The sequence below is a fragment of the Pseudomonas sp. RSB 5.4 genome, from assembly GCF_037126175.1.
Classification (GTDB): Bacteria; Pseudomonadota; Gammaproteobacteria; order Pseudomonadales; family Pseudomonadaceae; genus Aquipseudomonas; species Aquipseudomonas fluorescens_H.
The window spans coordinates 975,915-1,033,585 of record NZ_CP146986.1 but is presented as its reverse complement, the minus strand read 5'-3'; the positions used below and the strand labels follow the sequence as shown (position 1 = coordinate 1,033,585).

The 57,671-nt window shown below is 63.1% G+C and carries 21 protein-coding genes (2 of these 21 cut by a window edge); 7 read left to right on the top strand and 14 right to left on the bottom strand.

Annotation, left to right across the window (positions count from 1 at the left end; translation table 11 throughout):
• The 6 genes from V9L13_RS04350 to ycaC form a co-directional block, all read right to left on the bottom strand.
• On the bottom strand, window positions 1-374 hold the 5' portion of the coding sequence (locus V9L13_RS04350) for a methionine ABC transporter permease (protein ID WP_256617482.1). It extends 286 nt beyond the left edge of the window; only the first 374 of its 660 coding nucleotides appear in the window; its start codon is at window positions 372-374; its stop codon lies off the left edge, out of view.
• Between the two features lie 8 nt (window positions 375-382).
• Window positions 383-1,183 carry a methionine ABC transporter ATP-binding protein gene (locus V9L13_RS04345; RefSeq protein ID WP_338801608.1) on the bottom strand — a complete coding sequence of 267 codons (801 nt, stop codon included), beginning with the start codon at window positions 1,181-1,183 and terminating at the stop codon, window positions 383-385.
• Window positions 1,180-1,989, bottom strand: coding sequence for a MetQ/NlpA family ABC transporter substrate-binding protein (locus V9L13_RS04340; protein ID WP_338801607.1), 810 nt, complete (start codon window positions 1,987-1,989; stop codon window positions 1,180-1,182). The genes V9L13_RS04345 and V9L13_RS04340 overlap by 4 nt, the downstream gene beginning before the upstream one ends.
• Before the next feature lie 27 nt (window positions 1,990-2,016).
• Window positions 2,017-3,069 (bottom strand): isopenicillin N synthase family oxygenase, encoded by a 1,053-nt coding sequence (locus V9L13_RS04335; protein WP_338801606.1) that lies wholly within the window; start codon window positions 3,067-3,069, stop codon window positions 2,017-2,019.
• Between the two features lie 215 nt (window positions 3,070-3,284).
• Window positions 3,285-4,220, bottom strand: a complete 936-nt coding sequence (locus tag V9L13_RS04330; protein ID WP_338801605.1) for a Gfo/Idh/MocA family oxidoreductase — start codon at window positions 4,218-4,220, stop codon at window positions 3,285-3,287.
• A gap of 201 nt (window positions 4,221-4,421) precedes the next feature.
• A complete protein-coding gene (gene ycaC / locus V9L13_RS04325; RefSeq protein ID WP_007966399.1) occupies window positions 4,422-5,054 on the bottom strand; it encodes an isochorismate family cysteine hydrolase YcaC in 633 nt (210 codons plus the stop codon).
• 569 nt (window positions 5,055-5,623) lie between these two features.
• Between ycaC and V9L13_RS04320 the strand changes: the two genes are divergently transcribed.
• Both V9L13_RS04320 and V9L13_RS04315 read left to right on the top strand, forming a co-directional pair.
• Window positions 5,624-6,391: a helix-turn-helix transcriptional regulator gene (locus V9L13_RS04320; RefSeq protein ID WP_338801604.1), complete on the top strand. Its 768-nt coding sequence runs from the start codon at window positions 5,624-5,626 to the stop codon at window positions 6,389-6,391.
• A 488-nt stretch (window positions 6,392-6,879) separates the two neighbouring features.
• Complete coding sequence (locus V9L13_RS04315; protein ID WP_338801603.1) at window positions 6,880-9,825, top strand: hypothetical protein; 2,946 nt, start codon at window positions 6,880-6,882, stop codon at window positions 9,823-9,825.
• A 203-nt stretch (window positions 9,826-10,028) separates the two neighbouring features.
• Here the strand turns inward: V9L13_RS04315 and V9L13_RS04310 are convergent, their stop codons facing one another.
• From V9L13_RS04310 to V9L13_RS04280, 7 genes are all read right to left on the bottom strand, one after another.
• Window positions 10,029-10,388 carry a DUF6124 family protein gene (locus V9L13_RS04310; RefSeq protein WP_338801602.1) on the bottom strand — a complete coding sequence of 120 codons (360 nt, stop codon included), beginning with the start codon at window positions 10,386-10,388 and terminating at the stop codon, window positions 10,029-10,031.
• Window positions 10,389-10,528: 140 nt separating this feature from the next.
• The gene (locus tag V9L13_RS04305; RefSeq protein ID WP_338801601.1) at window positions 10,529-10,900 is read right to left on the bottom strand and encodes a hypothetical protein; all 372 of its coding nucleotides are present in this window, start codon (window positions 10,898-10,900) and stop codon (window positions 10,529-10,531) included.
• 1,045 nt (window positions 10,901-11,945) lie between these two features.
• Entirely contained in the window at window positions 11,946-13,901 is a 1,956-nt protein-coding gene (locus V9L13_RS04300; RefSeq protein ID WP_338801600.1) for a MacB family efflux pump subunit, read from the bottom strand.
• Between the two features lie 2 nt (window positions 13,902-13,903).
• Window positions 13,904-15,052 (bottom strand): macrolide transporter subunit MacA, encoded by a 1,149-nt coding sequence (gene macA / locus V9L13_RS04295; RefSeq protein WP_338801599.1) that lies wholly within the window; start codon window positions 15,050-15,052, stop codon window positions 13,904-13,906.
• 66 nt (window positions 15,053-15,118) lie between these two features.
• Window positions 15,119-32,962, bottom strand: a complete 17,844-nt coding sequence (locus V9L13_RS04290) for a non-ribosomal peptide synthase/polyketide synthase (protein WP_338801598.1) — start codon at window positions 32,960-32,962, stop codon at window positions 15,119-15,121.
• The gene (locus V9L13_RS04285; RefSeq protein ID WP_338801597.1) at window positions 32,959-45,972 is read right to left on the bottom strand and encodes an amino acid adenylation domain-containing protein; all 13,014 of its coding nucleotides are present in this window, start codon (window positions 45,970-45,972) and stop codon (window positions 32,959-32,961) included. The genes V9L13_RS04290 and V9L13_RS04285 overlap by 4 nt, the downstream gene beginning before the upstream one ends.
• A 268-nt stretch (window positions 45,973-46,240) precedes the next feature.
• Entirely contained in the window at window positions 46,241-52,654 is a 6,414-nt protein-coding gene (locus V9L13_RS04280) for an amino acid adenylation domain-containing protein (protein WP_338801596.1), read from the bottom strand.
• Between the two features lie 488 nt (window positions 52,655-53,142).
• On the opposite strand from V9L13_RS04280, the gene V9L13_RS04275 reads away from it, so the two are divergent.
• The 4 genes from V9L13_RS04275 to V9L13_RS04260 all read left to right on the top strand — a co-directional run bounded on the left by V9L13_RS04275 (window position 53,143) and on the right by V9L13_RS04260 (window position 56,669).
• Entirely contained in the window at window positions 53,143-53,937 is a 795-nt protein-coding gene (locus V9L13_RS04275; RefSeq protein WP_338801595.1) for a helix-turn-helix transcriptional regulator, read from the top strand.
• An 84-nt stretch (window positions 53,938-54,021) separates the two neighbouring features.
• Window positions 54,022-55,428: an efflux transporter outer membrane subunit gene (locus V9L13_RS04270; protein ID WP_338801594.1), complete on the top strand. Its 1,407-nt coding sequence runs from the start codon at window positions 54,022-54,024 to the stop codon at window positions 55,426-55,428.
• 156 nt (window positions 55,429-55,584) lie between these two features.
• Entirely contained in the window at window positions 55,585-56,190 is a 606-nt protein-coding gene (locus tag V9L13_RS04265; protein ID WP_003224200.1) for an SCO family protein, read from the top strand.
• Window positions 56,190-56,669 carry a copper chaperone PCu(A)C gene (locus tag V9L13_RS04260; RefSeq protein WP_338801593.1) on the top strand — a complete coding sequence of 160 codons (480 nt, stop codon included), beginning with the start codon at window positions 56,190-56,192 and terminating at the stop codon, window positions 56,667-56,669. The genes V9L13_RS04265 and V9L13_RS04260 overlap by 1 nt, the downstream gene beginning before the upstream one ends.
• 65 nt (window positions 56,670-56,734) lie before the next feature.
• On the opposite strand, the gene V9L13_RS04255 is transcribed toward V9L13_RS04260, so the two are convergent.
• On the bottom strand, window positions 56,735-57,355 hold the full coding sequence (locus tag V9L13_RS04255) for a hypothetical protein (RefSeq protein ID WP_338801592.1): 621 nt from the start codon (window positions 57,353-57,355) through the stop codon (window positions 56,735-56,737).
• A gap of 281 nt (window positions 57,356-57,636) precedes the next feature.
• Between V9L13_RS04255 and V9L13_RS04250 the strand changes: the two genes are divergently transcribed.
• Window positions 57,637-57,671 carry the 5' portion of a hypothetical protein gene (locus V9L13_RS04250; RefSeq protein ID WP_103485036.1) on the top strand. It continues 340 nt past the right edge of the window, so 35 of the gene's 375 nt are visible here — the first part of the coding sequence; its start codon is at window positions 57,637-57,639; the stop codon falls past the right edge of the window.

Here is a 57,671-nt window from a genome sequence, read left to right as displayed (position 1 = left end):
AGGATCGCTTCGATCCGGCCCTTGTCGACTTCGTCCAGCGCGTTCTCAACGATTCGCGCAAAAAACGGAAACGCGCCAATGGTGATCGGCACCACCGCCGCGGTGCTGCCGAGGGTGGTGCCGACCAGCAGACGCGTCAGCGGAATCAGGGCAATCAACATCACCACAAAGGGCAGCGAGCGCCCAAGATTGACCAGCGAACCCAGCGCGGCATTGAGGCGTGGCAGCGGCCACAGTCCGTCGCGCCGACTGACAAACAGCAACACCCCGAGCGGCAAACCGATCAGCAACGTGAACAGCCCGGCGAGCAAGATCATGTACAGGGTTTCGCCGGTGGCGTTGAACACCAGTTGCAGGATTTCATTCCAGTCGATGCTGCGGTTCATGGCTGCGCCGCCCGTACGCCGTATTGCTTGAGGAAGCTGAGACCGGGAATGTCGTGGCCCAGCGGCAGGCCGCAGGTGGGACGCAACGAAGTGCCGAGACTCGATTGCGGATCGGCGAGCAATCGCGGCACCGGCCCGGACTCGACCAGACGCCCGTCAGCCATGCACGCCGCGTGATCGCAGATCGACTTGACCACCTCCAGCTCATGGGTGATCAGCACGATGGTCACGCCCAGTTGCCGATTGATATCGCGCAGCAGGTCGAGAATCGACGCGGTGGTTTCCGGATCGAGCGCGCTGGTGGCTTCGTCCGACAGCAAATACGCCGGCTCGGCGGCCAGGGCGCGGGCAATCCCCACCCGTTGTTTTTGCCCACCGGACAACTGCGAGGGAAAGGCTTGCGCCTTCTCAGTCAAGCCGACCAGTTCCAGCAGCTCGCGCACCCGCACATGGCGCCACGGTTTACCGACGTTGGCGATTTCCAGCGGCACGGCGATGTTGTCGAACACGGTGCGCGAGTGCAGCAGATTGAAGCCCTGGAAGATCATGCCGATGCGCTGACGCTGGCGGCGCAGGTCGCTGGCAGACAGCGTCAGCAGGTCCACGCCGTCGATCAGGATCCGCCCGCTGTCCGGGCGTTCGAGCAGATTGAGACAGCGCAACAGGGTCGACTTGCCCGCCCCGCTGCGCCCGAGGATGCCGTAGATCGCACCATCGGGAATGCTCAGCGACACCTGATCCAGTGCCGGCGTCGGCGCCGACGGGTAGGTCTTGCTGACCTGCTCGACGACGATCATGGTTTGGCATCCACCACGGGGATCACCGAACCCTTGAAGTTATCGGTGATGTATTTCGCCACTTGCGGCGAGGTCAGGTCCTTGGCCAGTTGCGCGATGCGCGGATCGTTCTGCAGTTTCGGCGTGGTCACCAGAATGTTGGCGTACGGATTGTGCTCGGCCTTCTCCAGACCCAGCGCGTCCTTGGCCGGCACCAGTCCGGCTTCCAGTGCGTAGTTGCCGTTGATCACCGCCAGATCGACGTCGTCCAGCGCCCGGGGAAGTTGGGGCGATTCGATTTCGAGGATCTTCAGCTGTTTCGGGTTCTCGGCGATGTCCTTGGGCGTGGCCTGATCGGCCGCCGGATCGTTGAAACCGGGCTTGAGTTTGATCAACCCGTTGTCCTGTAACAGGTACAGCGCACGGCTCAGGTTGGTGACGTTGTTGGGAACCGCCACGGTGCCTTTTTCCGGCACGTCGGCGAAGCTTTTGTGCCGGCGCGAATAGATGCCCAGCGGCTCGATATGCACCGTGGCGGCCACCGCGAGTTTCTGCCCCAGCGCTTGCTCCTGGGATTTCAGATACGGCAGATGCTGGAAGTAATTGGCATCGACATCGCCATGCACCAGCAGTTCGTTGGAGTTCACGCCGTTGGGAATCTCGATGACCTTGAGCTTGAGTTGCGGATCGATTGTCTGGATGTACGCGAGAATCTGCGCGTGCGGCACCGGGTCGGCAGCCACCCGCAACGGCTCGAGTGCCTGAGCGCCGAACGAAGTCACCAGCGCGCCGAGCACGGCCAGGGTCAAACCTGCTTTCTTCAACATGAGCGGAGTCCTTGAGCGAGTGATGAATCAGGCGTTGGCGGTCTTGCGAGCCGGTGCGGCGGGCATCAGCGCATCGGCATAGAAGCGCCGGGCGACGTCGGGGTGCGAACGCAACCGACCCTTGAGGTAGTTCCAGCCGACATCGCGAAATAACGGATTGAGCGGATCACTCGCCGGGCCACGCGCTTCACGCAACAGCACGGTGGGCAACGGATACAGCGGCACCACGGCATCGAGTTGCGCGCCGAGGAAGAAGGCGATGGACAAGCGTTCGCTGCCTGCGGGCGGCGACACCACCCGATGCACTGTGGCGCGCAGATAACCGTTGGTGGCCAGCTCCAGCAGTTCGCCGATGTTCACCACCAGCGTGTTGTCGCGGGGCAGCGCATCGATCCAGTGCCCTTCCTCGACCTCCACTTGCAGACCGGCCTGCTGGTCTTGCAGCAGAAAGCTCAGGAACCCCGAATCCTTGTGCGCGCCGACGCCTTGCTGGCTCGCGTTGGCGGCCTGGCCTGGATAGCGCATCAACTTGATGTGTTCGTTGGGCTTGTCGCCGTACAACTGATCGAACGCGTCCGCCCGCAGCGACAGCGCCTGGGCAAAGGCACGCAGCAGACGCAACGCCATACGCGTCATCGCCTGTTGCCATTCGAGCAGTAGCGGTTTTAGTTCTGGCAGCGCCGCCGGCCATTGGTTGGGCCCCTGCAAGCGCGCCCACAACGGGCTGTCCGCGTCCAGCGGCAACGCTTCACGCTCGGCGCCGAGATCGAACTGTTCACGCCAGTCGGGTTGACCACGGGTGATCTCGGAAGCGGCACGGTTGTACCCGCGAAAGTGCGGCGAATTGATCATGCCGACGGCGGCCTTTTCCTGCTCGGACAAGCCGAAAAACTGCCGGGCGTGATCTTGCACCTGCTTGAGCAGTTGGCTGTCGATGCCATGGCCGGTGAGATAGAAAAAGCCGACGTCACGCGCGGCGTGACGCAGGTTTTCAAGAAATGCATAACGCTGTTGCGCGGTGCCTTCGAACAACGAAAGATCCAGCGTCGGCAGCGTAGTGATATCGAGGGTATGCGGCATGATTCACTCCCGTGTGAACCAAACCTGAAGAGCCTTTGATCGATTCAGCGTGTGCCGTCATGGCAATCGGGGGTCTATCGGTTTGATGCGTTTGATTCGTCGTGAGACAAAACTAAACGATCTTAAAAACGACGAACAAATACCCTTTTTGCATTAGCTTAGGCCTGACGCTCAGGTTCGCAGTCATCGCGCAACAGCTCTCCCGCTTCAACTGATCAACGTGCCGGGTCATAAAACGGCTCGACTGCCACTCGGCTGCCGACGAAGAAACTGTCAGCCACCAGCCGCAGCGGCTGCAGATCGACGTCGCTGGCACGATCGCCAATCAGTTGCTGAAAGTGTCGATACACCGCCGTGTACTCGCCCTCTTCCGACACCGCCTGGCGCACGCCGTCGATGCTCAGCAGCGCCCCGCCGTTGTCCAGGCGCAGCAGCCCTTCGGCGCAGCGCATCTCGATGCTCCAGAGTTCGTCGTGACCGTGGTCGAAATCGAACTCCGCCTGCACGTCGAGCCGGTTCGCGTCGGACATCTTGATCGACGCGGCAATCGGCGACTGGCAGTTGTCCGGTACGCGCAGTTCGGCGGCTTCGACAAACAATGGCTGCGCCAGCAAACGGGTGACAATCGACAAGGCATTGATGCCCGGATCGAAAACGCCCAGACCACCGGGTTGCCAGATCCACGTCTGACCGGGATGCCACTTGCGCACGTCTTCCTTCCAGTCGATCTGCACGCTTTGCAACGTGCGGCCGGCGAGCCAGTCGCGGGCGGCTTCAATGCCGGGGGCGTAGCGCGAATGCCAAGCGAACAACGCACTGACACCCTGTTGCTGCGCCTGACTGACCAGGGCCAGCGCCTCGCCCAGAGTGGCGCACGGCGGTTTTTCCACCAACACATGTTTGCCGGCGGCCAGCGCCTGCTGCACCAGTGCGAACCGACCTTGCGGCGGCGTACAAAACGCAATCGCATCCACCTCGGGGCCGTGTTCCAGCAACTCGCTCAACGAGTGAAAGTTCTCCACCCCGACACAGGGTTTACCTTGCGTGGCGACCGCCACCAGGTGAAACCCGGGATTGGCGTTGATCGCCGGCACATGTTGATCCTGGGCAATCTTGCCGTAGCCCACCAGACCGAGACGGATCGGTTGCATCAGTGACTCCTGTTTTTGTCTTGTTGTCGTCAGCGAGTGCGCAGATTAGCCGTAAACGTCAGGGAATACCCAGCTGAGTCTGATCAAAAAACCGCAGAAGCCAGCGCTCGGTTCACTGCAACGGTTAGCAACGCTGATGCAGCGGCGCAAACAAAGAAAGCCTGCTTTTCAGGGCAGGCCTTCACGTTAACAACGCTGCAGTCACTTCTGCTGCGCGGTCAATGCCGAGTAACTGTTCATCAGGTTCCGGTAGTTCGGAATCCGCTGCGACAACAGATTGCCCAGCCCTTCGATATCGTTGCGCCAGTCGCGGTGCAGCTCACAGGCGACCGAGAACCAGTTCATCATTTGTGCGCCGGCCTGGGTCATGCGGCTCCAGGCGGCTTGCTGGACGGTGGTGTTGAAGGTGCCGGAGGCGTCGGTGACGACGAACACATCGAAGCCTTCGGCCAGTGCCGACAGGGTCGGGAAAGCGACGCAGACGTCGGTCACGACACCGGCGATGATGATCTGCTTGCGGCCGGTGGCCTTGATCGCCTTGACGAAGTCTTCGTTGTCCCAGGCGTTGATCTGGCCCGGGCGGGCAATGTACGGCGCGTCGGGGAACATTTCTTTCAGTTCCGGAACCAGCGGGCCGTTGGGGCCTTGTTCGAAACTGGTGGTGAGGATGGTCGGCAGGTTGAAGAATTTCGCCAGGTCGGCCAGCGCCAGGACATTGTTCTTGAACTCGTTGGGCGAGAAGTCCTGAACCAGAGAAATCAGACCGGTCTGGTGGTCGACCAGCAGGACTACGGCGTCGTCTTTGTTGAGGCGGTTGTAGGTTGCAGTGCTCATGTTTGAATCCCTTTTCTTGGTTGAGGTAGTGGGCGTTGCGTTGAACATGGGCACAGATTACTGACACAACCGGAACCGATAAATCGGTTGAAAAGGGTTTCACTGTCAACTTGAAGCGGACAATCCTGGCGACACAACACAGGCTTGCCAGCCTCCAACTCAATCCGTCTCGGGAATTGGTTTGGCGATCATCAAACTGTACGGTGCCCGGTTCAGGACCCTCTCCACCGTTGCGCCAATCAAGTTGAGGCCTTACGGGTAGGCGGTGCCCCATAACCCTGTGGGAGCGGGCTTGCCCGCGAAGGGTTCATTCCAGGCAACATCTCAAATGGCTGACACACCGCTTTCGCGAGCAAGCCCGCTCCCACACTGGATCTCGACAGGCCGCCATTCTGGGTTCACCTCACAATCCTGTGGATGAAGTTATGAGCTAATAACACCTTCATTAAACCGTCTTTCAAACGTTGTACTAGGATAGGATCCACATCCTGACATTGCGCCGACCAGGGAACATGCGCGACGCAGGTCAGGAATGGGACTGTTTCACCTGCAACTCATGGATGATGTTTATGAACTCACACCTGTTTCCCCACATCGGTAAAGTCATCGCCAGCACCGGCAGCCGGCACTTTCCGCGGATGCTGCATGACCTGATCCAGACTCAACTGGCGGTGGACGCCACACACATTCGCCAGATGCGCGTCGAGCCGGTGGGCCGCCCCGCCCATCGCCACCCGCCGGAAACCGGCAAAGACTCGGCCCAGCAGGCTGAAACGGTATTCTGCGAACAGATTGCCGCACGCTCGAGCGAGCCAATGGACCCGCCAGCCACGGCCAGCGCCGACGCCTCACAATTGCACCTGACCCGGCGCAAGGACGGCTACCGCTACGTGATTTCGGTGTATCGCAACGACCAGTCGCAACGGTTCTCGGCTCAGGAGCAGAGTTTGTTGCAGGACATATCTCCGGTGCTGTTGCCGATGGTGGAAAAACACATTCACGCCCTGCAACCCCAGCAGACCAACACCGAAGACCCGTTGCCCAGCGCTGATGGCGCGCAACAGGGCCTGGAAAACCTGCGGCTGCGTTTCAACGAGCGTTTACAGCAACTGGGCCTGAGCCTGTCCAGTCGCGAAACCGAAGTGTGCATCGGCCTGCTCGCCGGGCGTACCGCGCCGGAGCTGGCCGAGCAGTTGCAGTTGAAGGTCAACACGGTGGAAAGCTATCTCAAGCGCGCGGCGATCAAACTGGGGATCAGCGGCCGGCATTCACTGATGCGCTGGATGTATTCGCCTGAACATACCGCCACCCTGCCCGGCTCACCCCACGCCGCTTGATGGTGCCCGATCTGCAGGAACTGCCGCTGCGAGCAAGCCCGCTCCCACATCGAAATGCGCTGAGCCGATGGTTACAGCAACACCCGGTTAAAACTGTGGGAGCGGGCTTGCTCGCGAAGAGGCCGTATCAGGCACTTAAGGTGTTGGCTGGCACACCGCATTCGCGAGCAAGCCCGCTCCCACATTGGTATGCGCTGAGCCAATGGTTACGGCAACACCCGGCTAAAACTGTGGGAGCGGGCTTGCTCGCGAAGAGGCCGGTACGGCTGGCAACCCTCTCATTCAAGCCCTGCAGGCACTGCCCGCGACGGGCACAGAAGGCGCCAAGGGATGCCGGGCAGCGTCTTTTTTATCCGTCGGGCCGTGTCTTACCGCTCATCCGAAAAGGCCTCGTACCTGTAATTTCTGACAGTAGCCAGAGACGTTATCTTCAGCGCTGAATAACTCCACGCCCTTTGTCTCCCGACAGTTCGCTTGGAGTTCCGACCATGCTCGTTCAGCCCAGGATGAAAATCTCTGCCCCCCATTCATTGCTGGACCCGATAGTGCTCGGACGCCTCCTGCCTTCCGGCCAGTGGGGAATCAACCGGGCGGCGGTGTTCACTTTTCCCGACCTCGGCCTGCTTGTCGTCATCCCCGTCTGGGCCAGCAAGGCTGTCGGAGATTCCGTCAAGCTGCTGCTCAATGGCCGTGAGGTCGACGGGCGTCCCATCATTGACGAGGCCGAGCTCAAGCAACCGACCCTCTTGTGGGTGGCTCCCCGTCATCTGCAGACCGGTTCTTACGAACTCACCTACGAAATCAAACAGCCCAATCAAAAAGAAGAGCGTCCGGACAAGCCCCTCAACCTCTTCGTCAAACTGGAACTCCCCGGTGGCCAGGACATCGACCCGGGCCCTGGTCACTCCAACCTGTACATGTACATTCCCCCGGAAATCGTCAACGGCGGTGTGGACAAAGACGTTGCCGAAGCGGGAGTGCCGATTGTCATCAGGTCCGAGTCCGGCAGCGGCTTGCCTTACCCCGACATCGCGGAGGGCGACGTCATTCATCTCAGTTGGGGTGGCTTTTTTGAGTATTCCACACCGGTGACCCAGGCGCAGATCGACGATCCAGCGGCAAACCCGATATTAATCACGGTCTCCAAAGCCACTATTGAACGGGCTGGTGATACCGACCTCGCCGGTCTGGCGGTCACCTTCAAGGTGCGCGACATCGTCGGCAATGAATCGGAAGACTGGTGCAAGGAAACCCGCATCGTCGTCACCACCGGCATCGACCTGCTGGCCGCACCGATTGTTCAAGAAGCCGTCAACAACAAGCTCGACGCCGATAAACAGGGCGATAACGACATCACGGTGCATGTCACGGCCACCCGGCCAGACTTCGAGATGGATGACATCATTCATTTGACCATGCTCGGCACCACCACGGAGGGCGAAAAAGTCGAAGTCACCGCCCTGCCCCAGACCGTCGACAATATCCCGCATAACTACGAGTTCAAGCTGTCCATTGCGGCCGTGCGTAAACTGGTCAATACCCAGGTCAGTTTCTTCTATCGGCTGGAACGCAGCGGCAGCAGTGACCCGTTACGCTCAAAAGGGCAGTTTGTACACGTCACCGGCGCAGCCCACCGCCTGGCCGCACCGATCATCGAGGAAGCCGAGGGAGACTTCATCGATCCCACGAAGACACCCATCAACGTCCGCATTCCGTTCGATCCGGCCATCAAGTACGGCATGGGCATTGAGCTGTTCCTGCTGGGTAAACGCCCGGACGGCAGCACCTTCCTGCCTGAGTTGGAGTGGCACATTCCGGAGGAGGATGAAGTCGAGAATCCCGAAGGTTTTGTCATCACCGTCGCTGACTACAACCTCAAGCTCCTTGACGGCGGAACCCTGAAGGGGTGGTACGACCTGCTGATAGCCGAGGGCGACGAGATCCTCAGACGCGAGTCGCTGCACACGAAATTGCTCAATGTGGGTGAACCGAAATTCGAGCTGGACGCCCCGATTGTCCTCGGAGTGCAGAACGGCTTCCTCGACCCGGCCACACTGCCCGGCGGTACCAGTAGACTGACCATCCCCAGGCCTGTGGTGAAGCCATGGGTAGCCAACGACGAGGCCACCTGGAAGTGGGTGGGCGACATCTCCGGCGAGGAATCCGGGTCCCGCACATTCAATGCCGTAACCGCCCAGCAAGACTGGGTCATCAACCTGGACGCCGCCTTCGTCGCCCAACACATCGAACCGAACCGCGGCAGCAAGATCACCGTCCGCTACCAGCTCTGGCGCCATGCCACAGATGAGACCAGCCTTTCGAATCCATTGGTGTTCACCGTGGGCGTCGCGCTGGAACTGCTCGCCCCCTCGATCAAGGAGAACAACGGCGACAGCACACTCAACCCGCTGCTGGTCAGGGACACCTTGACCATCGTGGTGCCGGACAACAGCGCGTTGCGGCCAACTGATGAAATCATCGCCACCTGGACTGGCGCACAGGGTACGCCCGCAGGCGGTTCGCACACCTCTGATCCTCGGCCGCTGGGCAGCAACCGGGAGTTTGTGATTCCAAATAGCGTGGTCGCGTTCAACCTGAACAAAGATGTGAAGGTGTCCTACGTCGTCATCCGCGACGGCAAGCCTCTGCCGTCCCTCGTCTTTGATTTGACTGTGTTGAGCATGCCGCAGAATGAACTGCTCAAACCGATCATCAAGGACGCCGACGATAATGGCGAGGGCCCGGAGTTCAACGTAGGGAATCTGACCGCCAATGCCACCTATCGCATGGGCGTCTGGCCGTTGATTGCCACAGGCCAATATGTCTGGCTGCGCCTGAAAGGGACGAACGCTGATGGCAGCGACTACAACCTGCAGATCCATACGGCACCGGCCTCAATGGTCAGCGACAAGTGGCTCGATCAAGGTTATTACGAGCGGAGCATCGCCCTTGCAGGCTTGAGAAACCTCAAGGATGGCAGCACGCTGACGATGGAATTCAAGGCGGCGTTCGGCAAGAGCACGAATGAGAATGAGGCGGTGGCCTTCCCTGTGCGCACCTACACGATCAAATCCACAAGCGTGATTCTTTCCCACGCGCTGTACACACAGCGGCTCGACGGAACGGACCGGCAACAGCACACATCCGGCGCAACCTTGAGCTTTGAGGCTTATCGTGACAAAACGATTTCTATCGTCACAACCTTCTCTAAATCGATACGAAGAGTAAATTTTATATTAATGCGGGGGGCTGGCGGTCCCAATAACACTTACTCTTTTATATGGAGACCAGTCACCGCAGGGAAACCATTGACTGTCGGTCCAACCGATCATCCTGCCGTCAGGATTAACTCCCGAAATATTTATACTTTCGTTGTCTACCCCGACGGGAACCCTACCGAGGTGTACGGTACTTTCGAACTGCGATTTGTTTGAAACGAAAAAACCGCAAGCCACACCAAGCGCCTCTCCCTGATGGGTAGGCGCCTGGATAACGGGGCTCAGAGAAGGATTTATTTAATGACAATCGCGAGCAGGCTCACACCTGCAAGGGATTGTTACCGGGCACATAACATGTGACCAACGCAAATCCACTGTGGGAGCGGGCTTGCTCGCGAAGAGGCCAGAACTGTCAGCGCCTATTCCTTGGGCACAACATTATCCAGCGCCTGATTCACCGCCAACTCCCCCAGCATCACTACCTGCGCAATGCCCAACACCGTATTACGACTCGGCCCCTCCAGCGTCCCGGCGAAATCGCCGAGCATGACCGTGGCCGACGCCAGAGATTCGCAAGCGTTGGCCAGCAGGGATTCGGTGTCGGTTTGTGGATTGACGAGGAACATGCTGCTGGGGGTGTATGGCGTTGCCATGATTTGCGCGGGTGCGAGGTAATGGTCGAGGGCGCGTTCGGCGGCTTCGTGGAGTTTTCTGGAGTTGAGGGATTCGTAGGGTGATACCGAGTCTGTGGCCGGCGGATTGGGCTTGGGTTCGGGCATCAGATGGAACTCCGATCGACGTACTTTGAATGAATGATGACCTGTAGGAGCTGCCGCAGGCTGCGATCTTTTGATCTTGATCTTGAAAAACAAAATCAAAAGATCGCAGCCTTCGGCAGCTCCTACAGGGGACCGGGCAGTTAGCTCGGCACGCGGCGGCCGTCCAGTACCCGGTTGACCATCAGTTCACTGAGCATGATCACCTGATGCAGCATCAGCATGGCCCGGCGTTGCGAGTGGTCGACGGTGTCGCCGATATCACGGGCCATGTCACTGGCGGCGGCTAATGACTCGCAGGCTTCGACGAGCAAGGTTTCTTCGTCCACGGTGGGGTCGATGAGGAAGATTCTGTTCGCCTTGCATGACGAGGTTGAAGGGATCGAGATCTTCAGGGCGCCGGGGTTGAGGTAGAAGTTGATGGCACGGTCAGTTGCCGCTTTTATCTTCTGCGGGTCGAGGGCTGGGTCGTATGGGATCGAGGTGTCTGGGGGGTTGGGTGTGGCTTTGAACATGGATGAAGCTCCTGCTTAGCAAAAGTAAGGAGCCATCACTCTCGCTACCAAACGAGGGTGGTGGCCATACGCGGGTTGGTAGACCGGTCTAAGCAGGAAAACCCGGCGCTCCCGAAGGAGCCCCACGCATGGCCACCATAAAATCGAGCCCCTGAAAAGGGACTGCACACGGTGTCGCCATCACACTTAGAAACGGGCTACCAAACCCGATCACTGATTTTCAGTGACAGGGAAACGATATAGCCCGACCCATAGTCGTGTAAGCCGGCGGATTCTGGCGTACGCGTAGGTAACGGCGCAAGGCGTTGTAGCCTGTATGGCGTAACGGTTCGTGTACTTTAAACGTGGCTGCAGAGATGCGTTTATGGTGTGTGTGGAGAACCGGGATTGCTCCTGTAGTTTTGATGTCGTCTGGCAGACCGCTTTCGCGAGCAAGCTCGCTCCCACAGTTGGATTGAGTGCATTCAGGTGGGAATTGGTCGGCTGGTAGGCCGTCATCGCTGGCAAGCCAGCTCCCACCATCTGACCGAGTGCATTCAGTCAAGGATTGGTCGACTGTGAGGCCGCTTTCGCGAGCAAGCTCGCTCCCACAGTTGGAATGCGTGCATTCAGGTGGGAGGTTGGTCGGCTTGTGAGCCGTCATCGCTGGCAAGCCAGCTCCCACCATTTGACCGAGTGTATTCAGTTGGGGATTGGTCAGCTGTGAGGCCGCTTTCGCGAGCAGGCTCGCTCCCACAGTTGGAATGCGCGCATTCAGGTGGGAGGTTGGTCGGCTGGGAGGCCGCCATCGCTGGCAAGCCAGCTCCCACCATTTGATCGAGTGCATTCAGTCAGGGACTGGTCGACTGTGAGGCCGCTTTCGCGAGCAGGCTCGCTCCCACAGTTGGAATGCGTGCATTCAGGTGGGAGGTTGGTCGGCTGGTAGACCGCCATCGCTGGCAAGCCAGCTCCCACAGTTGGAAAGCGAAAAACAGGGACGGGTTCATCACCCGTCCCTTTCGATTTGTGCACTTCAGGCACGAGCCCGGCCAATCAGCTTCGGCAATCAGTCCCGCGCCAGCGCCTCGATCGGGTCCAGGCGCGATGCATTACGCGCGGGGACGAAGCCGAAGACGATGCCGATCAGCGTCGAGCAGATCACCGCCGTCACCACCGAGGCCATGGAGAAGACCATCTCCCACTCCTTGATGAACAGCGAAAACAGATGGCCGATGGCATACGACAGGGAAATGCCGATGGCCCCGCCGAGCAGGCAGACCATCACCGCCTCCACCAGAAACTGCTGACGAATGTCCGACTGCCGTGCGCCGACCGCCATGCGAATGCCGATCTCGCGCGTGCGCTCAGTGACCGACACCAGCATGATGTTCATCACGCCGATGCCGCCGACCACCAGCGAAATCACCGCGATCAGCGACAGCAGCAAGGCCAGCGAGCGGCTGGTTTTCTGCACGGTCTGCATCACGCTGTCGAGGTTGTTGGTGTAGAAGTCCTTGATGCCGTGGCGTTGCAGCATCAATTGGGTGACGTGATTTTCCACGACTTTGCTCGACTGGCCGTCCTTGATCCGCACGCTGATGCTGTCGAGGAAGCGCTGGCCGAGCAGGCGCCCGGCAGCGGTTTCGTACGGCACCCAGACGTTGAGGGTCTTGCCTGAGGCAAACAGGTTTTTGTTCTCGGCTGCCACGCCGATCACCGTGCACGGCAGGTTGCCGATCAGGATCACCTGGCCCAGCGGATCGACGCCCTCGGCGAACAGCCGATGCCGGGTGTTGTAGTCGATCACCACCACCTGCGCCTGGCGCCGTGCATCACTCTCGCTGAAGGTGATGCCCGCCTCCAGTTTGATTCCGCGCACCTGAAAATACTGCTCGCTGACGCCGTTGATCTGCGCGTCGAGGTCGATGTTGCGATAGCGCAGGAGCATGCTGCGGCCGACCACCGGGGTGGCGCTGTCGACGTAATACAGTTGATTCAGCGCGGTGACATCCGCCGGCACCAGTGTCTCGATCGAGGCGGCGCGCTTGTCGCCGAAACTGGTTCCGGAATAGATGTCGATGGTGTTGCTGCCGATCGCCGAAATATCCTTGAGCACGTAGTTTTTCGCGCCCTCGCCGATCGCCGAAATCGACACCACCGAAGTGATGCCGATGACGATCCCGAGCATGGTCAGCAAGGTGCGCATGCGGTGTGAAATCAGCGCCACCCAGGCCATGTTGAAGGCTTCCTTGAACAGCCCGAGGCTGGCCACCAGGCGGCGGGTCGCCGGGGGTTTTGGCGGCACGTCTTCACCCGGCAGTTGCCCGGTATCGCGCTGGTTGCGGCGGTCGCTGAGGATTTCACCGTCGCTGACTTCGATGATGCGCTCGGCGTTGGCCGCGACTTTCGGGTCGTGGGTCACCAGAATCACCGTGTGCCCGGCCGCGTGCAGCTCCAGCAGGATGCGCATCACTTCCTTGCCGCTGGCGGTGTCGAGGGCGCCGGTGGGTTCGTCGGCGAGGATCACTTCCCCGCCATTCATCAAGGCCCGGGCGATACTCACCCGTTGCTGCTGACCGCCGGAGAGCTGGCTCGGGCGGTGAGTCAGGTGCCCATCAAGGCCCAGCCGCGCCAGCAATTCCCGGGCGCGGGCGTGGCGTTGCGGCGCGGGGATGCCAGCGTAAATCGCCGGCATCTCGACGTTGTGCATCGCGCTCAAATGCGGCAGCAAGTGATAGCGCTGGAAGATGAAACCGAAGTAATCGCGGCGCAGCTCAGCCAGCGCCTGATCATCGAGGTCGCGGGTCTCCTGGCCGTTGATCCTGTAGCTGCCGGCGGTGGCGTAATCGAGGCAGCCGAGGATGTTCATCAGGGTTGATTTGCCGGAGCCGGAGGCGCCGATGATCGCCACCATTTCTCCGGCATTGATCGTCAGGTTGATGTCCTTCAGCGCGAGAAATTCACGGTCGCCGGCGGTAAAACTGCGGGTGATGCCAGTCAGTTGCAGTAACGGCTGCGTCATGCTCAAGCCCCCGCCACGGCGGGCAACGGATCACCGATCACCACCCGCTCGCCTTCGCTGAGGCCCTGATTGATCTGCACTTTGACGTTGTTGTTGATCCCGGTCTGTACGTTGCGCGACTGCGCCTGGCCCTTGGCGTCGAGCACCCGCACCGGAAAGCTGCCATCGGCGTTGCGCGGCCCGAGCGCGGCCACCGGCACGGTCAGCACCGATTGCGCGGTATCGAGGACGATGCGCACCTGCGCGGTCATCGAGATACGCAAGCGGTGGTCGGGGTTGGGCACCTCGAACAGCGCGTTGTAGAACACCGCGGTGTTTTGTTTCGGCGTACCGGCCGGCGGCGTTTCGAGGAAGTTCTGCGGTGCCGGCTCGGTGCCGCGCAGCTTGCCGTAATAGCGTTTGTCCTCGCCGAGAATGGTGAAATACACCTCCTGCCCCGGCGCAATGTGAATCACGTCGGCTTCCGACACTTGGGCCTTGATGGTCATAGTGTCCAGATCCGCCAGTTTCAGCAGCACGGGTGCCAGCTGATTGGCAATCACGGTCTGGCCTTCCTGGGTGACGATGCCGACCACATCGCCGTCGATCGGCGCGACGATCCGCGTATACGCGAGGTTGACCTTGGCGGTATCGATCTGGATGTGCGCGCTTTTGATCTGCGCGTCCAGCGACAGCAGATTGGCCTGCTGCACCTCGTAGTTCGATTGCGCGGTCTCGAAATCCTGACGCGAGATCGAGGCGTCTTCCTGCAGATTCTGATAACGCTCGTAAATCGCTTTGGTCTGCTTGAGCTGGGCTTGCGTGGCACGCTTTTGCGCCTGCAGGTTTTCCTCATCGACCTGCGCCTGACGCAGGGTGTTCTGCAGCACCAGCGGATCAATTTCGGCCAGCCACTGGCCCTTCTTCACCTTGTCGCCGACCTTGACCTTGAGCGACTTCAACTGCCCCGACACCTGAGCGCCGACGTCCACCTGCTTGACGCCTTCGAGCAAACCGGTGGCAAGCACGGTGTTTTCGATATCCGAGCGTTCAACCGGTGCCGTCTGGTATTTCGGCGCTTCGGCGGGTGCCTGCACCGTGTACAGCACCAACCCGACCACCGCCGCCAACGCCAACCCCATACCGACTTTGCGCAACTTCGACTTTTCCATAAATAACCACAAGTCCGTTCAGGGATGAACCCGGCCAGTGGCCGGGTCTTGATAGAGAAACAACACTCAGGACAGCACTTCGCCGACCGCCAGCGACAGACCGTCATGCCACCACGCGGCGAAACTGAAGACGTTGGGCGCCTTGAGAATCGTGAAGTGGTTGCCCGGCCCGTACCACACCGCCAGATCGCTGACCTGCCGCTGCCAGCCTGCAAGCACCGCGGCCTGTTCGCGCTGATTGCCCCACTCGTCCAGCGTCGGGTCATCGACCAGCACCAGCCGCACCGGCCCGGTGTAGGCCAGGCGCGGTTGATAGACCGTGCGCAAGGCGCTGGCGAAGGTCCGCACCGGGCCGTGCATCGCATTCGGCGCCGCCCGCTCCGACAACACCCCGGCGCGCACCATGCCTTCGTGCAGCAGGCGCAGTTGCGTGCTGTCATCGGCGTTGGCGAAGGTCGCAGGATCGATGCCCAGCGATTTGCCACAGGACAGTTGCAGGGTGTCGATCAGCCGTTGCAGCGCGGCAGTGGCCGTGTACGGCTTGCCCGCCGTGCCGTCACCACCGGGTGCCTCGCTGTCGATCAACGTCAGCGATGCCACCTCGCGCCCGGCCATCTGCAACTGCGCGGCCATGGCGTGCGCCACCCAGCCGCCGAACGAATGGCCGATCAGGTGCAACGGCCCTTGCGGGTGAATCTGCTCGATGGCCTGCAGGTAGAACGCGGCAGCGGCTTCGACCGCGCTGTGCGGCACACTGACGCCGTCCAGCCCGCGAGGTTGCAGACCGATGATCGGCCATTCCGGGCCGATGGCCTCGGTCAGGTGAATGAACCCGGTGACACTGTCACCCGCCCCCGGCACACAGAAAATCGGCGCATGCCCCGGCTGCCCGGTCTGAATCGTCAGCAGCGGTTGATACAGCGTCGGCTCCGGCGTCACCAGGGTTTCCAGCGCCTGGGTAATGGCCTGGCCGAGTGCCTGGATGTGCGGGTGCTTCATCATGGTCCGGTGATCGCCGGGGATGTCGATGCAGTGCAGCAAACCAATATCGAAGCGCTCCTCCCAGCCGCGCGTCGGACTCGGCAGCGACTGGCCGTCCATCAACTCCTGTGCACGGAACAGATGGATCGTCTGGCTCGCCGGACTGACCCGGTAATGCGCCAGCGCCAGGCGATGCGCCGCTTCGCGATCAAAGTAATGCCAGGCGTCCGTCGCGCTGACCGTCGCCAGTTCCGGATCGGTCAGTTGCTGTGCCTGGCAGCGCTTGAACAGCTCGGGGAAATCCAGTTGTTCGACTTGCGCTTCCAGCGCTTGCACCGCCGCCAGTGCTGCCTCGCTTTCGGCACCGAGCATCAGCGAACGGCCACGGCAATGGCCAAGCAACTGGCGCTTGTCGAGGCCCTCGCCGCTCCACAGCGCCTTGTCCTGGGCGAGCGGGTTTGGCGCGTAGCTGTCGAGCATGCCGATGAATTCCACCGGCTCATCGAGGCCGAGCAATTGCTGCGCGACCTCATGCGCCAGCACCCCGCCGAACGACCAGCCTGCCAATCGATACGGCCCATGTGCCTGCACGGCGCGGATGATCCCGACCATGCGCTGCGCCATGCACTCCAGCGTGCGCAATTGCGCTTGCCCCAACGGCACGCCGGGCAGGCCGTAAATCGGGAACTCGCCACCGATGTGCTGGGCCAGCGTCGGGAAATACACGTCGCGGCCGCTGAATTCGTGCATCAGGAACAGCGGCGTGCCGTGCGTCCCGGCACGCACCACGACCAGCCCTTCAGGCTGACTCACCGCCTCGCCCTGACTGAGCAGCGCAGCGGCAGACTCGACGCTCGGATGCTGGAACAGTTCGGCCAGCGACAGTGGCAGCCCGGCCCGTTGCAGCAGATTGACCAGCTTCACCGCCAGCAACGAATGCCCGCCCAGTTCGAAGAAGTTGTCATGGCGACCGACCTGTTCGACGCCGAGGACTTCACCCCAGATCTGCGCCAGCGCGGTTTCGACTTCACCCTGTGGCGCCACGTATGGGCGGTTGATCACGGCGTCCGCTCCCGGTTCCGGCAGGGCTTTACGGTCGATCTTGTCGTTCGGCGTCAGTGGCAAAGCGTCGAGCCGCACAAACGCGCCGGGCACCATGTATTCCGGCAGGCGCTCCAGCACATGCGCGCGCAAGGCCTCCAGACTGGGTGCTTCCACGCCGGAACGCACGGTGTACCAGGCCACCAGACGCTCATCACGCACCATCACCACCGCTTGGCGAATCGCCGGATGTTCGATCAGCCGTGCCTCGATTTCCCCCGGCTCCAGGCGCAAGCCACGCAGCTTGATCTGGAAGTCGTTGCGGCCGAGGAATTCCAGCTCGCCGTGATTGTTGTAGCGCGCCAGATCTCCCGTGCGGTACAGGCGATCACCCGCCACAAACGGGCTGTCGATGAAGCGCTCGGCCTGCATTTCCGGCAAACCGTGATAACCGCGCGCCACGCCGACGCCGCCGATGTGCAACTCACCGCTGACGCCTTGCGGCACCGGTTGACCATACGCATCGAGCACGTACAACCGCGTGTTGCTCAAGGCTGTGCCGATTGGCACCACGCTATCCGGCACTGGCATGTCCGGTTCCAGCGTCCAGCCCGTGCTGTCCACCGTGGTTTCAGTTGGGCCGTAAACATTGTGCAAACGCACCCACGGCAGGCGATCGCGCACCTGACGCGCCAGCGCTGCACTGAGTTCGCCACCACCGTTAAGTACATCGGTCAGGCTGGTGCACTGCTCGACGCCATCCTGTTCGATGAACTGCTGCAGCAGCGCAGGAACGAACTTGACCACCGTCACCTGCTGTTCGCGAATGGTCTGCACCACATAGGCCGAATCGCGGTTGCCGTCCGGCCGTGCCAGTACCAATCGCATCCCCGAACACAGCGGCCAGAAGATCTCCCACACCGAACTGTCGAAGCTGAACGGCGCTTTTTGCAGCAGCGCGCCGTGTTCGGTCGGCGGCGAAATCTGCGAACCCCAATGCACCATGTTGCAGGCGCTGCGATGCTCGATCATCACGCCTTTCGGCAACCCGGTAGAGCCCGAGGTGTAGATCATGTACGCGAGGTTCGAGGCGCTGAGACCCGGCACTGGCGAGTCGTGATCCGGCAGGTGTTGCCAAGTGTCCTGATTCAGGTCGATCAGCGTCACGGCAGAGTCATCGAACAACCCGCGAGTAGCGGTCTGCACCAGCACCGCAGTCGGCGCGCTGTCCTTGAGCATGTACGCCAGACGCTCCGCCGGATACCCCGGATCCAGCGGCACATACGCACCACCGGCCTTGAGGATGCCGAGCAGACCGACCACCAGATCCAGCCCGCGCTCGACGCAGATCGCCACCCGCGCATCCGGCTGCACACCTTGCGCGCGCAGGTGCTGGGCCAAGCGATTGGCGCGCTGATTGAGCTCGCGGTAGGTCAGGTTGCCTTGCGCGGATTGCAGCGCGATGGCGTCCGGTTTGCGCCGCACTTGCGCTTCAAACAAGCCGTGCAGCGGCTGCTCCAACGGACAATCGACCTCACTGGCATTGAAGTCGACGAGCAAGCGCTGCTGCTCCTGCCGGTCCAGCAACGGCACTTGCGCAAGCACGGCCTGATCGTCGTTGATTAGCGCCGCCAGCAGCCGCTGGAAGTAGCCGACAAAACGCTGCACCGTCGACTCATCGAACAAGGCCGTGGCATAGCGTAGCGAGCCGCGAATGCCGTCGTGCGAATCGCCAAGACTCAGCGACAGGTCGAATTTCACAAAGTGGCTGTCGCCGGCCACGCCTTCCAGGGTCAGGTCGCCGAGGGTCAGGCTAGGACCGTCGTTGTTGTCCCAACTGAGCATGGTCTGGAACAACGCGCTGTGCGACAGACTGCGGACTGGTTTGCTGATGTCCACCACTTGTTCGAACGGCAGATCCTGATGTGCCTGAGCGTCCAAAGTCTGCGCCTTGACCAGTGCCAGCAGCGTCTCGCCGCTCGGCTCGCCCGAGGTATCGATGCGCAGCGCCAGGGTGTTGACGAACATGCCGATCAGGCCTTCGATCTCGGCGCGGGTGCGGTTGGCCACTGGCGAACCAATCACTACGTCGCTCTGCCCGGACAAGCGGCTGAGCAACATCGCCCATGCGCTCATGATCACCATGTACGGCGTCACCGCGCGACGCTGACACAAGGCTTTCAAACCGGCGCTCAACTGTTCATCGAGCAGCATGTCGACGCGGCTGCCGGAATAGTCCTGCTGTGGCGGACGCGGACGGTCGGTGGGCAGGGTCAGCAGGGCTGGCGCACCGGCCAGGGTCTGCTGCCAGTAATCGCTCTGGCGCTGCAGCACCTCGCCACTGAGCCAGCGCCGCTGCCACACCGCGTAGTCGGTGTATTGCAGCGCCAGCGGCGGCAGCGGATCGTCTTCGCCACGGCTGAACGCTTGATACAACGCGGCCAGCTCGCGGGTCAGCACGCCCATCGACCAACCATCGGCGATGATGTGGTGCAGCGTCAGCAACAGCACATGATGATCATCCGCCAGACGCACCAGACGTCCGCGCAGCAGCGCATCGTGCTGCAGATTGAAGGATGCGCAGGCCTGCTCCTCGATCAGGCCGCGCAAGGCGTTGTCAGCCTGCGGGTGCCGGCGCAGGTCTTCTACCGGCAGCAACAAACCGGTGTCGGCCGGCAGAATCCGCACCTGCGGCTGATCGTCGATCTGGCTGAAGCGGCTGCGCAGGGTTTCGTGACGCGCGACGATGCGTGCCAGTGCCCGTTGCAGCGCGTCTTCATCCAGTCGACCGCGCAGGCGCAAACCGACCGGGATGTTGTAGGCGCTGTTGCCGCCGTCCATCTGCGCCAGGAACCATAGGCGTTGCTGAGCGAAAGACAGCGGCAATAGCTGATCGCGGGGCGCCGGCAAAATCTCCGGCAAGGTGCTGCGCCCCGCCCGGCTCAACACCTCGGCGACGGCGGCCAGCTCGGGGTTGGCGAACAACTCGGCGAGTGTCAGCTCGACGCCCAACTGCTGGCGTACCTGCGACAGCATGCGCATTGCCAGCAACGAATGCCCGCCCAGTTCGAAGAAGTTGTCGTGACGACCGACCTGTTCGAGCTGCAACAAGCCAGCCCAGATCCGCGCCAAATGTTGTTCCAGCGCCGAGATCGGCGCGACATACACCCGACTGAGCATCGCTGCCTGGGTCGGCGCTGGCAGTGCCTTGCGGTCGACCTTGCCGTTGTTGTTCAACGGCAACCCATCCAGTTGCACCCACGCGGTCGGCACCATGTATTCCGGCAGTCGTGCCAGCAACTGCGCATGCAGATCGGCGCTGTCCAGGCGGCCGGCGTGCGCGGTGTAATACGCCACCAGACGCGTGATGTCTTGACCATCGCGGCGCGCCAGCACCACGGCTTCCTTGATCCCCTGACAGTTGAGCAGGCGGTTTTCGATTTCGCCCAGTTCGATACGGAAACCGCGAATCTTCACCTGATCGTCATTGCGCCCGATGCAATCGAGCTGCCCCGGCGCCAGCCAGCGTGCGAGGTCGCCCGTGCGATACAGCAGCGCGCCCGGCTGCTCGCTGAACGGATCGCGCAGGAACTTCTCGGCGGTCAGATCGGCGCGGTTCAGGTAACCCAGCGCCACGCCCTGCCCGCCGATGTACAACTCGCCGGTCACGCCCATCGGCACCGGTTGCTGATGCGTGTCGAGCACATACACCTGGGTGTTGGAGATCGGCGCGCCAATCGGCACGCTCTCGGCGTTTTCCGCCACTTCACGCACTTCAAATGTCGTGGCGTAAGTGGTGGTTTCGGTCGGTCCGTAGCAATGCACGATGCGCAGCGCCGGCGCCTCAGCCAGCAGTCGACGGAACGCCGCCGGGTCGCCGCGCTCACCGCCACACAGCAGAATGCGCAAGCCTTTGAGCGCCTGCGGAATCAGTTGCACGTACTGGTTGAACAGCGCGGTGGTGACGAACAGGATCGTCGCCCCGCTGGCGCTCAATTCACGACCGAAAGCACTCGGATCAAGCAGGGTCTGATGATCGATCACCAGCACGCGCCCGCCGTTGAGCAGCGGCCCCCAGATGTCCATGGTGCTGGCGTCGAACGCCGGGTTGGAGGCGAACACCACGCGGTCCTGCGCATTGAAATCGGCGTAGCCGTTGTTCAGCACCAGGCGGCCGATGGCGCGGTGCGGGACCATCACGCCTTTCGGGGTGCCGGTGGAGCCGGAGGTGTACATGATGTACGCCAGCGATTCCGAGGACTGCGCCAGGTTCGGGTTGTGCGTCGGCTGACCGCTGAGGGTCAAGCGGTCGAGGTCGATGCGTGGTGCAGCGTAGTCGATGACTTCACGGCTGAGGGTCAGCAACGCCGCCGCGTGACAGTCCTCGACCATGAACGCCTGACGCTCGCTCGGCGCGTTGATGTCCAGCGGCACGTAGGCGGCCGCGCACTTGGCAATCGCCAGTTGCGCCACCAGCAATTCCAGCGAGCGTGGCAGCAGGATCGCCACGTGATCGCCCGGCTGTACGCCTTGCCTGATCAAGTGATGCGCCAGACGGTTGGCCTGGGCGTTCAGCTCAAAGTAGCTCAACGAATGCTCGCCATGCACCGCCGCCACCGCCTTCGGATGCGCCGCTGCCTGCTGCTGGAAAATCCCGTGCACGGTCAGCGTTTGCGGGTATTCGCGTGCGGTGGCGTTGAAGTCGTAGAGCAAGCGCTGACGCTCAGACTCGGCGAGTAACGGCACCCGCTCCAGGACTGTCTGCTCATCGTTGACCATCGCCGCCAGCAGGCGCTGCAAGTAGCCGACGTAACGCTCGACGGTCGATTGATCGAACAACGCCGTAGCGTATTCCAGCGAACCGCGAATCACCCCGTTGACCTCACCCAGGGTCAGGGTCAGGTCGAACTTGGCCACTCGGCCCGGCGCGGCCACCCCTTCAAGACTCAGATCGCCCAGCGCCAGGTTCGGCCCGACGCTGCTGTCCCAGCTCAGCGTGCTCTGGAACAACGGGCTGTGCGCCAGACTGCGCGCCGGCCGGGTGATTTCCACCACTTGCTCGAACGGCAGATCCTGATGCGCCTGCGCCTCCAGCGTGCGCGCCTTGACCCGCGCCAACAGCGTGGCCACGCTCGGTTCACCCGAGGTGTCGATGCGCAGCGCCAGGGTGTTGACGAACATGCCGATCAGGCCTTCGATCTCGGCGCGGGTGCGGTTGGCCACCGGCGAGCCGATCACCACGTCGGACTGCCCGGACAAACGACTCAGCAACAGCGACCAGGCACTCATCAGGGTCATGAACAGGGTCACGCCGTGACGCTGACTCAAGGCTTTGAGCCCGGCGCTCAGACGCTCATCCAGCCGTACTTCGACGCTGCTGCCGGCAAAGTCCTGCTGCGCCGGACGCGGACGGTCGGTGGGCAGGGTCAGCAAGGCCGGCGCGCCGTCGAGGGTCTGCTGCCAGTAATCGCTTTGCCGCTGCAGCACCTCGCCGCTGAGCCAGCGCCGTTGCCACACCGCGTAGTCGCCGTATTGCAGCGTCAACGGCGGCAATGGATCCGGCTGACCGTGACTGAAGGCCTGATACAGCGCCATCAGCTCACGGGTCAGCACGCCCATCGACCAACCGTCGGCGACGATGTGATGCACGGTCAGCAACAGCACATGGTGCTCGTCGGCCAGACGTATCAGGCGTCCGCGAATCAGTGGATCGCTTTGTAGATCGAAGGCTTTCGCGGCTTCCTGCGCGAGCAGCGCCTGCACGCTGACTTCGGCCTGCGGGTCCTGGCGCAGGTCTTCAATCGGCAACAGCAGACCGCTATCGACCGGGGCAATCACCACCTGCGCCTGATCGTCGATGCTGACGAAACGGCTGCGCAGGGTGGCGTGCCGCGCAACGATCTGCGCCAGTGCGCGTTGCAGCGCTTCGCCATCGAGTTGCCCGCGCAGGCGCAGGCCAAGCGGAATGTTGTACGCCGAGTTGCCGCCGTCCATTTGCGCGAGGAACCACAGGCGCTGCTGGGCGAAGGACAGTGGCAGCGCTTGATCAGGCGCCGCTGCGACGATCTCCGGCAGCGTGCTGCGCCCGGCACGGTTCAGCACCTCAGCCACCGCGCTGAGATGCGGATCGGCAAACAACTCGCTCAGGGGCAGTTCGACGCCGAGACGCTGACGCACCTGCGACAGCATGCGCATCGCCAGCAACGAATGCCCGCCGAGTTCGAAGAAGTGGTCATGGCGGCCGATCTGTTCGACTTGCAGGGTCTCGGCCCAGATCTGCGCCAGCGCGGTTTCCAGTTCACCTTGCGGCGCAACGTATTCACGGGTGAACAACGCCGCAGCATCCGGTTCGGGCAAGGCTTTGCGATCAACCTTGCCGTTGTTGTTCAGCGGCAAGGCATCGAGCTGCACCCAGGCACTCGGCACCATGTATTCCGGCAACTGCGCCTGCAAATGCTCACGCAAGTCGGCGAGGTCCAGCGTGCCGTCGTGCGCGGTGTAGTAGGCCACCAGCCGCAGCGGTTCCTGGGCATCGCGCCGGGCGAGCACCACCGCTTCGTTGATCCCCGGATAGCCCAGCAGACGATTTTCGATCTCGCCGAGTTCGATGCGGAAACCACGGATTTTCACTTGATCGTCATTGCGTCCGATGCAATCGAGCTGCCCCGGCGCCAGCCAGCGCACGAGGTCGCCAGTCCGGTAGAGCAACGCGCCCGGACGGTCGCTGAACGGATCGGGCAGGAATTTTTCCGCCGTCAGATCGGCACGGTTCAAGTAACCGAGGGCCACGCCCTGCCCGCCGATGTACAACTCGCCGGTCACGCCCATCGGCACCGGCTGCTGGTGCGCATCGAGCACGTACACCTGAGTGTTGGAGATCGGCCCGCCAATCGGCACGCTTTCGGCATTTTCCGCCACCTCGTGCACTTCAAACGTGGTGGCGTACGTGGTGGTTTCAGTCGGGCCGTAGCAATGCACGATGCGTAACTGCGGCGCCTCGGCCCGCAAGCGGCGGAAGCTTGCCGGATCGCCACGCTCACCGCCGCACAGAACCATGCGCAAGCCTTTCAAGGCCTGCGGAATCAGTTGCACGTACTGGTTGAACAGCGCCGTGGTGACAAACAGGATTGTCGCGCCGCTGGCGCTCAATTCACGAGCGAGCGCGTGCGGATCCAGCAGGGTCTGGTGATCGATCACCACCACGCGTCCGCCGTTGAGCAGTGGCCCCCAGATGTCCATGGTGCTGGCGTCGAACGCCGGGTTGGACGCAAACGCCACGCGATCCTGCGGGTTGAAATCGGCATAACCGTTGTTCAGCACCAGGCGAGCGATGCCACGGTGCGGCACCATCACACCCTTCGGCGTGCCAGTAGAACCGGAGGTGTACATGATGTACGCCAGCGACTCCGAAGACTGCGCCAGATTCGGGTTGTGCGCAGGCTGGTCATTCAGCGTCAGGGCATCCAGATCGATGCGCTGCAGTGGATAGTCGATGTTTTCGCCACGCAGGGTCAGCAACGCCACGGCGCGGCTGTCCTCGAGCATGAACGCCTGGCGCTCGCTCGGCGCGTTGATGTCCAGCGGCACATAGGCCGCTGCGCACTTGGCAATCGCCAACTGCGCGAGCAACAGCTCCCGCGAGCGCGGCAGCAGGATCGCCACATGAGCGCCCGGCTGTACGCCTTGAGCGATCAGGTAGTGGGCCAAGCGGTTGGCCCGATCATTCAAATCGCCATAACTCGACGTTTGCCCGCGATGCACGACAGCGATGGCGTGCGGATCTGCCGCCACTTGCCTTTCGAACAATGCGTGCACGGTCAGCGCACGCGGGTATTCCCGCTCGGTGGTGTTGAACTCGACCAGCAATTGCCGGCGTTCGTCCGGCGCCAGGATCGACACCTGGTCAACGCTCACTTGCGGTGTCTGTTCCAGTGCCTGCAGCAGGTTGCTCACCGCTCGCTGCAGGTACTCGCAGATGCGTGCGGGATCAATGCCGGGGGCAGCCAGTGCGGTGAAGCCGAAACCTTCGCCGAGGTCATCGACACTCACGCTCAACTGGTAATTGGTGTGCTCCTGGGTATTGAGCAACTGCATGCCTTGCCACGCGTTCGCCGCCTCCGGGGAAGGCGTGCCGGCAGTTGCGCTGTGGCGATAGTTGAACAGCGTGCTGAACAACGGCGTGCCGGCGGGCATACCACTGCAACGCTGGGCCAGTGCCAATTGCGCATGCTCATGTTGCAGCAGCGCGTTCAACTGTTGGTGGGTGGTGAGCGCGGCTTCCTGCGCCGAGCGTTGCCCGAGATCGACGCGCAGCGGCAAGGTGTTGATGAACACCCCCAGCGCGCGCTCGGCGCCCTCGCCCGCCTGCAACCGCCCCAGCAACACGGTGCCGAACACCACCGCGTCACGCCCGGAGAGTTTTCCCAGCACCTGCGCCCAGGCCAGATGCATCAGGCTCGCGGCGCTGATCCCCAGACGCCGGGCCTTGGCCCTGACGCGCTGACTCAGATCGAGATCGAGTACCCGTCGTGCTTCTGCGGCGTGGCCCTCGGCAATGCTGTGCTGGCCGTACGGCGCGCTCGGTTCGCTGACGTCACCGAGCATTTCGCGGAAGAACGCTTCATGCGCCTGATCACTGATTGCGCCACGGCTGTGCGCCACGTAATTGCGATACGGCACCGGTTCCGCCAGACGCTGCGGCTGGCCACTGAGGAACGCCTGCATTTCGTGTTGCAGCACCTCCAGCGCCACGTGGTCCATCACCAGGTGATGGAACAGCAGCAACGCCACCACACGTTGATTGGCTGCATCCCGCGCGTGTACCACGCGCATCAGCGGCGCCTGATTGACGGCCATGCGGTACTGCGCGGCGTCAAAGCGCTGGCGCAACTTCTCCAGTACATCGCCGTCCGCGTCATGCAGTTCCAGGCATTCGCACGCCAGCGGCGCCTCACGCCAGACCACTTGCACCGGGTCTTGCAGTCCGTCCCAGAACAGCGAAGTGCGCAGGATGTCGTGGCGCTGGATTACGTTCTGCAAGGCTTGAGTGAAGGAGTTCAGGCGTTGTTCATCGGCAAATGCAAACTGCGCCTGCAACACGTACGGATCGCCCTGTGCGGCGGACAGGTGATGGAAGAGGATGCCGGTCTGCAACGGCGCCAGTGGGTAAATGTCCTGCACGTTGGCCACGCCGCCGGGGATGCTGGCGACGATGCGGTCGATGCTTGGCTGGTCGAGCGTCACCAGTGGCAACAGCTCGGGGGTGATGCGCGTGCAGTCCGCAGTGATCAGGTTGGCCGCGACTTCGGCCTCGGGCTCGCCACCCACGGCAGCGGCCAGTGCAGCCAGGGTTGGCTGGTTGAACAGCACGCGAATGTCGGCGGTCAGGCCGGCACGACGCATCCGTGCCACCAGATTCACCGCCAGCAGCGAGTGGCCGCCGAGTTCAAAGAAATGGTCGTGGCGCCCTACCCGCTCAACCTTGAGCAGTTCCGCCCAGAGCTGCGCGAGCGCGATTTCCACTTCGCCGACCGGGGCTTCGTATTTACGGGCGGTCTGCGCCGCCAGATCGGGGGCCGGCAGCGCCTTGCGGTCGAGTTTGCCGTTGGGGCTGAGCGGCAGTGCATCGAGATGCACGAATACGGCGGGCACCATGTAGTCCGGCAGATTTTCCAACAAGTGGCCGCGCAGTGTTTCAATTTCCAGCGGTGCGCCGGTGTAGTAAGCGACCAGACGCTTGTCGCCCGGCACGTCCTCGCGGGCCAGTACAGCGGCTTCCTGAATGCTGTCGATCTGGGTCAAACGCGCCTGAATCTCGCCGAGTTCGATGCGCAAACCACGGATCTTCACCTGGTCGTCGTTACGGCCGAGGTATTCGATATTGCCGTCCGGCAGATAGCGGGCGACGTCGCCGGTGCGGTACATCCGCCCATTGCTCTGGAACGGATCGGTGAGGAAGCGCTCGGCATTCAGTTCCGGGCGATTCAGATAACCACGCGCCACCTGCACGCCACCGATGTACAACTCGCCAACCACGCCGTGCGGCACCGGTTGTTGCTGGGCATCGAGGATGTACATCCGGGTGTTGGCGATCGGTTTGCCGATCGGCGTGTTGTCCGGCGTTTGCTCCAGCGGCCCGGCGCAATTCCACGCGGTCACGTCCACCGCGGCTTCGGTCGGGCCATAGAGGTTATGCAATTGGCTGGCGGGCACTTGCTGCTTGAAGCGCCGTACCACGCTGCCCGGCAGGGCTTCGCCGCTGCACATGACTTGCCGCAGGCTGCTGCAACGTGCGGTGTCGGCGTGGGCGAGGAACACATCGAGCATCGACGGTACGAAGTGCAGCGTGGTGATGTGTTCGCGTTCGATGATTTCGCTGAGGTACTGCGGATCCTTGTGCCCTTCAGGTCGGGCCATGACCAATCGGGCGCCGGTCATCAGCGGCCAGAAGAACTCCCAGACCGAGACGTCGAAGCTGAACGGGGTTTTCTGCAACACCGTGTCGGCTGCCGTCAGCTGATAGGTGTCCTGCATCCACAGCAAGCGATTGACTACCCCGCTGTGTTCATTGATTACGCCTTTCGGTTGTCCAGTGGAACCGGAGGTGTAGATCACGTAGGCGGTGTGATTCGGGGTCAGCTCAGTGGCCTGCAGGTTTTCCGCTGGCAGCGCTTGCCAGTGCGGCTGATCCAGATCGATCACCGGCACGGCGAGTTCACCGAGCAACGAACGCGTCGAACCCTGCACCAGCACCGCCAGCGGCGCGCTGTCCTCGAGCATGTAGGCCAGACGTTCCAGCGGATACGCCGGGTCCAGCGGCACATAACCGCCGCCAGCCTTGAGGATCGCCAGCAGCCCGACCACCATGTCCAGACCACGCTCGACGCAGATCGCCACCCGCGCATCCGGCCCTACGCCCAATTCACGCAGGTGCCGCGCCAGTTGATTGGCCCGGGCATTGAGTTCGGCAAAGCTCAGGCGCTGCGCCTCACTTTGCAGGGCGATGGCCTGCGGCGAACGCGCCACTTGCGCTTCAAACAAGCCATGAATGGTCTGATCGAGGTTGTACTCGACCGCCGTGTCATTGAACTCGACCAGCAAGCGCTGCTGTTCTTCCTGCGCCAGCAGCGGCGCGTGTTCCAGCACTGCCTGATCGTTGGTGACCATCACCTGCAACAGGCGCAGGAAGTAACCGGTGAAGCGCTCGACCGTGCTCTGGTCAAACAACGCCGTGGCGTATTCCAGCGCTCCGCGAATGATGCCGTTGGACTCACTGAGGCTCAGCGACAGGTCGAACTTGGCAAAGTGGCTCGGCTCGGCCACGCCCTCCAGCGTCAGTTCGCCGAGGGCCAGCGCCGGGCTTTCGAGGCCATCCCAACTGAGCAAGGTCTGGAACAACGGGCTGTGCGCCAGGCTGCGCACGGGCCGGGTGATTTCCACCACTTGCTCGAACGGCAGATCCTGATGCGCCTGCGCTTGCAGGGTTTGCGCCTTGACCCGCGCCAGCAGTGCTTCGACGCTCAGCTCGCCGGAGGTGTCGATGCGCAGCGCCAGGGTGTTGACGAACATGCCGATCAGGCCTTCGATTTCGGCGCGGGTGCGGTTGGCCACCGGCGAACCGATCACTACTTCAGCCTGCCCGGACAAGCGACTGAGCAGCATTGCCCAGGCACTCATCAGCGTCATGTACAGGGTCACGCCGTGGCGCTGACCCAAGGCTTTGAGCCCGGCGCTCAAGCGCTCGTCGAGCACGACGGCAACGCTGCTGCCGGCATAGTCCTGCTGCGCCGGGCGCGGCCGATCGGTCGGCAGCATCAACAGCGCCGGGGCACCCGCGAGGGTCTGTTGCCAGTACTCGCTCTGGCGTTGCAGCACCTCGCCGCTGAGCCAGCGCCGTTGCCACACCGCGTAGTCGGTGTATTGCAGCGCCAGGGGCGGCAACGGATCCGGCTGGCCATGACTGAACGCCTGATACAGCGCCATCAGTTCGCGGGTCAAAACACCCATCGACCAGCCGTCAGAGATGATGTGGTGCAGGGTCAGCAACAGCACATGGTGATCGTCGGCCAGACGTACCAGTCGCCCGCGAATCAACGGATCGTCCTGCAAGTCGAACGGCCCGGAGGCTTCGCCCTGAATCAGCGCCTGCAGGGTTTCGTCAGGTTGCGGGTGCTGGCGCAGGTCTTCGACCCGCAGCAGCAGACCGGTGTCCACCGGGGCAATCAGCACCTGCGCTTCGTCGTTGAATTGGGCGAAGCGGCTGCGCAGGGTTTCGTGGCGGGCAACGATCCGCGCCAGTGCGCGTTGCAGCGCCGCGTCGTCGAGACGGCCACGCAGACGCAGGGCCACGGGAATGTTGTAGGCGGTGTTGGCGCCTTCCATTTGCGCGAGGAACCACAGGCGTTGCTGGGCGAACGACAGCGGCAACGCGCCGTCACGCGGTACCGGCACGATCTGTGGTTGCGCACAGCGCCCCGCCTCGCTGAGCACTGACGCGACCGCCGCCAGTTCGGCATTGGCGAACAGATCGCTCAGCGCCAGCTCGACACCCAGGCGCTGGCGCACTTGCGAGACCATGCGCATCGCCAGCAACGAATGCCCGCCGAGTTCGAAAAAGTGATCCTGCCGCCCGACCCGCTCGATCTGCAGCACGTCGGCCCAGATCTGCGCCAGCGCGGTTTCCACCTCGCCTTCGGGCGCTGCGTACTCGCGAGTGAACAGCGCCGCCAGATCCGGCGCCGGCAAGGCCTTGCGGTCGACCTTGCCGTTGGCGGTCAGCGGCAGCGCGGCGAGTTTGACGAACGCCGTCGGCACCATGTACTCCGGCAAACGGCTGAGCAGTTGCGCACGCAACTCGCCCACCGGCAGCGCTTCGACCTGCGGCTGTTCGGTGAAGTAAGCCACCAGTCGCGGCTGGCCGGGTTGATCTTCGCGGGCCAGCAGCACCGCTTCCTGAATCCCCGGCAACTGGTTGAGGCAGGTTTCGATCTCACCCAGCTCGATGCGCACGCCACGGATTTTCACCTGATCGTCGTTGCGCCCCAGGTACTCGATATTGCCGTCCTCGCGCCAGCGTGCAAGGTCGCCGGTGCGGTACATCCGCGCGTTCGGCGCGCAGCTGAACGGGTCACGCAGAAAGCGCTCGGCAGTCATGTCCGGGCGATTCAGGTAGCCACGGGCGACCCCGGCACCGCCAACGTACAACTCGCCCGCCACGCCAATTGGCACCGGGCGCTGCTGTTCGTCGAGCAGGTACACCGTGGCATTGCTTACCGGTTTACCGATGTGCAGCGCATCGCCGCTTTGCACCAGACCTGAAGTCGCGACCACCGTGGCCTCGGTCGGCCCGTAGTTGTTGATCACGTCGAAATGCTGGTGGCGATTGAACTGACGCAAGCGGTCGCCGCCGATCAGCAACGTGCGCAGGGTCGGGTGTTCGAGGTTCTGGCTGAAGGCGTATTCGGCCACCGGCGTCGGCAGGAAGCTCACGTCCAGCGGCTGCGCGCACCACCACGCGAGCAAGGCATCGATGTCCTCGCCGCCCTCGTGGGTCGGCGCCAGATGCAGGGTCGCGCCCGCACACAACGCCGGCCAGACCTCCCAAGCCATCGCATCGAAGCCGAAACCGGCGAGGCTTGAGGTGTGACGTCCGGCGCACAGGTCGAACGCGGTGCAGTGCCAGTCGACCAGATTGCTCAGCGTGTGGTGCTCGACCATCACCCCTTTGGGCAGGCCGGTGGAGCCGGAGGTGTAGATCACGTAGGCCAGATTTGCGGTGCTCAGGCCCGCTACCTGCGGGTTTTGTGTGGCAGTCAGCGGCCAAGTGCGGCGGTCGAGGTCAAGCACCGGCACGCTTAGCGCCGGCAGTCGCTCGCGCAGATGACTTTGGGTCAGTACGGCGACTGGCGCGCTGTCGTCGAGCAGGTAGTTCAAACGCTCGGCCGGGTGCGCCGGATCAATCGGCACGTAACCGGCGCCGGCCTTGAGGATCGCCACCAGCCCGACCAGGGTGTCCAGCCCGCGGCGGGCGACGATCGCCACGCGATCATCCGGTTTCACGCCCAAGCCGATCAGGTGCTGCGCCAAGGCGTTGGCCTGCTGATTGAGTTCGGCGTAAGTCAATTGCGCATCGGCAAACACTGCCGCCAGCGCGTCCGGCCGTTCGGCCACCTGCGCCTCGAAACGTTGCTGGATGGTCTGTGCAGCCGGGAAATCCACTTGAGTGGCATTGAAGTCGAGCAGTACCTGCGCAAGCTCCGCCGCTGGCAGGATCGGTAGTTGGTTGACCGGTGTCTGCGGCGCCTGCTCCAAAGCGAGCAGCAGGTTTTCCAGCGCGCAGTGCAGGTAATCGCAGATGCGCTGTGGATCGGTCTGGGTGCTGGCCAACAGGGTCAGGCTGAAACCGTCACCGAGGTCATCGACACTCATCGTCAGCGGATAGTTGGTGCGCTCTTCTGAGTGCAGGGTGGTGATGCCCTGCCACGCCGCGAGGGTTTCGGCGCTGGCAGTGGCCACGTTGTGGCTGTGACGATAATTGAGCAGTGTGCTGAACAGCGGGGTCGGCGCCACCACGTGGCTGCAGCGCTGAGCCAGGGCCAGCGGTGCGTGTTCGTGACGCATCAGCGTGGTCAACCGTGCGTGGGTGGCGTTGACCGCCGCGCGCACATCCTGCCCGTCGATGTTCACCCGCAAGGGCAAGGTGTTGATGAAAATCCCCAGCGCCCGGTCAATCGCTTCGGCGCCCTGCATGCGACCCATCAGCACCGTGCCGAAGACCACCTGCTGCTTGCCGGTCAGCGCGGCCAGCACCTGCGCCCAGCCGAGGTGGAACAGGCTCGCGACACTTACGCCAAGGGTTCGCGCCTGCGCCCGCAGACGCTGGCCCAATAACGTTGGCACCGGCACGCTGAGTTCGACGATTTCACTGCCGTCACCCTGCACATCCTGCAGACCATAAGGCAGCGTCGGCTCGTCGATATCGCTGAGCATTTCGCGGAAAAACGCCTCGTGCTCGGCCTCGCTGACGCCCAGACGCGCCTGCGCCACGTAGTTGCGAAACGGCACCGGGCGCCCGAGCAATTCACTTTGCCCGGTGAGGCACGCGCGCATTTCGTGGCGCACCACGTCGAGCGCCGAGTGGTCGAGCGCCATGTGATGGAACAACAGCGTGGCGATCACCCGTTGCCCGGCTTCATCCCAGGCGTGGGCCAGACGCATCAGCGGCGCCTGGGTGACGTCGAGGCGGAAGTGCCGGGCGTCGAAGCGCTCGTGCAGATACACCAAAACGTCACTGTCGGTGCCTGGCAGCGTCACTTCTTCCACCGGCAGTTCGGCCCGACGCCAGACCACCTGCACCGGCGCGTCCAGCCCCGCCCAATGAACAGCGGTGCGCAGAATGTCATGGCGATCGATCACGCTTTGCAGGGCCTGGGCGAACGCCTGAAAACGCTCACGGCTGTCAAAGGCAAAGTGCGACTGCATGACGTACGGATCGCCCTCTCCGCCACTGACGTGGTGATAAAGGATGCCTTCCTGCAACGGCGCCAGCGGGTAGATGTCCTGCACGTTGGCGGCGCCGCCGGGGACTTGTGTGACGAGGTGGTCGATGGTGGTTTGATCGAGCTCGACCAGCGTCAGCATCGCCGGGGTGATGCGCGTGGTACCCGCAACAATGCCGTTGGCCGGCACTTCGACCTGGCCGTGCTTGCTGGCCGAGTACTGCCCGGCCTTGATCAGTTCGATCAGCGCCGGTTTGTGTTCGCGCAACAGCGCCAGCAACGCCGGGTCGTTCAACGCCTGCTTGTTGCCGTTGACCCGCAATTGGTCGTCCGCGACCGCCAGCTGAATATCTTTAGCCTTCAATGTGGCCAACAGTTCGATCACGTTCACAGGACGATCTCCATTCGTTCGGTAATTGCGGCGTAGCCGGCCAGGGTCGGATGTTCGAACAGCGACCTGACATCGGCTTCCATGCCTTCCTGACGCAGCCGGCCGATCAGACTGACCGCCAGCAGCGAGTGACCACCCAGTTCAAAGAAATGATCGTGGCGCCCTACCCGCTCGACGTTGAGCAACTCGGCCCAGAGCCGTGCGAGGGTGATTTCCACCTCGCCCACCGGGGCTTCGTATTCGCGCACAGGCAATGCGGCCTGATCCGGGGCCGGCAGCGCCTTGCGGTCGAGTTTGCCGTTGGGGCTCAGCGGCAATGCATCGAGATGCACGAACAGCGCGGGCACCATGTAGTCCGGCAGATGCTCCAGCAAGTGGCTGCGCAGCACGTCGATTTCCAGGCGTGCCCCGGTGTAGTACGCCACCAGACGCTTGTCGCCGGATGCATCTTCGCGGGCCAGCACGGCGGCTTCCTGAATGCCGTCGATCTGCGTCAGGCGCGCCTGAATCTCGCCGAGTTCGATGCGCAAACCACGGATCTTCACCTGATCGTCGTTGCGGCCCAGGTATTCGATGTTGCCGTCCGGCAGATAGCGGGCGACGTCGCCGGTGCGGTACATCCGCCCATTGCTCTGGAACGGATCGTTGAGGAAGCGTTCGGCGTTCAGCTCCGGACGATTCAGATAACCGCGCGCCACCTGCACGCCGCCGATGTACAACTCGCCGACCACGCCGTGCGGCACCGGTTGTTGCTGGGCATCGAGGATGTACATCCGGGTGTTGGCGATCGGTTTGCCGATTGGCGTGTTGTCCGGGGTGCTTTCCAGAGGGCCGGCGCAGTTCCACGCCGTCACGTCCACTGCGGCTTCGGTCGGGCCGTAGAGGTTGTGCAATTGGCTGTCCGGCAGTTGCTGTTTGAAGCGCCGCACCACGCTGCCCGGCAATGCTTCGCCGCTGCACATGACTTGCCGCAGACTGCTGCAACGTGCGCTGTCACCGTGGGCGAGGAATACGTCGAGCATCGACGGTACGAAGTGCAGCGTGGTGATGTGCTCGCGTTCGATGATGTCGCTGAGGTATTGCGGATCCTTGTGCCCCTCGGGCCGGGCCATGACCAACCGGGCGCCGGTCATCAGCGGCCAGAAGAACTCCCAGACCGAGACGTCGAAGCTGAATGGGGTTTTCTGTAACACCGTGTCGCTGGAGGTCAGTTGATAGGCGTCCTGCATCCACAGCAAGCGGTTGACCACCCCGCAATGTTCGTTGATCACGCCTTTCGGTTGGCCGGTAGAACCGGAGGTGTAGATCACGTAGGCGGTGTGATTCGGGGTCAGCTCAGTGACATGCAGGTTTTCCTCTGGCAGCGACTGCCAGTTTGGCTGATCGAGGTCGATCACTGGCACCGAAACGTCACCGAGTAACGAACGCGTGGTTCCCTGCACCAGCACCGCCAGCGGCGCGCTGTCCTCAAGCATGTAAGCCAGCCGTTCCAGCGGATACGCCGGGTCCAGTGGCACATAACCGCCGCCGGCCTTGAGGATCGCCAGCAGCCCGACCACCATGTCCAGACCGCGCTCGACGCAGATCGCCACCCGCGCATCCGGCCCTACGCCCAAATCACGCAGATGCCGCGCCAGTTGATTGGCCCGGGCATTGAGTTCGGCGTAGCTCAGTTGCTGCTCCCCCGCGACCACGGCGGGCGCCTGCGGCGTAAGCGCCACTTGCGCCTCGAACAAGCCATGAATGGTCTGATCGAGGTTGTAATCGACCTGCGTGGCATTCAGGCCGAACAGCAACTGCTGGCGCTCGGCATCCGCCAGCACCGGCAGGCGGTTCAAGGCCTGCTGCGGTGCCTGCTCCAGCGCCTCGACCAGCCCCGCCAACGCCTGCTGCATGTAGCCACACACCCGCGCCGCGCCAACCTGCGAAGGGGTCATGGCCGTGAGGTCAAAGCCCTGACCCAGGTCATCGACGTTGAAGCTCAGCGGGTAGTTGGTTCGTTCCTCGCTGGACAGGTTTTCGATGCCTTGCCAGGCCAGGCGATTGGCCTGCAACTGTTCTTCGCTGACGCTGTGCCGGTAGTTGAGCATGGCGCTGAACAGCGGCGACGGCGCCGCCACCCCGCTGCAACGCTGGGCCAATGCCAGTGACGCATGTTCATGGCCGAGCAATGCGGTCAGTTGCGCATGGGTGGCGCGCACCCCGGCACGCACCGGAACATCGCCCAGATCCACCCGCAGCGGCAGCGTGTTGATGAACATTCCCAGACCGCGATCAGCGCCGGTACCGCCCTGCATCCGCCCCAGCAGCACGGTGCCGAATACCACGCGGTCATGCCCGGAGGTCGCCGCCAATACTTGGGCAAACGCCAGATGAAACAGGCTCGCGACACTCACGCCCATCTGCCGCGCCTGGCTGCGCAAGCGCCGCGCCAAGTCGTCGGGCACCCGCTGCCGGACTTCTTCGATGTCATGGCCGTCACCATGCACATCGAGCAGACCGAACGGCAGCGTCGGTTCGTCGATCTCGCCGAGCATCGCGCGGAAGAATGCTTCGTGCTCCTGCTCGCTGACACCCAGCCGGGTCTGCGCCACGTAATTGCGATACGGCACGGCGGGGATCAGGGCTTCGCCGTGACCAAAGAGCAGCGCCTGCAATTCTTGCTGCACCACTTCCAGCGCCGTGTGATCCATGGCGATGTGATGGAACAGCAGCATGGCAACCACCCGGTCGTTGGCCGGATCTTGCGCATACACCAGGCGAATCAGCGGCGCCTGACTGAGGTCGATGCGGAAATGCCGCGCGTCAAAACGCTCAAACAATTGCGCGAGTACGTCACCGGCGGCCGGGTCGAGTGCGACTTCCTGCAGCGGCAGTTGAGCTTCGCGCCAGACCACTTGCACCGGCGTCGCCAACCCTTCCCAGACCACTCCGGTGCGCAGAATGTCGTGACGCGTCATGACCTGACGCAACGCGGCGGCAAAGGCCTGCAAGCGTTCAAGGCTGTCGAATGCCAGGCGCGATTGCAGCAGGTATGGATCGCCCTGTTCGGCGCTCAGGTGGTGATAAAGAATGCCTTCCTGCAACGGCGCCAGCGGATAGATGTCCTGCACGTTGGCGGCACCGCCCGGCACCGTTGCAACGATACGCTCGATGCTGGCCTGATCCAGCTCCACCAGCGGTAGCAGGTCCGGGGTAATGCGCGTGCAACCGGGCGCAATCAGGTTGGCCGGCACCGCGACTTCGCGACCGCTGCCGACGGCGGCGGCCAGCGCGGCGAGGGTCGGCTGGCTGAACAGCACGCGCACGTCGGTGCTCAGGCCGAGCTGACGCATGCGCTCGATCAGGGTCACCGCCAGCAGCGAATGCCCGCCCAGTTCAAAGAAGTTGTCGTGACGCCCGACCTGTTCGACTTGCAGCACCTCGGCCCAGACCTGCGCCAGCGCGGTTTCCACCGGCCCTTGCGGCGCGGCGTATTCGCGGCTGAGCCAGGCGTCCTGATCCGGTTCGGGCAAGGCCTTGCGGTCGAGTTTGCCGTTGGCGGTCAGCGGCAGCGCCTCAAGCCGGACGTAGGCTGCCGGCACCAGTGCCTGCGGCAGGCGCGCTTGCAGATGCGCGCGAAGATCCTCGATATCGACTGTTGTGCGAGCAGTAAACCAGGCGATCAACCGCGCCTCACGCACCAGCACCACCGCGTCCTGCACTGCCGGATGGCTGGACAGCGCGGCTTCGATTTCACCCAGTTCCACCCGCACGCCGCGTAGTTTGACCTGATCGTCGTTACGCCCCAGGTACTCGATATTGCCGTCGGCCAACCAACGCGCGAGGTCGCCGGTGCGGTACATGCGCGCCTGTGGCTCGTCACTGAACGGGTCTTCGAGGAAGCGTTCGGCGGTCAGCTCGGGACGGTTCAGATAACCACGGGCGACACCCGCGCCACCGACGTACAACTCACCCGCCACGCCAACCGGCACCGGACGCTGCTGTTCATCGAGCAGGTAGATCCGGGCGTTGCTGATGGGCCGGCCGATGTGCAGCAACTGCCCGACATTGACCTGTCCGGAGGTGGCGACCACCGTGGCCTCGGTCGGGCCGTAGTTGTTGATGACGTCGAATGTCTGCTCACGCGAGAACTGCCGCAACTTGTCGCCGCCGATCAGCAGCGTGCGCAAAGTCGGATGACCCAACTCACGACTGAAGGCGTATTCGGCAATCGGCGTCGGCAGGAAGCTCACCTGCAACGGTTGCGCGCGCCACCAGTCGAGCAGTTCATCCAGGTGTTCGTTGCTGATCGACGGCGGCGGCAGGTGCAGGGTCGCGCCGACACACAGCGCCGGCCAGACCTCCCAGGCCATCGCGTCGAAACCGCAACCGGCGACGCTGGCGGTGTGGCTGCCGGCACGCAGGTCGAACGCCTCGCAATGCCAGTGCACGAGGTTTTCCAGGGTCACGTGTTCGACCATCACGCCTTTCGGCTGGCCGGTCGAACCTGAGGTGTAGATCACGTAGGCCAGATGCGCCGGAGTCAGCGTCGGCAGTTGCGGATTGGTAGCCGGCAGGTGTTGCCAGAGGGCGTTGTCCAGATCGATCACCGGCACCCGGCCCAGCAACTCGCGGGTCGAGCCCTGCGCCAGCACCGCCACCGGATCGCTGTCCTGCAACAGGTAGGCGATGCGTTCGGTCGGGTACGCCGGATCGACCGGCACATAACCGGCGCCGGCCTTGAGAATCGCCAGCAGCGCCACCAGCATCTGCGGGCCGCGTTGCAGGCACACGGCAATCCGGTCGTCCGGCTGCACGCCGAGGCCGAGCAAGTGCTGCGCCAGGCGATTGGCCTGCTGATTGAGCTGCGCATAGGTCAGTTGCTGCGTGCCCTGCACCACCGCCAATGCCTGCGGCTGCTGCTCGGCCTGCGCTTGCACCAGCGCCTGAATCGTTGCACCGCGCGGATACGCCGCCGCGGTCGGGTTGAATCCGACCAGCAAGCGCTCGTATTCCTCCACCGAAAGAATCGGCAAACGGTTGAGCGCACGCTGTGGCGTCTGCTCCAGTGCGTGCACCAGATGTTCCAGCGCGGTGTGCATGTAGCCGCAGATCCGTTGCGCACCGATCTGCGCCAACGCCAGCACCGACAGGGAAAAGGCTTCGCCGAGATCGTCGACGCTGAGGGTCAGCGGATAGTTGCTACGCTCTTCGCCACCGAGCAATTGCACGCCTTCCCAGATGCCCTGACCGTCACGCGGCTGCGCCTCGGCGGCGCTATGCCGGTAGTTGAGCAAGGCGCTGAACAGCGGCGCGCCGGATACTGCGCTGCAGCGCTGGGCCAGCGCCAGTGGCGCATGTTCATGGGCGAGCAGCGCGGTCAGTCGTGCATGGGTGGTCTTGACCGCAGCGCGCACGCCTTCGCTGACATCCACCCGCAGCGGCAAGGTATTGATGAACACGCCAAGGGTGCGATCCGCGCCCTCGCCGCCCTGCAAGCGACCCAACAGCACCGTGCCGAACACCACATCGCGGCGATTGGCAAGCACGCCCAACACCTGCGCCCAGGCCAGGTGCATCAGGCTCGCCGGGCTGACACCCAGCTGCCGCGCCTGTTCACGCAGGCGCAGGGTCAACCCGGCATCCACGGCTTGCTGCGCCTCCTCGATGTCGCCGCCATCGCCTTGCACGTCGTGCAGACCGAACGGCAGGGTCGGTTCATCGATATCGCCGAGCATGTCGCGGAAGAACGTTTCGTGCTCCTGCTCGCTGGCACCCAGACGCGCCTGCGCCACGTAGTTGCGATACGGCATCGGCGTGCCGAGGCTGTCGGCCTGATTGAACATGAACGCGCGCATTTCCTGGCCCACCACCTCCATGGCGGTGTGGTCGAGAATCAAGTGCTGGAACAGGATGATCGCCACCACCCGTTGCTGCGCCGGGTCCTCGGCGTAGACGATGCGCATCAGCGGCGCCTGGCTCAGGTCGAGGCGGTTGTGCCGGGCATCGAACCGCGCGTGCAACTGCTCAAGAACATCGCCCTGCGCCGGATCCAGCGGCACCGCTTGCACCACCAGCGGCGCCTGACGCCAGACCACTTGCTGCGGACTCGCCAGCCCTTCCCAGACCACACTGGTGCGCAGAATGTCGTGGCGCTCGATGACCTGCTGCAAGGCATGGCTGAAGGTGCGCAGACGCTCGACGCTGTCGAAGATCAGCCGCGATTGCAGCAAGTACGGATCGCCCTGTTCGGCGCTCAAGTGGTGGTAAAGAATGCCTTCCTGCAACGGTGCCAGCGGATAGATGTCCTGCACGTTGGCAGCCCCGCCCGGCACGGTGGCGACGATGCGCTCGATGCTGGCCTGATCGAGTTCAGTCAGGCTGAGCATGTCCGGGGTGATGTGCGTGCAGCCCGGCGGAATGCGGTTGGCCGGCACCTCGATTTCGCGACCGCTGCCCACGGCAGCCGCCAATGCGGCCAGAGTCGGCTGATTGAACAGCACGCGCACGTCGGCCGCGAGGTCGATCTGGCGCATGCGTTCGATCAGGCTCACCGCCAACAGCGAATGCCCGCCCAGCTCGAAGAAATTATCCTGACGCCCGACGCGCTCGACTTTCAGTACGTCGATCCAGATCTGCGCCAGCGCCGTCTCGACCGGCCCTTGCGGGGCCTGATACTCGCGACTGAGCCACGCGCCATGCTCCGGTTCCGGCAAGGCCTTGCGGTCGATCTTGCCGTTGGCGGTCAGCGGCAATGCGTCCAGCCGCACGTAAGCCGCCGGCAGCAGCGCATCCGGCAAGCGTGCCTGTAAATGCGTATGCAACTGTTGAATATCGACCGCCGTGCGCTCGGTGAACCACGCAATCAGCCGCCCGTCGCGGACCAGCACCACCGCTTCCTGCAGCGCAGCGTGGCTGCCGAGCGCGGCTTCGATTTCACCGAGTTCGATACGCACGCCACGCAATTTGACCTGATCGTCGTTGCGCCCCAGGTACTCGATGTTGCCGTCGGCCAGCCAACGCGCCTGATCGCCGGTGCGGTACATGCGTGCCTGCGGCTCGTCGCTGAACGGATCGAAGAGGAACTGCGCAGCGCTCAGCTCGGGGCGATTCAAATAGCCGCGCGCGACGCCCGCCCCGCCGACATACAACTCGCCCGCCACACCCACCGGCACCGGGCGCTGTTCAGCGTCCAGCACGTAGACTTTGGCATTGGCGATCGGGCGGCCGATATGCAACGGCTGGTCAAGCTCGACCGGCCCCGAGGTGGCGACCACCGTCGCTTCGGTCGGGCCATAGTTGTTGATCACTGCGAAGGTTTGCTGGCGACTGAACTGACGCAGTCGGTCGCCACCGATCAGCAGCGTACGCAAGGTCGGGTGCTGCAATTGCCGGCTGAACGCGTATTCGGCCACCGGCGTCGGCAAGAAGCTGACCTGCAACGGCTGCGCGCACCACCAGTCGAGCAGCTCGTCGAGGTGCTCGTTGCGGATCGACGCCGGCGGCAGGTGCAAAGTGGCGCCGACACACAGCGCTGGCCAGACTTCCCAGGCCATCGCATCGAACCCGAAGCCGGCGACACTCGCAGTCTGGCTGCCGGCCTGCAAGTCGAAGGCTTCAGCGTGCCAGTGCACGAGGTTTTCCAGGGTCGCATGCTCGACCATCACCCCTTTCGGTTGGCCAGTGGAGCCGGAGGTGTAGATCACGTAAGCCAGATGCTTCGGCGTCAATGCCAGCACCTGCGGATTGGCATCCGACAGGTGCTGCCAGAGGTCGTTGTCCAGATCAATGACCGGCACGCCACCGAGCAGATCGCGGGTCGATGCCTGCGCCACGACGGCCACCGGGGCGCAGTCCTGCAACAGATAGGCGATGCGTTCCGGCGGATACGCCGGATCGACCGGCACATAACCGGCGCCGGCCTTGAGGATCGCCAGCAGCGCGACCAGCATGTCCGGGCTGCGCCGGGCACACAGGGCGACCCGGTCATCGGGCTGCACGCCAAGGCCGATCAGGTGATGCGCCAGGCGATTGGCCCGCTGATTGAGTTCGCCATAGCTCAACTGCTGGGTGCCTTGCACCGCCGCCAATGCCTCGGGGTGCGAGGCCGCCTGGGCCTCTAACAAACGCTGCACGGTCTGCGCCGGCGGGTAGTCGCGACCGGTGATGTTGAACCCGACCAGGACCCGCTGCCGCTCGCTCGGCGACATCACCGAAATCTGCCGCAGCGGCGTGGCCGGATTGTGCTCGAGGGCGGTCAGCAGGTTGTGCAGCGCGGTCTGCAAGTAATCGCAGACCCGCGCGCCATCCACTTGCGGCACCGCCTGCACGCTCAGGCGGAAACCTGCGCCGAGGTCATCGACGCTGACCACCAGCGGATAGTTGCTGCGCTCGCGCGAGCTGAGAATCTCGATCCCGTCCCAGGTCACGCCTGCCGGTTCCGCCGCACTGTGGCGATAGTTGAGCAAGCTGCTGAACAGCGGCAGCGACGCGGCAACACCGCTGCAACGCTGGGCCAGCGACAGTGAGGCCTGCTCATGTGCCAGCAATTGCGCCAGACGTTCGTGAGTAGCGCGCACGCCTTGCTTCACCGCGGTCGCGCCGACGCTGACCCGCAGCGGCAAGGTATTGATGAACATGCCGAGTGCGCGATCGGCACCCTCGCCGCCCTGCATGCGCCCGAGCAGTACGGTGCCGAACACCACCTCTTCGCGCCCCGAAACCTGCGCCAGCACCTGGCCCCAGGCCTGGTGCACCAGACTGGCCGCGCTGATGCCGAGGCGGCGCGCCTGCTCGCGCAACCGCTCGGCCACGCCAGCGTCCAGCGCCTGCTCACTGTCAATGATCGTGCTGCCATCGCCATGCACGTCCTGCACACCGAAGGCCACGGTCGGCTCGTCGATGTCGCCGAGCATGTCGCGGAAGAACGCTTCATGCGCCTGGGCATTGGCCTGCTGTTGCGCCTGCGCCACGTAGTTGCGGTACTGCGCCGGCGGCGGCAGATCGACGCCGCTCGGGTACAGGCTGTCGTTCATTTCCGCGAGCAACACTTCCAGTGCGGTGTGGTCGAGCACGATGTGGTGCAGCAACAGGATGCCAACCCAGCGTTGCTGTTCACGATCTTCGGTGTAGGCCAGACGCATCAGCGGTGCGCGGCGCAGGTCGAGGCGATAGTGCCGCGGATCGAACCGTGCCTGCATCTGCTCCAGCACATCGCCGACCAGCAGGTCGGCATCGACCCGTTCCAGCGCCAGCGGCGCCTCGCGCCAGACCACTTGCACCGGTTCTTCAAGCCCTTCCCAGACCACACTGGTGCGCAGAATGTCGTGGCGTTCGATCACTGCGTTCAACGCACGGACGAAGGCCTTGATCTGCGCCAGTCCGGCGAAGGCGAATTGCGCCTGCAACACGTACGGGTCACCGGCGCTGGTCGCCAGATGGTGATAGAGGATCCCTGCCTGCAACGGTGCCAGGCCATAGATGTCCTGCACATTGGCAACGCCGCCGGGCACAGTGGCGACCACGCGGTCGATGGCGGCCTGATCCAGCGTCGCCAGGGGCAGCATGTCCGGGGTGATCCGCGGGCAATCGGCAGGAATCCGATTGTCCGGCACTCGCAGGGCGTGACGGTGACTCAAGGTCGCCGCCAGTGCCGCCACGCTCGGCTGGCCGAACAGCACGCGCACGTCGCACTGCAAGTCGTGCTGACGCATGCGTTCGATCAGTTTCACCGCCAACAGCGAATGACCGCCAAGTTCGAAGAAATTGTCATGCCGCCCGACCTGCTCGACACCGAGCAGGGTCTGCCAGATCCCGGCGATCAGCTCTTCCACTGGTCCCAGCGGGGCTTCGAAACCGCGACGGGCGAACGCCTCGCTGTCCGGTTGTGGCAAGGCTTTGCGATCGAGCTTGCCGTTGCTGGTCAGCGGCAACGCATCGAGGCGCACAAACGCGCTCGGCACCATGTAGTCGGCCAGCGACAGCAGCAACTCGTCGCGCAATTGCGCAGCGCTCGGCTCAGCGCCTTCGGCGGCCAGCCAGTAGGCGACCAGACGCTGATCGCCGGGGCTGTCTTCGCGGGCGATCACCACCGCTTCGCGCACACCGGTGCAGGCTGCCAGGCGAGCTTCGATTTCACCGAGTTCGATGCGGAAACCACGGATCTTCACTTGATCGTCGTTACGCCCCAGGTACTCAAGGCTGCCATCCGCCGTCCGGCGCGCGAGGTCACCGGTCTTGTACAGACGCGCCTCGGCACGGCCGCTGAACGGGTCGGCAATAAAGCGCTCGGTAGTCAGCGTCTCGCGGTTGAGGTAGCCGCGGGCAACCCCGGCGCCACCGACGTACAACTCGCCGATCACACCGACCGGCACCGGTTCGCGCTGCGCGTCGAGCACGTACAGCTGCAGGTCGGGGATGCCGACACCGATCGGGCTGCGCCCGACCAGCAGTGCGTCCGCTGCCTGCAGTGGGCGATAGGTCACGTGCACCGTGGTTTCAGTGATGCCGTACATGTTCACCAGCCGCGTACCGGCATTGCCGACCCGCGCGTACCACGGTTTGAGCAGGCCCGGTTCCAGGGCTTCGCCGCCGAAAATCACTTCGCGCAACGAGTGCTGCAACGGGCTGCGCCCCTGCGCGGCGATCAACTGGCGGAAGGCGCTCGGGGTCTGATTGAGCACGGTGACGCCGCTGCGGCACAGCAGCGCGTAGCAGTCGTCCGGCGAGCGGCTGACGGCCTGCGGCACCAGCAACAACTGGCCGCCAAACGCCAGCGCGCCCCAGATTTCCCACACCGAGAAGTCGAAAGCGAAGGAATGGAACAGCGCCCACACGTCCTGCGGGTTGAAGTTGAACCAGTCGTGGGTCGCCGAAAACAGGCGCGTGACGTTGCGGTGTTCGACCATCACGCCTTTGGGCAGCCCGGTGGAACCGGAGGTGTAGATCACGTAGGCGAGATGACTTGGAGTCAGCTCGGGAATCTGCGGATTGCTGCTGAGTTCAGCCTGCAACTGCAGGCTGTCCAGAGCGATGATCGGCACGTTGAGCGCGCCAACCCGGTCCAGCGTATCGGCCTGGGTCAGCACCGCCACCGGGGCGCTGTCCTGCAGGGTGTAGGCGATGCGCTCCAGTGGATACGCCGGGTCGATCGGCACGTAACCGGCGCCCGCCTTGAGGATACCGAGCAGGCCGATGATCATGTGCGGGCCACGCTCGACGCAGATCGCCACGCGCTGATCCGGGCGAATCCCCTGTGCCAGCAGGTGATGCGCAAGCTGATTGGCGCGGCGGTTCAGCTCGCCGTAGCTCAGCGTCTGCGCCTCGAACAGCAGCGCTGTGGCCTCAGGGCGCGCCGCCGCATGGGCTTCGAATTGCTGATGAATCAGCGGCGCTTCCGGGAACTGCGGCAACGGCGAGTTGACCCCGTGCAGCAGGTATTCGCGCTCGGCGGCCGGCAGAATATTCAGGCGTTGCAGCGGCGCATCCGGGGTCGATTGCAAGGCCTGCAGCAGGCTGTGCAACGCGGTGTGCAGATAAGCGGCGATGCGTTCGGCGCCCAGCGCCGCATCGGCCAGCGCGGTGATGCGCAAGTCTTCGCCGAGGTCGTCGATGTTGATCGTCAGCGGGTAGTTGGTGCGCTCGCGGGCGCCCAGCACTTGCACGCCGGGGGCCAGTTCGCTGACTTCGGCGATTTCTTCACTGCTGCTATGGCGATAGTTGAGGATCGCGCTGAACAGCGGCGTCGGCACCGCCACCGCGCTGCAACGCTGGGCCAGAGCCAGCGAGGTCTGCTCATGGCCGAGCAACGCGGTCAGGCGTCGATGGGTTGCAAGCACCCCGGCTCGCACGCCGTCCTGCCCGACATCCACGCGCAGCGGCAAGGTGTTGATGAACATCCCCAGCGCCTGTTCGCCACCCTCTCCCGCCGCCATCCGCCCCAGCAGCACGGTGCCGAACACCACCGCCGTACGCCCGGACAATTGGCCGAGCACCCGCGCCAGCGCCAGGTGCATCAGGCTCGCCACACTGACGCCGAGCTGACGCGCCTGGCCGCGCAGTTGCCGGCTGAAATCGGTGTCGAGCATCAGCAAGGCTTCTTCGATGCCTTGGCCATCGCCCTGCACATCCTGCAGACCACAGGGCAAGGTCGGCTCGTCGATGTCGGCGAGCATTTCGCGGAAAAACGCTTCGTGCACCTGCTCGTCCAGACGCAGGCGGGCCTTGGCCAGGTGATCGCGGTACGGCACCGCCGGCCCGACCTGCGCGGTCTGGCCGAGCAGGTGCGCGCGGGTTTCGCGGCGCACCACATCGAGGGCGACGTGGTCCATGATCAGGTGATGAAACAGCAACAGCGCGACCACACGACCGTTGTCCGGGTCCATGGCGTAGACCAGACGCAGCAGCGGCGCCTGCTGGATGTCGAGGCGGAAGAATCGAGGGTCGTGGCGTTCCAGCAATTGCGTCAGGACATCCGCGCCCGGCGCGAGGGCGATTTCTTCGCAGTGCAGACGAGCCTGCCGCTGCACCACTTGCAGCGGTTCGTCCAGGCGTTCCCAGACGAACGAGGTGCGCAGGATGTCGTGGCGTTCGATCATCCACTGCAACGCCTCGGCGAAGGCGTCCAGATGTTCGCGGCTGTCGAAGGCGAACCGCGCCTGCGACACGTAAGGGTCACCGGCGGGCGCCGACAGATGCAGATAGAGCATGCCTTCCTGCAGCGGCGCCAGCGGGTAAATGTCCTGCAGGTTGGCGGCGCCGCCGGGCACATTGGCGACCAGCCGATCGATGGTCGGCTGATCCAGCGTCACCAGCGGCAGCATGTCCGGGGTGATGCGAAACGCCGGGCTCAGCCAGTCGCCACCGTGTTGCGCGACCAGTTCCAGCAGCTGCGCCTTGTGTTCGCTGAGGCTGTCCCACAACGCATCGTCCAGCGCGTCGTCGCTGCCCAGAATGACCAGGTCTTCATCTTCCTGTTGAAGGCGGATCGCATGGGTGGAAATAACAGCCATCAGTTCGCTGAAATGCATGGGATAACCTGCTGTAAATACGAGAAAAAGGAGCGCGCAGCGGCGAGTCCGTGCCTGCTGCGCGCAGCCTGGAAAAGCTAAAACATCGGGGCTTGCGGGGCTGACATGGGAAGCGGGGACAAGCCACAGGCTCGGCCGCCGCAATCCCCCTGTGGGAGCGGGCTTGCTCGCGAATGCGGTGGGTCAGTCGATGTTGATGGTGACTGTTACACCGCATTCGCGAGCAAGCCCGCTCCCACAGGGTTTGGTTTACACAACCAATTCCGGGCTAGAGCCGGCGTTTGCGATTGAGGCTCGGGATGGTGGTTTGCGGGATGACTACTTGCTGCGCCTCGGGTGTGGTGCTGAGCGCCAGCGCCGCCAGGGTCGGCTGGCTGAACAGCGCCCGGGCGTCGGTGTGCAAACCGCTCTGACGCATGCGCGCCACCAGACTCACTGCCAGCAGCGAGTGCCCACCGAGTTCGAAGAAGTTGTCATGGCGACCGACCTGTTCGACGCCGAGGACTTCAGCCCAGATCTGCGCCAGCGCGGTTTCGATTTCACCCTGTGGCGCCACGTATGGGCGATTGATCACCGCATCGCCCCCCGGTTCCGGCAGGGCTTTGCGGTCGATCTTGTCGTTTGGCGTCAGTGGCAAGGCGTCGAGCCGCACAAACGCGCCCGGCACCATGTACTCCGGCAAGCGCTCCAGCACATGGCTGCGCAACGTCTCAAGACTCGGTGCTTCTACGCCGGAACGCACGGTGTACCAGGCCACCAGACGTTCATCGCGCACCATCACCACCGCCTCGCGAATGGCCGGATGTTCGATCAACCGCGCCTCGATTTCCCCCGGCTCCAGGCGCAAGCCACGCAGCTTGATCTGGAAGTCGTTGCGGCCGAGGAATTCCAGTTCACCATGGTTGTTGTAGCGCGCCAGATCTCCCGTGCGGTACAGGCGATCACCCGCCACAAACGGGCTGTCGATGAAGCGCTCGGCCTGCATCTCCGGCAAACCGTGATAACCACGCGCCACGCCGACGCCACCGATGTACAACTCACCGCTGACGCCTTGTGGCACTGGTTGACCGTACGCATCAAGCACGTACAGCCGCGTGTTGCTCAAGGCTGTGCCGATTGGCACCACGTTGTCCGGCACATTCATGTCCGGTTCCAGCGTCCAGCCCGTGCTGTCCACCGTGGTTTCAGTCGGGCCATAAACATTGTGCAAACGCACCCACGGCAGGCGATCACGCACCTGACGCGCCAGCGCCGCGCTGAGTTCACCACCACCGTTGAGCACATCGGTCAGGCTGGTGCACTGCTCGACGCCATCCTGTTCGATGAACTGCTGCAGCAGCGCAGGAACGAACTTGACCACCGTCACCTGCTGCTCGCGAATGGTCTGCACCACATACGCCGAATCGCGGTTGCCGTCCGGCCGCGCCAGCACCAGACGCATGCCGGAACACAGCGGCCAGAAGATCTCCCACACCGAACTGTCGAAGCTGAACGGCGCTTTTTGCAGCAGCGCACCGTGTTCGGTCGGCGGCGAAATCTGCGAACCCCAATGCACCATGTTGCAGGCGCTGCGATGCTCGATCATCACCCCTTTCGGCAACCCGGTGGAGCCCGAGGTGTAGATCATGTAGGCGAGGTTCGAAGCACTCAGGCCCGGCACCTGCAAGTTGCCTGCCGGCTGCTGCTCCCAACTGCCGTGATCCAGATTGATCAGCGTCACACCCGGTTCGCCCAGCAGTTGTCGCGTGGCGCCATGCACCAACAGTGCGACCGGCGCGCTGTCCTGCAACATGTAGTTCAGGCGCTCCAGCGGATAGTCCGGGTCCAGCGGCACGTAGGCGCCGCCCGCCTTGAGGATGCCGAGCAAGCCGACCAGCAGATCCAGCCCGCGCTCGACGCAGATCGCCACCCGCGAGTCCGGTTGCACGCCGACTTCGCGCAGGTGATGGGCCAGGCGATTGGCGCGCTCGTTGAGTTGCGCATAGGTCAGGCTTCGCTCGACGGTCTGTGCAGCAACGGCGTGCGGTTTGCGCCGCACCTGTGCTTCGAACAGCGTGTGCAGCGGCTGGTCCAGCGCACAATCGACCTCGGTGGCGTTGAACGTGATCAGCAAGCGCTGCAACTCCTCCGGCTGCAGGATCGGCAACTGATTCAACGGCTGTTGCGGGGCCTTTTCCAAGGCCAGCAGCAAACCGTGCAACGCGGTTTGCATGTAGCCGCAAATCCGTTGCGCGCCGATCTGGACGACGGCCCTGCCGGTGAAGCGCAAGCCGTTGCCAAAATCGTCCACGCTCATGGTCAGCGGGTAATTGGTGCGCTCCTCGTTGGCCAGGGTTTCGATGCCTTGCCAGGCCTGGCTGGATGGCTCCAGCAGTTCGGACTCGTCACTGTGCCGATAATTGAGCAGCGCGCTGAACAGCGGCGACGGCGAGGCCACGCCGCTGCAGCGTTGGGCCAGTGCCAGCGAAGCGTGTTCATGGCCGAGCAGCGCGGTCAGCCGCGCATGGGTGGCGCGCACCGCGTCCAGCACGCCTGCATCGACATCGATGCGCAGCGGCAAGCTATTGATAAACACACCCAAGGCGCGGTCGGCACCCTCGCCCCCCTGCATGCGCCCCATCAGCACGGTGCCGAACACCACGCGCTGCTGGCCCGAAGTCGCCGCCAGCACCCGCGCCCACGCCAGATGAATCAGACTGGCGACGCTGACACCGGCCTGTCGCGCCTGGGTGCGCAAACGCTGATACACGTCCGCCGGCAGCACCTGCTGCGCTTCCTCGATACCGTTACCGTCGCCCTGCACTTCCTGCAGCCCGAACGGCAGGGTCGGCTCGTCGATGTCCGCCAGTTGCGCGCGGAAAAACGCCTCGTGTTCCTGCTCTGTGACGCCCAGCCGCGTCTGCGCCACGTAATTGCGATAGGGCACCGGCGGCGCCAGCGCCACGACCTGCCCCGACAGGCTGGCCTGCATCTCGCCGCGCATTACTTCAAGAGCGATGTGGTCCATGGCCAGGTGATGGAACAGCAGAATCCCCACCACCCGATCCAGCGCCGGATCGCGGGCATACACCAGACGCATCAGTGGCGCCTGGCTGACGTCGAGGCGATAACGCCGGGCGTTGAAGCGCGCGTGCAACTGATCGATGATCGGGCCGTTGGCCGGGTCCAGCTCGACCTCCTGCAACGGCAGAATCGCCTCGCGCCACACTACCTGCACCGGGGTGGTCAGGCCTTCCCAGAGCACCGCGGTGCGCAGAATGTCGTGGCGCGCCATGACCTGGCGCAGCGCAGCGGCGAAGGCTTCGACGCGTTCAAGACTGTCGAACGCCAGTTGCGATTGCAGCAGGTACGGATCGCCCTGAGCGGCGGTGATGTGGTGATAGAGAATGCCTTCCTGCAGCGGTGCCAGCGGGTAGATGTCCTGCACGTTGGCGGCGCCGCCCGGCACAGTGGCCACGATCCGCTCGAGCGTCGGCTGATCCAGTTGCAGCAGGGGCAGCATATCCGCGGTGATGTGGGTGCAATCGGCGGCGATGCGGTTGGCCGGCACTTCGATCTCGCGACCGCTGCCGACCGAAGCCGCCAGCGCCGCGAGGGTCGGCTGACTGAACAGCACACGCACATCGCTGCTCAAATCGAGCTGACGCATGCGTTCGATCATGATCACCGCCAGCAACGAATGCCCACCCAGCTCGAAGAAATGGTCGTGACGCCCGACCCGCTCGATTTGCAGGACTTCGGCCCAGATCTGCGCCAAAGCGATTTCGACCTCGCCTTGCGGCGCCTCGTATTCGCGGCGGATCAAATCTTCCGCCCCGGGGGCCGGCAGCGCCTTGCGATCGACCTTGCCGTTGGCGGTCAGCGGCAACGCCGCCAGACGCACATAAGCACTGGGCAACATGGCGCTGCTCAGGCGCGTTTTCAGGTGCGCGTGCAACGCGTTGATGTCCAGCGGCGCCTGCTCGGTGAACCACGCCAGCAGTTGCCCGTCGCGCACCAGTACCACCGCTTCGCGCACCGCCGTATGGCTGGCGAGTGCGCTCTCGATCTCGCCCGGTTCGATCCGTACGCCACGGATTTTCACCTGATCGTCGTTGCGCCCCAGATACTCCAGATTGCCGTCGGCGCGCCAGCGTGCAAGGTCGCCGGTGCGGTACAGGCGCGCGCCCGGCTCAGCGCTGAACGGATCACGCAGGAAGCGCTCGGCGCTCAGGTCCGCGCGGTTCAGGTAACCGCGAGCCACCCCGGCGCCGCCGACGTACAACTCGCCGCTCACGCCAATCGGCACCGGTTGCCGCTGCTCGTCGAGCAGATACACCGTGGCGTTGCTCACCGGTTTGCCGATGTGCAGCGCCTGCCCGACGTCGATGCGCCCTGAAGTCGCCACCACGGTGGCTTCGGTCGGTCCGTAGTTGTTGATCACTTCGAACGATTGCTGACGCGGGAACTGACGCAAGCGATCGCCACCGATCAGCAGCGTGCGCAACGTCGGGTGATCGAGCTGGCGGCTGAACGCGTATTCGGCGATCGGGGTCGGCAAAAAACTTACGTCCAATGGCTGCGCACGCCACCAGTCGAGCAGCGCATCAATGTCTTCGTTGCCATCGCTGACCGGCGCCAGGTGCAGGATCGCACCTACGCACAGCGCCGGCCAGACTTCCCAGGCCATCGCATCGAAACCGAAGCCGGCAAGGCTCGACGTATGGCTGCCGGCACGCAGGTCGAAAACGTCAGTGTGCCAATCGACCAGATTGCACAGTGTGCGATGCTCGACCATCACCCCTTTGGGCAGACCGGTAGAGCCGGAGGTGTAAATCACATACGCGAGGTTTTCCGGGGTCAGCCCCGGCACCTTCGGTGCGCCGACAGGGGCGATGGACCAGGTCGGGTGATCCAGCTCGATCACCGGCACCGACAACGCCGGCAGGTGCCCGCGCAACGCACTCTGGGTCAGCACCGCGATCGGCGAACTGTCCTCCAGCAGATAGCTCAGGCGCTCGGCAGGATGCGCCGGGTCGAGCGGCACATAAGCGGCCCCCGCCTTGAGAATGGCCAACAGCCCGACCAGTGTGTCGAGCCCGCGCCGGGCGACGATGGCCACCCGGTCATCCGGCCGTGCACCGAGATCGAGTAGATGATGAGCGAGTGCGTTGGCGCGCTGATTGAGCTCGGCATAGGTCAGGCAATGCCCTTGATGAACCGCCGCCAGCGCCTGTGGTCGCTGCGCGGCCTGGGCCTCGATACGCTGATGGATGGTCGTCGCGCTCGGGTATTCCACTCGTGTCGCATTCCACTGTTGCAGCAGCGCGCTTTCTTCGGGCGTGCTCAGCGCGAAATCCGCGACAGGCAGGTTCACCGCCTCCAGCCCTTGCTCCAGAATCAGCAACCAGCGGTCGGCCAGCGCCTTGACCTCATCGGCGGCAAAAAACGCCTCGCTGTAGATCAGGTAGAGGCGCGCGTCGTCATTGGTCAGATTACTCAGCAGGTGCACCGCAAGCGGCGTGGCCTCTTCCTGGTTCGAGGCCTTGACCATGCGCCCCGACGCCTCGCCATAGCGATAATCGTGAGTGCCCTGCTCGTAGGACACCGTGACCTCGAACAACTGCGAGCGCTCCTCACGCAGCAGGCCCAGGGCACGGTTCATCTCACTCACGGAAAAACGCTGATGGCGGAAATCCTTGCGCAGTTCCTCACGGATCGTACTGATCAGTTCAGCGAAGGTGCGTTCGCGGCCGAAGCCCATGCGCACCGCACTGACCTGGGCGAACAGCCCAAGCGTGGACTTGAAACGCGCGCCGGAGCGATTGAGGATCGGCAGCCCGACGACCCATTCGTCACGCTCGGCGGTACGGCTGAAATACACGTGCAGCGCCGCCAGCAACACATGAAATGCCGAAGCGCCAAATTCCCGGGCAACCTGTTTCATGCGCTGGTGCAGCAGCGCCGGCAAGGGCTGCGCATGGACCTGCGTCTGCGCGGCATTGCCGGCCAGGCTCTGCTGATATCGCGGCAGCAACAGCGGCTCGGGCAATTGTCGGTACTTGTCCAGCCAGTAGATGCGGTCCTGCGCATAACGCGGCGACGCGTGATAGCGCGCATTGTCTTCGATGAAGTCGATGTAAGACGGCGCCGAAGCCGGCACAGGCCGGCCCTGCGCCAGCGCGTTATAGATTTCGTCCAGCGACTTGAACATTTCGCCGAAGCTCCAGCCATCGACGATCAAATGATGGGCCTGAACGGACAACCAATGGCGCTCGCCATCAAGGCGGATCAACAGAAAACGGAACAGGCAGCCGCCGTCCAGCACGAAGGGCTGATTGATGCGCGCCTGCACCAGAGCCCGCGCTGCCGCCTCCGGGTCAGTGTGCGTCGACACATCGTCGATCGGCATCGGCACCGCTAATGACTGGGCAAATTGCTGCAAAGGCAAGCCATCGACACCGGCGCCCGGCAGCAGGATCGTGCGCATCGCGTCATGCCGGGCCACCAGCACTTCGAGGGCGGCGTGCATGAGTGCCGGATCCAGCGGGCCGCTGAGGTCCATATACCCGCCGATGTTGTACAGCGGCGAATCACCGCGACTCAGCTGATCCAGCCAGATATCCAGCTGCGCAGCGGTCAGCGGATACGTCTGGAGCGATGCGGACGGCGTGGCCACCGCAAGAGCAGAAATAGGCGGCATAAGATCCTTCTCATGTGATTTTGCGCCTATTCAAGCATCGGCCCCGATGCCGACATGACACGTGAAACCCGGACAACCCCACCCCGTGCGCGGGCCTGTCAGTGCTTGTTGACCGTGACTGGGCGGGAACTATCTAAAAGTTCGGACAGGAAACACTGAAAAACTTGTAGGAAAAATGCCACACATCAGCGCTGCCATCGGCCCTCTCAGTTACCTCACAACAACGTAAATGTCCCGATTTTCAAGGCCTTTCCGTGACCAAACAGTCAGGCAGCGCACGACATCTGTACCAAATGGCGTCAGAAGCCCGGCGCCAAGTTTCAGAAATGATGGCACTTTGTGTCCCTGTTTTCCCCTACAGACGTAGGACAAATCCATAGGCTTAAATCCCGCCCCAGATCAGTTTCAAGGAGGGACGATTGCGTGGGCGGCTTTTGCATAAACAGCGGACGACTCGGTGATGACTCGGAACCAGGGATGACAAGGATATGAATCTGACCGGCAGCATTCGCAACATGGAAAACCCGCACTTTTACTGGCAACTGGGGGAACTGATTGCCAGCACGGGCGACGATCTTTTCGCCAGCAATATGTTCCAGTTGGTCGACACTTTGGTGCCGGTCAATCGCGTCGACCTCAGCGAGTGGATCCTCGACGAGCGCCAGGCCAGCGTGGTCGAGATCAAGGCGCTGGGCAGCGCCGGCCTGCCCCAGACCTTCCCGCCACCGGACCCGTTGAATAGTCCGGACGATCATCCGTTGTTGCAGAAGATGATCGAGATGAATGATTCCCTGCTGATTCAACTCAAAGCATCACTTCAGCCACGACATCCGCAGCACAGCGTCCACCAGTGCAATCTGGTGTCCCGCACCTCCAACCGCCGTTGTGTCATCTCATTCTACCGACCGCATACGCAACGGGTGTTTTCCCTGCCGGAGCTGTCGTTTCTCAAAAGTCTGTCCGACACCCTGCTGCCGCTGATTGAACGGCACGCGCACCTCAGTCGGCAAATCATCGCCAAACAGCCGCGCCCACCGTTGGCCGATCTGGAGCAGGCACCGTTGCAACAGATGCTGGATGAGCGCCTGGCGCTGGGCGGCATCGTGCTGTCGGCGCGGGAAAAAGAAGTTTGCCTGGGCCTGCTGACCGGCGGCACCGTGCCGCAACTGGCCGAGAAGCTGCGGGTCAAGAGCAGTTCGATCGAGACCTATCTCAAACGGGCGACCGCCAAACTCGGGGTCAGCGGACGGCACGGGCTGGCGCGCTGGATGGCCGGCGCGTAACCGCGGGGTCATGGTTCAGCGGTGTTCGATAGTGGTGTGGGGACTCAGTCCCCGGCACGTGTTTTTTCTGCATGAGAGCGTCCGATGTTGCGCATTTCCCTGCTGTCCTTCGCCGTCCTGCTCGCCGGTTGTTCGTTGATTCCCGAGTACCAGCGCCCTGCCTCACCGAGCGCGGCGCAGTATCCGCAAGGCACCGTTTACCCGGCACCGACTCAGGCTGCACCGCGTACTGAAGACTGGCGCACCTTGTTCAACGACCCGGCGCTGCAACAGTTGATCGAAAGCGCATTAGTGAACAATCGCGATCTGCGGGTGGCGGCGCTGAACGTCGAGGCGTTCCAGGCGCAGTACCGGATTCAGCGTGCCGATTTACTGCCGGCGGTGTCGGCCACTGCCAGCGAATCGCGCCAGCGCATGCCGCCCAGCGTGACCCGCGGCAAAGCGCTGATCAATTCCACTTACGCGGTGAATCTGGGCGTCAGTGCCTATGAACTGGATTTTTTCGGCCGGGTGCGCAGCCTCAGTGAGCAGGCGTTGCAAACCTGGCTGGCGACCGAGCAGGCGCGGCGCAGTGCCGAGCTGAGTCTGGTGGCCAACGTCGCCAACGCCTACCTGACCTGGCGCGCCGATCAGGAGCTGCTCGAGCTGAGCCGCCAGACCCTGGCCGCCGATGAGCAAAGTCTGCGCCTGACCACGCGCAACCGTGACGCTGGCAAGTCCTCGGCGCTGGAACAGGCGCAGGCGCAAACCAGCGTCGACAGTTCGCGGGCCAATCTGGCGCGTTATAAACGCCAGGTGGCGCAGGATCTGAACAGCCTGACGCTGCTGGTCGGCGCTCAGATCCCCGAGAAACTGCCGGCGCGGCCACTGTCCAGCGATCTGGTGCAACAACTGCCGGCCGGGTTGCCGTCGGATCTGCTGCAACGACGCCCGGACATTCTTCAGGCCGAGTACAAACTGAAGGCGGCCAACGCCAATATCGGCGCGGCGCGGGCGGCGTTTTTCCCCAGCGTCAGCCTGACCGCCAGCGCCGGCACCTCCAGCCGCGACCTCTCCGGACTGTTCAGCGGCGGATCGGGGGGCTGGACTTTCCAGCCACAAATCAACCTGCCGATTTTCAATGCTGGCAGCTTGCGCGCGAGTCTGGATTACTCGAAGTTGCAGAAAGACGTGGCGGTTGCCGAATACGAGAAATCGATTCAAACCGCGTTTCAGGAAGTCGCCGATGGCTTGGCGGCGCGCAGCACTTATCAGCAGCAATTGCAGGCGCAGCGCGACCTGGTGCAGGCCACTCAGGACTACTACAACCTGGCACAGCACCGTTATCAGAATGGCGTCGACAGCAGTCTGGTGTTTCTCGATGCGCAACGTTCACTGTTCAGTTCGCAACAGGGTCTGATCACTGACCGGCTGGCGCAACTGGTGGCCGAGGTCAATCTGTACACCGCGCTGGGCGGCGGCTGGCGGGCCGATGAGGCCAGTGTTCAGTAGGCACTCGTCACTTTTTCTTACACCTTTTGTCGCCAGATCCTGCGCCGCACGGCGATCCGTGGCCGGGGTCTGCCTTCAGTTTGGTATCATGCGCCGCTTTTACGGTTAACCCCCCGCCAGTCCTGCCGACTGACGGGCTGCAAAAGGCGGTATTAGATGACGGCTTTGTTGACTCGCCGCAAGGTGCTTGCGGGAATGGGCGTGCTGGGCCTGGGCCTGCTCGCCGGCTGCGACACCCGTGGCCAACTGTCGTACAAGTACGGCAAGGACCTGAGTGACAAGATCCTCGGACGCACCTTCAAGCTGAAGAACACCGACGGCGAAACCATGACGCTGTCGAGCTTTCGCGGGATGATGCCGATGATCTTCTTCGGCTTCACCCAATGCCCGGCGGTGTGCCCGACCACCCTCGCCCGCGCCGCGCAAATCAAGAAGCTGATGGGCAAGGACGGCGACCGTCTGCAGGTGATCTTCATCACCCTCGACCCGGAACGCGACACGCCGCAGATCCTCGACGCCTACGTCAAAGCCTTCGACCCGAGCTTCGTCGCGCTGTACGGCACGCTGGAAGAAACCCAGGCCACCGCCAAGGAATTCGACGTGTTCTTCGAGAAAGTGCCGGCGGGCGACACCTACACCATCTCCCACACGTCCACCAGTTACGTCTATGACTCGCGCGGCCAGTTGCGCCTGGGTCTGTCTGTATCGCTTTCGGCACAAGAGTGCACGGAAGATTTGCTCACCGTTATGGAGGTCTGCTGATGCACCCCGTTTTGAACAACATCAAACGCGCCGTTTTCGCTGTGTCGCTGCTGGGCCTGGCTTTTCAGGCCAGCGCTCAGACCAGGGTCGACGACGCCTGGGTGCGTGCGACCGTGCCGACCCAATCGGCCAGCGGTGCGTTCATGACCGTCACCGCTGAGAGCGACAGCAAACTGCTGAGCGTTGCCTCGCCAGTGGCCAAAGATGTGCAGATCCATGAAATGAGCATGAAGAACGACGTGATGAGCATGGGCCCGGTCAAATCGGTCGACCTGCCGGCCGGCAAAGCGGTCACCTTCGACCCGAACGGCTACCACGTAATGCTGATGGGCCTGACCGGCCAGCTCAACGAAGGCGAAAGCGTGCCGCTGACCCTGACCGTGGAAAACGCCAAGGGCGAGAAAGAAACCGTCGAAGTCAAAGCTGAAGTCCGTGCGCTGACGCACATGGAAGGTCACGATCACAGCAAGATGCATTGATCTGACTTTGCGGCAATAAAAAGGGGCGGCCTGATCGATGATCAGGCCGCCCCTTTTTTTGCGCGTTACGCGTCTCGCGCAATCGCCAGCGAATCACTGTCCTGCTTGTTCAAATCCAACTGTGCAGTCATTCGAGGATTTCGCGCCAGCAACCGCTTGATCCTGCCCCGCGATGCTTGACGTAAATAGCGCTTGCTCAACTTCTCCAGGTGCAGGTCCAGACCACTGACCAGAAGCATTTTGCGTTTGGCGCTCTCGGCCTTCAGCAGGTAGTAGACGACCAATCCCGCCGGCGCGCCCCACCAGTTGAAGAACGCCCCCGCCACTGCCGAGGTCGCCAGGCAGGCAACATACGGGAGGCTGACCGGGATGCGATGAATGAATTCTTCGTGAAGCATTTTCCCCTCCGACAGCGGCGTGAGGCGACCCTCGCAGTGGTTGAACACACAGACCGCGCTCTTGCGTTCGCCACCCGGCAGGCAACCGTAGAGCACCGAGATCTCTTCGCCCCGCTTGACCGGCAGATGCTTGTTGAACAGATCCAGCGGCAGATCACCCTGTGCAGTCCTGACCCAATACCGATCCTGATACTCGCCGGCAGGCATCAAAAACCGTTCATGGCGAACCATCGTTCCTCTGAAATCACCGAACTCGATGACGACCTTTCCACTTGTGAACGCCTGCATGGCTATACCGAACTGAAACTGATCTGGGTTTCGTGGTGAACCTCGCCGTTGACCAAGGTCACGACCGTTCGTTGTTCGCCTTTAGGGGTGTCACGCATGTCGATTCCTTGAGCATTCCACGTCGGACGACGTGCAGAGGGAAAATCCGTTGGGCTCGAATGCTACTGAGTGGCCATTAGGCTGTCCAGAAACAACCCGGTCGAGGTTTATGGAAAGCTTGCTTTACATAAGGAAAAATTTTAGCAAGTATGTAAAGGGTCTTTTACATAGGAAGTTGAAGAATGAACCGGTACTACCTTGAAATGGGCACAGCGTT

Coding starts and splice junctions, on each gene's coding strand:
- V9L13_RS04345 (WP_338801608.1), bottom strand. CDS start 1,183: ATGATCGTCGTCGAGCAGGTCAGCAAGACCTACCCGTCGGCGCCGACG.
- V9L13_RS04340 (WP_338801607.1), bottom strand. CDS start 1,989: ATGTTGAAGAAAGCAGGTTTGACCCTGGCCGTGCTCGGCGCGCTGGTG.
- V9L13_RS04335 (WP_338801606.1), bottom strand. CDS start 3,069: ATGCCGCATACCCTCGATATCACTACGCTGCCGACGCTGGATCTTTCG.
- V9L13_RS04330 (WP_338801605.1), bottom strand. CDS start 4,220: ATGCAACCGATCCGTCTCGGTCTGGTGGGCTACGGCAAGATTGCCCAG.
- ycaC (WP_007966399.1), bottom strand. CDS start 5,054: ATGAGCACTGCAACCTACAACCGCCTCAACAAAGACGACGCCGTAGTC.
- V9L13_RS04320 (WP_338801604.1), top strand. CDS start 5,624: ATGAACTCACACCTGTTTCCCCACATCGGTAAAGTCATCGCCAGCACC.
- V9L13_RS04315 (WP_338801603.1), top strand. CDS start 6,880: ATGCTCGTTCAGCCCAGGATGAAAATCTCTGCCCCCCATTCATTGCTG.
- V9L13_RS04310 (WP_338801602.1), bottom strand. CDS start 10,388: ATGCCCGAACCCAAGCCCAATCCGCCGGCCACAGACTCGGTATCACCC.
- V9L13_RS04305 (WP_338801601.1), bottom strand. CDS start 10,900: ATGTTCAAAGCCACACCCAACCCCCCAGACACCTCGATCCCATACGAC.
- V9L13_RS04300 (WP_338801600.1), bottom strand. CDS start 13,901: ATGACGCAGCCGTTACTGCAACTGACTGGCATCACCCGCAGTTTTACC.
- macA (WP_338801599.1), bottom strand. CDS start 15,052: ATGGAAAAGTCGAAGTTGCGCAAAGTCGGTATGGGGTTGGCGTTGGCG.
- V9L13_RS04285 (WP_338801597.1), bottom strand. CDS start 45,972: ATGCATTTCAGCGAACTGATGGCTGTTATTTCCACCCATGCGATCCGC.
- V9L13_RS04280 (WP_338801596.1), bottom strand. CDS start 52,654: ATGCCGCCTATTTCTGCTCTTGCGGTGGCCACGCCGTCCGCATCGCTC.
- V9L13_RS04275 (WP_338801595.1), top strand. CDS start 53,143: ATGAATCTGACCGGCAGCATTCGCAACATGGAAAACCCGCACTTTTAC.
- V9L13_RS04270 (WP_338801594.1), top strand. CDS start 54,022: ATGTTGCGCATTTCCCTGCTGTCCTTCGCCGTCCTGCTCGCCGGTTGT.
- V9L13_RS04265 (WP_003224200.1), top strand. CDS start 55,585: ATGACGGCTTTGTTGACTCGCCGCAAGGTGCTTGCGGGAATGGGCGTG.
- V9L13_RS04260 (WP_338801593.1), top strand. CDS start 56,190: ATGCACCCCGTTTTGAACAACATCAAACGCGCCGTTTTCGCTGTGTCG.
- V9L13_RS04255 (WP_338801592.1), bottom strand. CDS start 57,355: ATGCAGGCGTTCACAAGTGGAAAGGTCGTCATCGAGTTCGGTGATTTC.